Source organism: Mesorhizobium sp. M0778, from assembly GCF_040320105.1.
Lineage (GTDB): Bacteria > Pseudomonadota > Alphaproteobacteria > Rhizobiales > Rhizobiaceae > Mesorhizobium.
In genome coordinates, this window is sequence record NZ_JAMYPA010000007.1 from 225,749 (window position 1) to 282,446 (window position 56,698).

Consider the following 56,698-nt stretch of genomic DNA (forward strand, 5'->3'; position numbering starts at 1 on the left):
TCGTCGTCACCCACGGCAGCGAGGGCGCGGTTGGTTACAGCAGCCAGCACCGGGTCACGGTCGTGCCGGACAAGGTCGAGGTGGTCGATACGGTCGGCGCCGGCGACACGTTCAATGCCGGCATCCTTGCCTCCTTGCACGAGCAGGGCCTGCTGTCGAAGACGGCAATCGCCGGCCTGCCGAAAGAAGCCATCCATAAGGCGCTGACGCTCGGCGCCAAGGCCGCGGCGGTGACGGTCTCGCGGGCCGGCGCCAATCCGCCATGGCGGCATGAACTCGCCTGACCGGCTGGCAACCGCCTCACGGACTGCCTGCCGGCGATCACTTTATGTTTCGCCTAACCTGGCGGGCGGGATGCGCAGCCCATATCAAGCATGCCGAAGCCCGGATTTTCCCGCGTTTAAGAGGGCAGATCGGAAACAGAGGTAACAGGCTGCGACACTTGAGCAATTCAGGGCTTTGCCCTGCGGCTTTCTCGGCCGTGCCAAGTCTGCTACCAGCGGCCGGTTATCTGGCTAAAACCGTTTGAGGCCGACATGCAGTTCATCGATCTTGGCGCACAGCGCGAACGCATCCGCGACAGGCTGAAGGCGGCAATCGACCGCGTCGTCGACGAAGGTCGTTATATTCTTGGACCGCAGGTCACCGAATTCGAAAACAAGCTCGCCGCCTATATCGGCACCAAGCACGTGGTCGCTTGCGCCAACGGCACCGACGCGCTGCTGTTGCCGCTGTTTGCCGCCGGCATCGGCCCGGGCGACGCGGTATTCGTGCCGAGCTTCACCTTCGCCGCCACGGCCGAAGTGGTGGCGCTGACCAAGGCCGAGCCGGTGTTCGTCGATGTCGATGCTGACAGCTACAATATCGACATCGCCAGCCTCGAGGCGGCAATCGCCATGATCAAGGCGGAGGGGCGGCTGAGGCCGAAGGCAATCATTCCCGTCGACCTGTTCGGCCTCGCCGCCGATTACGAAGCAATCATGGCCATCGCCAATCGCGAAGGCCTGATGGTCATCGAGGATGCGGCGCAGGCGACCGGCGGCTCGGCTGACGGCAAGATGTGCGGCTCGTTCGGCACCGTCGGCTCGACCAGCTTCTATCCGGCAAAACCGCTCGGCTGCTACGGCGACGGCGGTGCGATGTTCACCAATGACGATGCGCTGGCCGAACAGCTGCGCTCGTTCGCCTTTCACGGCAAGGGCGAAACGCAATACGACAATGTCCGCGTCGGCATCAATTCACGGCTCGATACACTGCAGGCGGCGATCCTAATCGAGAAGCTGGCCATCCTCGAGGACGAGATGGTGGCGCGGCAAGCGGTCGCCAATCGCTATGCCGAAGGTCTCGGCGATATAGTCAAGACGGCGCGCAATCTGGGCGGCGGCCGCTCGGCCTGGGCGCAATACGCCATCGAAACGCCGAAGCGCGACGGGCTCAAGGCACATCTCGGTGAAAAGGGCATTCCGTCGGTCATCTACTATGTGAAACCGCTGCACAGCCAGATTGCCTATCACGATTATCCGCGCACGCCGACCGGCCTTGCCGTTTCGGAAGAGCTGCCGAAGCGCATCCTGTGCCTGCCGATGCATCCCTATCTGAGCGAGGCCGACCAGGACCGGATCATCGAAACGATCCGTAACTATATCGGCTCGAATTCGGCGCACGTGGCGGCGGCATAATTCGAAAGTTGCGGAACATGGTCGCGGATTACATCGACGAGTTCATCATGTTCTGCGCCGGGTTGTGGATGGCTGGCATCGGCTTCGGATTTCTCGCGGACCCGTTCCAAGCTCGCCCCGGCCAGCAAGCATGGTGGACCAACTTTGGAACCCATTTTAAATGGATGGGGCCGCTGTTGATCCTCATCGCGATAGTGCTCGCGTTCGCGGCACCTTCCTAGATGCGCTCGCGCCAGCAACAGGCTCGCCATTGACGGCATCGCTGATCAACAACGGACCGTTCACCTCAAACTGGGCCGTCGGTACCGATTTCGGGATGCTTTGCTCTGCGCCGAAGCATAGTCTGCACCTGTCTTCCCTCTAGGCTGGCTATTTCATGAAGAAGATTGGTTTCCTCTCGTTCGGGCACTGGACGCCCTCGCCGCAATCGCAGACGCGGACGGCATCCGATGCGCTTTTGCAGTCCGTCGAGCTGGCCGTCGCCGCCGAGGAGCTGGGTGCGGACGGCGCGTATTTCCGCGTGCATCACTTCGCCCGCCAGCTCGCCTCGCCCTTCCCGCTGCTCGCAGCGGTTGGGGCGAAGACCAGCCGAATCGAGATCGGCACGGCGGTGATCGACATGCGTTACGAGAACCCGCTCTACATGGCCGAGGACGCCGGCGCCGCCGATCTGATCGCCGGAGGGCGTCTGCAGCTAGGCATCAGCCGCGGCTCGCCGGAGCAGGTGATCGACGGATGGCGGTACTTCGGCTACGCCCCGCAAGAGGGCGAGAGCGATGCCGACATGGCTCGCAGACACACTGGAGTGCTGCTCGAAGTGTTGCTGGGCAAAGGCTTTGCCCAGCCCAACCCGCGGCCGATGTTTCCCAACCCGCCTGGCCTGCTTCGCGTTGAGCCACACTCGGAGGGCCTGCGCGAGCGCATCTGGTGGGGCGCCGCCACAAACGCCACCGCAGAATGGGCGGCGAAACTTGGAATGAACCTGCAGAGTTCCACGCTCAAATTCGATGAAGGCGGAAAGCCGTTTCACATCCAGCAAGCCGAACAGATCAGGGCTTTTCGCGAAGCCTGGAAGGCGGCCGGCCACACGCGCGAGCCACGGGTGTCGGTGAGCCGCAGCATTTTTGCGCTGGTCGACGATCGCGACCGCGCCTATTTCGGCGGCAACCAGGGTGGAGATCAGTTCGGCTATATCGAGGCAGACAGGCTTGCCGTGTTCGGCCGCTCCTATGCCGCCGAGCCGGACGTCCTGATCGAGCAGCTAAAGGGCGACGAAGCCATCGCTGAGGCCGATACGCTGCTGCTCACGGTCCCCAACCAGCTCGGTGTCGACTACAATGTCCATGCCATCGAGGCGATCCTGACCCATGTCGCTCCGGGCTTGGGCTGGCGCTGACGACTTTGTTGGGAAGCCACGGCGGTCAATACGATGCTCGCGTTCTAGCGATCTCACGGCTGCTTCCCGTCGGCTCGTTTCAGCATCGCAAATGCGCGACTGATCCGTTGCAGGGCCGTGGCGTTGGCCAGCACCGCGTACAGCGCGAACCCGCCCGCCAGAATCCAGGGCGAAGCCGCGCCCACGGCAGTCGCGACTCCGTCGGCGGCGAGCAGCACGCAAATGAACACCAGACGTTCCATCCGCTCGAAGAAATCCGGCCAACCATGGTTTTCCACAGGGATTTCCAGCGCCGTCCGCGCCTTGGCATAACTGGTGAGAATCCCGCCGGCGAACGCGAACATTGCGATCGCCCACAGATCGGCGACCCAGCCTATTGCCGCAAAGACGGCCAATTCCTGATAACGGTCGACGATAGCGTCGAAATAGCCACCGGCCTTGGTGCTCATATTTGTCCGGCGGGCGACCGCACCGTCCAGCGCGTCGAAGCTGAAGGCAAACGCCAGGCACAAGCCAAAGGCAAGACTTGAATGGTGATACGCGTAGGCGGCCGAAGACAAAGCCACGAGCACGAGCCCGCTGGCCGTAACCTGGTTCGGCGTCATGCCGATCCCGATCAGCGGAGAGGCGGCCTGCTCCCATAGCGGGTCGATGCGACTTTTCATGAGACCGGCGATCCATGGCGGCTCCTCTGATGATGTCGTTTGACGGAGCTTTACCAGCAATTTGCGGGTTTGTTCCACCATCGCCACCGTTTCAGTTGGCCAATGCGGGCCGAGACCGGGCTCAGGAACGTTCTCAACTCGCCGCAAAAGCGATCTCGTTTGGCGAATGTGGCCGGCGGATTAAGATGCTCGCCAAGCTGACGGCGAAACAGAACTTCCGGTCGCAGCGACAGCTGCCCGACAGCATTTCACGGTTTGGGCGATGCCTTTTGACGGGTGTGCAAATCGAGCGGCGGTCTGGCGGCAACACCCGAACGATGTGACTATGATTGCTTGCGACCCGTCGGAAGCCGGCCGAAACTCGATGCATAAATTTCTACCCAAGTTCGCCTACCTGCTCGCGACCTCTGTCGGCGTGGGATTATCTCCAACATGGCCGGGCACGGCCGGCGCAATGGTTGGAGTGGCTGTTGCCGCGGCTCTGATACCCGCATCACCTTGGCTGACGGTGCTTGCCTATGCGGCCCTGTTCGCCGTCGGCGTATGGGCGTCATCGCATGTTATCTCCCATACCGGGACGGAGGACCCGCAGATCGTCGTCATCGATGAGACCTTCGGCGCCGCCGTGACACTTTCCATGCTGCCACTCGACCCACTCTGGTGGGCAACAGGCTTCCTTGCTTTCCGGTTTTTCGACGTCGTCAAGCCTTGGCCCATCCGTATCATGCATGACAAGGTAAGGGGTGGGGCCGGCATCATGCTGGACGATGCTGCCGCGGCTGTCGTCGCTGGGGCGTTGCTGCTCCTGCTGAACGAGTTGATTGATCATTTGCCGTAACGGCGACATTCGGCCTCCAATGCCAAAGGCCAGCACGATGGTCCATGCGAGTTTAGCGACACAAGGGGAGGACCGAAGCGGTGGGCGCGGCCCTACTCGGTGACAACGAGTAGGAAGAGGCATGACGAGACGGGCAAACGGCTGAACATCGCCGGCATTCCCGGCGACGACATCGGCAAGGAAGTCGTGCCGGAAGACCGGAGGCATCCGCCGCTCACTGATGATGTTCGCACGCCTGCGTGCGGAAACCCAAGCCGTCAAGTATTTCGATCAGCATCTGTACAGGATCAGGCACACTGTGCGTTGACCGCCACGCGACAAACCCGTCCGGCCTGACCAAGGCGGCACCGCCGCTTTCAACCCCGAGCGCGGAAGGCCACCGATGGTCCAAATCAATCAGACCCCCATTGGCAAAGGCGTGGCAGGTCAGCGGCATGCGGAGGCGCTGGCTTACGGCGTCAGCGGCCTGACACCATGCGTCGTCGGCGCAGAGGAGAAGAAGGTCGCGATCGCACAAATCGAGACTCGAAATCCGCTGGCCGGCACGCCCGACCGCGAAATGCGGTAAACGCGTGCCAGGGCGGCCCGACAACTCCGTGGATTTTTGGAATGGGTGATCGTCCCGCGTGGCTTCCTGAGCCACGACACCTGCAGCGTAGCGTTGGCCAAATACCACGTCGTAATCCTCGACCATCGCGACTGGGGGAGGCAATCGCTTCGACGGATCGTCGAACCATTTCTGAAGGCGGGCGAGCGCTTGCGCCAACGTAGCCTCGATGACCGGCCGGCGCTCCATGTCATAGCTATCCAGCAACGAGGGACCGGCATGCCCGCCTGTTACCATCGCAAGCTTCCAGGCAAGGTTATGGGCGTCGTGGATACCTGAATTGCCACCGAAAGCGCCTGTTGGGGGCATCACATGTGCGGCATCCCCCACAAGAAACGCGCGGCCTCGGCGGAATTGGCGCGCTGTCATCGCGGCCACTTCCCAGGAGCGCGCATCGACAAGCCTAGTCGTGATATCCGACCGGCCCGCACCTCGTATGATCAGTTCCCTGCACCTGGCTTCATCAAAATCCTGGGGTTTCTCGCCCTTTTCGGGAAAGTACTGGAGCGCCAGAAGCCATCGTCCACCCTCCCTGGGCGTGAAGGTCCCGTTGAGGTCCGTCACGAAGCACGACGTGAAACGCTTGCCGCCGATCGTCGGAGGCATGTCCGTGTCAAAGACGACATTTATCCAGTGCTGAAGGCCGCCTGCCCCGCTGCGGCTGATCTCCAGCCTCTCTCGCATCGAGCCGTTCGCACCGTCCGCGACGATCAGATAGTCGGCCGAGATGGCGTCCTTTGCGCCGGTCGCGATATCGCGAATTTCCGCGCGGACGACATTCTCATCCTGTTCGAAAGCCACCAGTTCCGTGCTGAAACGTATGTCTGCACCGTTCCGCTCGGCGTAGCGGCGCAGAATCGGTTCCAGGACGTGCTGATCACACGTCGCCGGTTGCGTGGGGCTGAGGGCACTTGCATCCGGCCACGCCGGTCCGCCCCATTGAATCTCGGGATCGGTGAGATTCCTGGCGCGCGCAATAGCGCCTGCCTGCTGGTCCCCCGTACGATTTGCACGAATCTCCTCCTCGAGGCCGAGGCTTCGAAAGATCTCCATGCTGCGCGGGGAAATGCCGGCAAATTTGTACTGGATTGACGTGTCGGGATGGCGCTCGACGAGGACGCACGGAATGTCGTTGTGAGCCAAAAGGGCGGCCGCCGTCAGACCGTTCAGGCCGCCCCCGACGACGAGAACCGTGGTGTTGGTCATCTCGGATCTCCTCTCATTGCTTTGATCACCAAACATTTTGATTGATCAAATCATATGATTGGTCCAAATATGTGTCAAGACACGAAGGAGCGTGGAATGGGACCGGGCCAAGATCGCTTGCAGCACGCCACCGAGGCCTGGCGCCTGATGTTTGATTTCCTGATGCGGTCCGCGCCGGACCGGTTGGCGATCCAGCAGAAATTGGGTCTGACGCCCAACGACTCGCGCGCCCTCTTCACCCTCGACAAAGATGCGGGCAAGCCGATCGGCGCATTGGCCGCTCAATGGCACTGCGACCCTTCGACGGCGACCTGGCTGGTCGACCGGTTGGAGCAGGCGGGGCTCGCCGAACGGGTTCCGTCGCCAAGCGATCGCCGTGTCAAACGTGTCAAGCTTACGGCCAAGGGTGTTGCAACCATTGAGGAATTGACAAGGGAATATCACAAACCCCCTGCGGAGATGCTTGCGCTTACACGCGCGGACCTGGATCAGCTGATCGGCCTGGTCAGAAAGTTACAGGCTGGCAAGTCCGTGGGTTGATTACATCCCGCGCGGCGTTGCTGCTGCTAAAAGAAGATCATTTGGACGTCCCAATGGCTATCAGTCTGGTTGTGCCTCGATCTTAAGCATCACACCTCTTCCAGTCTGCGCACGCGAGCTTTGACCCCATTGCCAATGGCATCTGCGACTTGCGAAGGGAAACCCTTTGGGAGCGATGCACAAACCAGTTCGATTGCCGCTAGCGCCCGTTGGCGCAGCTCGTCAAAGATTGCTGTGACGGGTTTTGGACCAATTCCTGCCTTGGCGGCGGTCTGGATGAAATGGCGCGGCATGACGCTATCGATAAGGTAGTGGCGTGCGTCGCCTATAGCCATCGCCAACTTCATTTTGTTGCGCCTGATCTGTCCCGCATCAAGGCTGGTCTGCGCTGAGATCACATCATATAACGGCGTCATGCGGAACCGGCCGCCGGGAGAAAGAAAGACGCTAAAATTCTTGGCATGTCCATCTGTGGCGCCGAGCAGCCAAAAGGCGACCACGGCCTTCAGAACCGCAGCTTGATCTAGCTCCGGTTGGTCGCTTCCCTTCATCAGACCAAGGATAGCCGGAACCCCAGGCCCGCCATCGGATTCGTATTTCAGCGACGGAGGCACAGACAGAGCCTGGCAGCAGTCTTCCTGGGGCAAGCGCAGGAGACGGTTGTCACTCGTCCATCGGCGATCGAAACGTTCGACTACGAGCACGCGATTGCCTTCGAATTCCTCGATTGCGGCGACGGCGCACGGGAGTCCCAGGGCGGCTGTCATCTTGAGGCAGAAAAATTCGTTTTCAACACTGAAGGAAAGGTCGATGCCATTTGGCAAGCGTCCAATCTGTGGCTTGAGGATGTGCGTTGTAGCAGTCGTCGCCAGCGGCTTGTACCAACGTCCTTTCCAGAACAAGAGCGCAGTCTTTTCCTGAGCGCCAGCGATCGAGATCCGGAAATCTTCATCCTCGCCCAGCCCGAGGGGGGCCGATGCCAGATCGCGGACGAGACGAGCAATTTCGATATCGTCAACGGGTTTGCCGTCGACAATACCGGCGGGGCCCGGCTCGACATCATCCGGCAGGAATTGCAGTGCGCCGACACAATCCCGTCCGACAGCGGCAAGCAAGTCGTAGGCGTCTATCCCTCGGGCATGAACACGCTCAGCCATACGGCGGCGAATCGGGATGCTGTCGGGCAGGAGATTGTCGAACACGGCAATGACGGGTGCACCGATATAGCGATCTTCACGTAGGGGCAGAGATAGCGAGACTGGTAGCGCATGCTCCCAGGCAAGCCAGGACGGATCATACTGAAAATCGATCGCGCCGCTGGATTGTCTATTCAGCCGCCCGACGAGACGGCTGTTCAAGAAGACGTTGAGCGGGAGGTGCCGCCGCGGACGAGCCATCAAAAGACGTCCTCGATCTCGGTCGACTTTGCTCTGGTCCGAGAGCGGACAACCAATTCAAGGTCGAGCGCTGCGAGAATGTCGCAAAGCGTTCCGAGCTGTGTCCCGGGCGCTCCATTCTCGACGGCCGAGATGGTCGCTTGGCGTAGCATCGTGTGCTCCCCGACAGTGGCCTGGTTCAGGCCGAGCTTGCGGCGCCGCCGGCGGATGGCATCTCCGAGTTGCTTAGGCGTTCGGGCGATTTGGTCCACAGCGTACCTCTCCAGCTATGAGATATACGCTCAGAAGATAGATTTCAATATGCGCTAGAGCGAATAAATTGGAAGATGCGCTCCACCGTATAACCCGCCTCCCTCCCGCGTGGCCCTCACAGCCATGCCTCGATTTTCAGCTAGGCTGCTGGCCGCCGGCCAAAGCAATGCGAGAATCCATGCGGGAAGTCCTCCGAACGCCTCTCCATTACGCGCAATGCTCGAGGCAAAATTAGGCCTATTGGGTCGGCAGTGGATCGATTGTTCACACAGATCGTGCGGCACTCACCCAATCGAGGCGTGCGGCAGGTACAAGGCCGTAATTGTAGAAATTGATGCCATCGACGCCCGCCGCCAGCGCCGGTTTCACTTTGGCGGCGAGAATGTCCGGGCCTGCCATTTCCGGATGGAACAGCCGGTAACCGGTCCCAAGGAATTTCTCTGCTCCGAGCGTGGCACGGCCAGTGGCCATCAGATCTGCGACATCGCTGGCCTGCATATCGTAGGCGCACAGGATCGCGCCGTCGCAAGCCTGGCCGAGAGCCGCCAGATCGCAGCCGCCCAACCAGCCGTCCTTCAGGTCAATGATGAGGACACGTGTGCCCGGATCGGCAACGTCGCGCAGCTCGGCAACCAAGCTGGTCACCGGCTCGAACCGCCACAGCAGAAAGTCGTATAATTCTGGCCAGGGCTGGAAGGTATCGAAGCTACCGTTCGGAAAGTCCGGAAAACGCGGTGCCGGAACGGCACGATCACAGGTCTCGACGATCCACCCTCTGACCAGTTTGCGCGCCGCCTCGCCGTCAATGCCGGCACAAGCGGCGCGGGCGAGGCAGGACGGGCAAAAGCACAGCGACAGAAGGAAGTCATCTTCCGCGGTCAGCCCGACACCGTCTTTCTCGTGATGATATTCGTGGGCGAAGCTCATGAATGACGGGCTTTCGAGCTCGATTCTGTCCGGCTTGTAGGTGTGCGTAACGTCGGCGACCAGCGCGCGAACATAGGCGCGCGCATCCGGATGCGAGGGACAAAGGTTGTAATAATTGGGATCGCCGAAGGCATTTCGGGTAACCACCTGCGGATAAAGCATGCCGGCGCGGGTGTTGTGCAGGCACACCGTCCAGCACGAAACACCGAGCCCATTGGCGTCTCGTCTGCGGACGAGCTCGCCAAGCACGTCGCCTCCCTGCGAGATCACGTCCGCCACCTTGGGCTGAATTGCGAGGTCGGCCCATCGCGCGGCGGTTGGCTTGAAGTAGATCGTGCCGTCCTCCGGGAAATAGGCTTTGCGGCGCGGGCTGCGCGGCTGAAGGAAGCGTCCCGCATGATACGAGGCAGCAAGGCTGATCATGTTGAGTCCCGCGCGTTCGACCAGATCGCGTTCGACCATCTCGAAACCGAGATCCTGGACATCCCAGGGGTAGGTCCACATGGAAAGCTGCATAAGATATCCTCAGTTCTCCAGAGTGGCGCAGCAGCTAGACGCCGTGCGTTTTCCCTTTAGGTTTCTACGGGTTCGGCGACTTGCATGAGGCAGTCTCCTGCCTCGCACATTGTATGCAGCCGCCGCGAAAGCACGATGCCGTTTTCGGCAAAATGCAAGGCTTCCTCGGCAAGATCGAGCCTTTCGAGATCGTGATACCAGCCAGCCAATTGTCCGGCGTTCACGCTGTCGCCAACCCTCACGGCGGGTTCAAACCAGCCGCGGCGGGCGGCGTAGAGGCCTTGGCTATGCCGCGAAAGCGAAAGCAGTCGCGTCGGCATCGAATGCATTGACTCCGCGCCAACAACTGGCCCGTCGACCAGGCCTAGTGCAATCAGCAGATTGTCGATCGCGCGAGCGGTGATCGCCATCGTGTCGACCGTGGCGGTGCCGCCGCCCCCGAACTCACCGCTGACGCCGATGGCGCCGGCACGGCGCGCTGCACCCATGGAGGTCGGCGAGGCCTGGCCATTGTCGGCCACGAACCCATAGGGCATGCAGAGCGCCCGCATCAGCTCCACCCCGCGCCTGTGGCGCTCGGGATCGGCATTGCGCTCGACGAGTGCAGTCGGCAGATGTTCCATCGAAGTGCCCCCCGAATGGATGTCGAAGACGATGTCGTGTCGGGGGAACAGGTCTGTCTCGAGAAAGTTGGCGAGCCGGCTTGTCGGCGTGCCCGACGGATCTCCGGGAAAGGCGCGATTGAGATTGCCGCCATCGAGCGGCGAGCAGCGTTTGGCGGCCATCACCGCCGGCACATTGGCCATCGGCAGGATGGTGACGCGGCCCCTGACTCGCGCTGGATCGAGCCGGCGGACCAGCTTTGCCAAGCACAGCTCGCCTTCATATTCATCGCCGTGATTACCGGCCATAAGAAGCAGCGACGGACCCTCACCATTGCGCATGAGGCAGATCGGGACCTTGATTTGGAAATATGGCGAACGGTCTATCGAGAACGGGATGCTCAGATGGCTGAGCGTCTTGCCGTCCCGATCGAAATCGAGCGAATGGCTGATGCCGGTGTGCATGGCGGCGGTTCACACAGCCGCGACGGCGGTGACCTCAATGCGGAGGTCAGGATCAGCGAGACGCGCCTCGACGCAGGCACGCGCCGGCAGACGGGCGGAATCCACCCAGGCATCGTAGATACTGTTCATTGCGTCGAAATCGCCAATCTGCGGCAGGAAGATGTTGACCGCCACGAGCTTCGACTTGCTGCTGCCGGCCTCGACCAGGAGCGCCTCGATCTTGGAGAGTACCTCGCTCGTCTGACCCTCGATGCCGGCCTTGCGATCGTCTGCGACCTGGCCCGCTATGTGCACGAGGCCGCCATAGACGACCGCCTGCGACATGCGGGAGCCGGATTGGAAGTACTTGATCATATCGGATCCTTTCGTTCTTTTTTTGGAAAGCGCGACGATGGTCAGCCGAAATAGGTGGGAAAGGCGTGGCTGACATACCCGGCCGCGTCGACGCCAAAGATCACGCGATAGCGATCAAGGCAGGTGCAGGGATGGGAGATGCCGAATTCAACGGTGTCGCCGACGGCAATGTCGTCGCCCGACGCAATTGTCAGGAAGGCGTGCTGGTCGTTGAGCTTGAAGACCTCGGCACGCGCTATCGGCAGCTGCTTGCCGGCACGAAAGATGGTCAGGACCATTGGAAAGCCCTGGTCGAACGACACGTCGCGCATGCCCATGCCGCAGATCGCAAGGCCGGGCTCCGGCCGCGACAGTACCTCGGCCCATAGGCGCAAAGCCGGACGGAACGAATTTCGTGCGGACGCATTGAAGCCGCCGACTGCAAAACCCTCGCGGGCGTCGAGTGTGCCGAGCGAGCGGTCGTAGACGCCATGGTCGTGGAAGAAGATGGCGCCGCTGCGCAGCACCAGCGTCGCGCTGCTGTCCCTAGAAACGAGAGGCGAAAGCGCTGCGACCACTTTGTCGAAGTAGACCGAGCCGCCTGCCGTGACAATCAGCGGGGTGTCGCCGCCGACGCGGGCGCGGAGCCGCAGGAACATGTCGGCTGTCATTGTCAGCAGGGCGGATATCGCCTCATCGGTGCGGTCAGGATCGGGCTGCGCCGCGGCACCTTCATAGGTTGCGACGCCGGCGATCAGCAGCCGGCCGCCGGCTGCTACAATCGCGTCGGCAATCGCCTCGGCTTCGCCGGTGGTCCGGGCGCCTGCCCTGCCCGCACCAAGTTCGACGAGCACGCGCAATGGCGGCAGCCTCGCATTGGCCCGCCAGGCTTCGGCAAGCGCATTCACGGCGGCGATCGAGTCGGCGAAAACGTAGAACTCAGCGCTTGGCCAGGCGCTGACAAGAACCGCAAGCCGGTTCGCACCACCTGGTCCGCCGACCTCATTGGCGATGATCAGCCGACAGAGTCCGGCTCTGAGCATCACCGTGGCCTGCCTTATGTCGGCGACGGTCGTGCCCCATGCTCCGGCCTCGATCAGGGACCGGGCAAGATCAGGCGCCATCGGGGTCTTGGCATGCGGGGCGATCACGGCGCCCTGCTCTCGCGCATAGCGCAGGAACAGGTCACGATTGGCGATGAAGGCCCCCTCGTCGACGGTCAACACCGGCAACGACATACGCCCATCCGCTGGATGCCAGCGCTCAGATGCGACAAGGCTGCTGTCCAAGCCGAGGGTGCCAGGCGGCACGCCGCGGATACGGTCATCGAGCAGGAAATTTTCTCGGGTCGCCAGCAACAGTACGGGTGAGCTTTCGGTCATCCGATGCTAGTCCTTCCTTTACAGGATGAAGTCCGGATCGATTTCCGATTCCGGCCACACCATGAGAGAGATGCGTGCCAACACCTTACCGCGGACCGATCATCGATGCCCACCATCACCTTTGGGATCTCGGCCTCAGCCGGCACCCCTGGCTCGCCACAACGGCTGGCGAACGCGGCGGTCTGGGGGAGCTTGGCCGCTTGCGGCGAAACTACCTTCCTGAAGATTATTTGCGCGACGCCGGCCGGCACAATGTCGTCGCAACCGTCCATGTCGAAGCCGGCTGGACCGGGGATGAATGCGTCGGCGAAACGCGGTGGCTTGAAACGCTCGACAAGTCGCGCGGCGTGGCCGCCCGTTATGTTGTTCACATACCGCTGGCGAGCCGCCAAGCGCCGGCGCTGGTCGAGGCGCAGGCGGCATTCGACCGTGTCGTCGGTGTGCGCGACATACTGAGCTGGGATCCGGATCCTGCCCGCCGTTTTGCTGCCCGTGACGGCATCATGGACGATCAGGCCTGGCGTGCCGGCCTGTCCCTGCTTGGGCGCCACCGGCTGGTTTTCGACCTGATGGTGTTTCCGCGCCAGCTCCCCGGTGCGGCGCGCCTCGCAGCGGCCTTTCCGGACCAACTCTTTGTTCTCAACCACTGCGGCAGCCCGATCGATCGCGATGCAGACGGCATGCGGGTGTGGCGCGAAGGGCTGCGGCTTTTGTCGGAGTGCGACAACGCTGCCATCAAGATATCGGATCTGGTCGCCTACGATCATGATTGGACACTCGACAGCCTGAAGCCGGTTGTCATGCATTGCATCGACTGTTTCGGTACGCAGCGAGCGATGTTCGGCAGTGACTTCCCAGTCGCCGGCCTGCATGCGTCATTCGATGCAGTATATGACAGCTTCAAAGCCATTGCAGGAGAGCTTTCCGCGGACGAGCAAACGGCGCTGTTCTTCGGCAACGCAAGGCGTATCTACCGGCTGCACGATATTTCATCGGCGGGCCTGCTCCCTGCCTGAGAGAAGCAGCAGCCCCAGAATCAGCGACCCGAACAGGATACTGCGCCAGCCGGGCGATGCGTTGACGACGGTGATCAGCGCCGTGATCGTGACCAGCAGGATCGCGCCGGGGATAGTACCGGCATAGGTGCCGAGCCCGCCCAGTATCGAGGTGCCGCCGAGCACCACGGCGGCAATCGACGCGAGGAGATAGGGATCTCCTATCCCGACATAGCCTTGGCCGTTCATGCCGAGGACCAACACACCGGCAAGTCCCGAACAGAAGCCGCTGATGCCGTAGACGGCGAGCGTGGTCGAGGCGACGGAAACTCCGGACAGCGCCGCGGGAAGCGGATTGGCGCCCATCGCGAAAATCCGGGCGCCGAGGGATGTCGCATGCATCGTGGTCAGAACGATCACGGAAATGACCACCCACAAAAGCACGCCTGCCGGAATACCGGCTGGCCGCGCATTGCCGAGCCAGCTGACCAGCGGGTTCTCGGCGGTCACGGCGCTGCCGCCGGCGATGATGATCAGGAGGCCCTGCAGGAATGTCGCCATCGCCAGTGTCATGATCATTGGATGAACGCGCAACAGCGCCACGCCCAGCCCGTTTACGAGACCTATCGCGGTCGTCAACGCAAGTACTGCAAGAACGGCTGTGAGCCCGGTCGGATCCGCCTGCAATGAGAGCAGCGGGAGGCTGACGGCACTGACCGTGACGATCGCCGCGACGGAAAGGTCAATGCCGCCGGCAATCACCACGAAGGTCTGGCCCGCCGCGACCAGGCCGATCACCGCGCCCAACTCGACCAAATAGCGCAAATGACCATAAGCGCCGAAGCCACGTGAAGCGAAGCTCGCCGCGATCCACACCGCGGCAACGATAGCGACCGTGAGGAAGGGCCGGCTGCGCAGGATCGTCAACGCCCGCCCGCCGCGCGCGCTCTCTTTCCGTGCTGTCATTGCTGCACCTTGCGGAATTGCGGGATGGCGACCGCCCCGATGATGATGAGGCCTTGGGCGACATACTGAGCAACTGGCGTGAAGCCGAGGAAGAACATGACACTGATCATCAGGCTGAGCAGCAGGCTGCCGGCAAGCGCGCCGCGCATCGTGCCCTGGCCGCCGAGGAAGCCGATTCCGCCGAGCACCGCGGCGGCAATGGAATTCAGCGTGAAGGCTGTGCCTATGACCGGGTCGCCCGAACCCGTTTGCGCGGCGACGAACAGGCCGGCGCCTGTGCAAAGCAGACCGCTGATCGCATAGGCCGCGATCCGCGCGCCGTCGACCGGCACGCCGGAGCGATAGGCGCCGACCGGATTCTCACCGGCGGCATAGAGGCTCAACCCAAGCGGGGTGGCGAGATAGAGTTTCCACAAAAGCACGACGAGCACCAGCAACACGAATGCCGCCGGCGTGTTGCCGGCAAGCAGGTCCGACAGCCACTCCGGAATGGCGCCGCCCGGCCTCGGCAGGATGAGCAACGCAGCACCGCCGATGATGAAGGAGCCGGCGAGCGTCACCACGATGGCCGGCAACCGAAGTTTCACGACGATGAACCCCGTCGCGGCACCGATGCCGATACCGGTCAGCGCCACCACGGCGGTGCCGCCGGCTACGCCCAGCGGCCCGATCATCGTCGTCGCGGCGATTACCGCGCCGAGACTGACCATTGCGCCGATTGCCAAGCTGATGCCGCCGGTGAGCATGAGGATCGCCTGGGCCATCGCGACCAGCGCCAGCGGAAACCAGCTCTGGGTGAATTTGGCGAAGCCGGACGCCGTCAAGAGGCCGGGGAACAACACGCCGTAGGCAACGAGGAACGCCAGAACCACGGCAAACAGGCTGCGCACGCCAACATTTCGGCGCAGCTGAACTCGCCAGTAGAGGGCGCCGGCTTGGCTTGAGGATACAACCGTGCTCATGCCGCAACTTTCTGCTGTTCGGCGCCCATTGCGGCGGAGACGATGACTTCCTCGCTCAGTGCCTCGCGCTCGAGCATGGCCTTGATGCGACCTTCTCGGACCACGGCGACGCGGTCGCAAAGGTGCACCAGTTCGGGTGTGTCGGAACTGAGCAGGACGATCGCCTTGCCGGCGGCAGCGAGATTGCGAAGCATCATGTAGATCTCACGCTTGGTCTCGACATCGACGCCGCGCGTCGGATCGTTGAGGAGAAGCACAAGCGGATCGTGTGGCATCCATTTCGCCAGCGCGACTTTCTGCTGGTTGCCACCTGAGAGTGCCTGCGCCGGGCGATCGAGGTCGCCCTTGATGGCAAGCTGGGCGGCGAGTCCCCTCGCCAAATCGCGCTCGGCACGCCGGCTGCGCAGCTTCAACGCCGGCAGCCTTGCGAAGGCTGGTAGCATCATGTTGGTGATGATGGGATGGATCAAGTGCAGGCCTTCGCGCTTGCGGTCGGCCGGGACATAGGCGAGGCCGAGCGCATTGGCTTTCGGCACGCCGCCCGGCAGACCCGAAGCAGCGTTTACGGTCGCGGATGCCGACCTAGCCGGGATCGCGCCGTAGAGGCCAAGCAGCAGATCTTCCTGCCCCTGCCCGACCAGGCCGCCGATCCCAAGCACCTCGCCTGTCCTGATGTCGAGATCGACGTCGCGCATCAGGCCGGCCGAAAAATTACGAACCGAGATGGCGTTGGCTGGCGATGGCGAAGGCTGCCATCGTGGAAAGAGATCGCCGGGGTCGCGGCCGACCATCAGCCGCACCAGCCCGGCGGCATCAGTTTCTTCCAGCGAGCGGTCCGCCGTGCAGGCGCCGTCCTTCAGTACGGTGACATGCTGGCACAGTGTCATCACTTCGTTCAGCCGGTGTGAGATGTAGAGAATGGCGATGCCCTCGGCCCGAAGCCTTTCCAGCAAGTCCGTGAGGGTTTTTGTCTCGGTTGCCGATAGCGATGAGGTGGGTTCGTCGAGAATGAGCACGCGCGGCCGCCGGTAGAGCGCCTTGGCGATCTCCACCATCTGACGCCGGCCGAGTGACAGATGCCCCACCGGCGTAGACAGCGGTTCGCGAAGGCCGACAAGATCACATGCGGCCCTGGCCCGTGCGGCAAGTTCCGTGTAATCGACCAAGCCGAATCTCTTGGGATAGGCGCCGAGCCCGATATTTTCGGCGATCGAGAGGCTGGCCGTCAGGCTGAGTTCCTGTTGGACAACGGCGATCCCGGCATGCCGCGCATGAGCGGGGCTCATGCGCGATACCGGGCGTCCATCAACCTCGATCGCCCCGCCGTCCGGGCGCAGGGCGCCGGACAAAAGGTTGATCAGCGTCGACTTCCCCGCGCCGTTCTCGCCGAGCAGCGCATGCACGCGGCCCGGCTGCAGAGCGATGGAAACGTTGCGCAGGACGGGGTTGCCGAAGAAGGACTTCGACACCCCCCGCGCGGCGAGAAGCGTAGCCGTGGTTGTCAATGTTGCAACCCTTCAGGCTTATTTCTGGGCCAGCAGCTTCTTGAACAGATCCTCATCGAACGGCGAATAGATGTAACCGTCAGCCGGGAAATCCTTAGCCCGGGCGAGATATTCGTCGACGTTGGAATTGTCGATCACCGGCAGCGGGATCTTGACGAAAGCCGGCACATCCTTGCCGTCCAGCGCCTGTACGGCGGTGTAGGTGGCGAAAGCGCCGAGCCAGTTCGGCTGCATCGTCGCCCAGCTCTTCAAGCCCTTTTCCTTCCACAGTTCGAGGAACTGGCGCGCATTCTCGCCGGTGATCGGCACCTGGTCGCGACCCTGCTTGTCGAGCGCGAGCACGGCACCCGCCGACAGAGCGCCGCCGAGCGACAGGATGCCGTCGATTTCGGGATTGGCGAAAAGCAGACTGGTGACCGCTTCCTGGGCGGGCGCGACATTGTAGGGCGTGTTCGTTTCGGCAAGCACTTTCACATCGGGATGAGCCTTAAGCTCGGCATCGGCGCCTTTGCGCCGGTCGTCACTGACCGAAACGCCGGCTGGGCCATTGAGGATCAGAATTTTGCCCTTGCCTCCGATGGCGTCGATCAGGAACTTGGCCGCCTGATCGCCCCACTGTGAGGAATCGGTGTTGACCTTGGCGGTCACCTGGTCGGTGTCGACGAGGCTGTCGAAATTGATGATCGCGATGCCTTTGGCGCAGGCGTCCGCCAGCACGCGCGCCGGCGCGGTCGACGAGCCAGCGATCAGGATGATGGCATCGACATCGGAATCGATCATCGACTGGATCTGCTGAATCTGGACGTTGGCGTCGCCTTGGGCGTCGGTCACGACGAGCTTGTCGACCAAACCTTGCTTCTTCAAAGTTTCGACTTCGGCTTCGATCGTGCCCTGTGTCTGCTTCATCCAGGTCGGAACTGAATAGATGTTGGCCCAGCCGATCGTATACGGCGCCTTGCGGTCGCCCTTGATGCATTTAGCGGCGGCGTTGGCCTGCGAACCGGCGCCAACGCTGAGGAGAAGACCGAGGCAAAGGGCGCTGGCGGATGCGAAAAACGATGATTTGGTCATGATTGTTCCCTTCTGAGGTTATGCCTGGACGTGCGGGGTCGAGACGAGAAAACCCGCCGGTTGCCGCATCTCGGAAACCGCCCTTTTTCTCGTCAGGACTCTCTGCGCTTGGCTCTTTATTGTCCGATATTCCAGACAAGAGGCCTGTATATCGGACAGATGGGATGCTAGACTGAGCCTTGACATCTTTCAAGCGTCTTGAGACGAGGGCCGAAATGATTTTGCGCGGGGTGCGGCCCACATGAGCGATGGCGTCACTGGTTTGATCGAAAGGGAAGTCCGCGCCGAGCCGCGCAATGGCGAACGGCGCCGCGGGATTGACCGCGTCATCACGCTGCTTGAAGCGCTTCTGCGGCAGCGCGCGCCGATGCGCGTCGGCGATATCGCCAAGATGATCGGCGCGCCGCGTTCGACCACTTATGAGATCGTCAACAGCCTGCTGGAAGCCGAAATGCTCGAGAACGTCGGGACGGAAGGCTATGTCTATTTCGGAAAGGCGATGCATCTGTTCGGCTGGGCCTACTCACATCATAATGCCCATTATCGACGCATCATCGAAACCCTGGACAGACTAGGCGCGGAGACGGGCGAGACCGTCCAACTGTGTGGCCTGCGCGGGAACAAATACGTCGTCCTTGATTGCCGGGACTCGCCCGGCCCGTTCCGGATTTCAAGCGATGTCGGAGTCGAGGTGCCGATCCCGTGGACGGCGTCCGGAAGGCTGCTGCTCGGCCATATGAGCGCGCAGGAAATACAGGACTTCATTCCGCCTGGCGACTACAAGCTTCCCGACGGCCGCGTCATTGCGCCAGCCGAGTTCTTCGGCGATGTGGCTCTGGCGCGCCAGCAAGGTTTCAGCGAGACCGCCGCTCTGGCTGACCGCTTCACCTGGTGCATGGCCGCGCCCATCCGCGATGGCGACGGGGCCATCAACAAGACGCTTTGTTTCGTGTTGCCCGTCGACACGCCGGAAGCCAGGCGCAGCGAATTGCTTGCCCTGCTATGCGAGCGCGCCCGTGGATTGTCGCTGGCGGGAAGCTAGTAAAAATCGGCGCGCGAAGGTTCGGGATAGGCTCCGCTCGTTCAGCCGCAGCAGCGAGGCCGGAACCGGTATTCCGGTGGGTATGGCAAAGGCGGCAGCGCGCTCCCGCGACCACCTTTGCCCACAGTCCGCAGCGTGCCAGCACCGCAGAGTGCACGCGATGATACCGGTGCCTGGGACACCTCGTCCGGCCCGGCCACAACGCACTTACCCTCTTCATTGAGCGTCGTTGATTGCTTAGACAACGGGACGTTCCGATTCCGCCGGATCATCCATCGGCGGGAGCGGCGGCAATGGAAAGCAAAGCTCGCCTATTACCTGAACGCCCACGCCAAGCACACTTATCTGTTCGAGGTCGGACGTGCTGGATGTAGAGCCGGTTGGCGCCTGCATCAGGAAGGGACCCAGAAACGAGACGGCGTTTTGCATCGTCGTGCGGGCTTCGGCGGTCCACGAGCCGCTGAATTCCACGTTACGAACCAGAAGCAGGCCCTGAGGCAGGCAATGCGCATAGGTCTCGTCGGTCGAAGCCTTGATCATGTCGCCGCGCTTCATTCCCGGTACGTACCAATCCTCCTCGTCGACGAGGTCGGGATGCCACCATCTCGTGCCGGCGATCCGCCGGGTGATGGTGAGCATGCAATACTCGAAATGCACATGCAGTTCACTGTCCGAGGTAGTTACCTCCGTTACGACCGGGTTTTTAATGAGATCGTGAAGCTGGATTGTGGCCAATCGGTTCACGAGCGAGGTGTCCAACTGCATTTGCGTGCTGGAAGCATTTGGCTGCTCTCTGGGCGGCGAGACGTGATCTGCCTCGGCTGTGAAGTGTCGCCGGGCAGCGCGAATTCGACTGAATGTTGGCAGGGTAGCGGCCAGCGCCCGGGCGTGGAGCGGCGAAGCGGTGAGGCCACCCAGATGGTTCGCGCTGAACTGGCTCAGATTGACCGCGGTGCTTGCTGCATCCTGGATACCGAGAAACTCGACTGGCTGGGTAGCGTAGTCCGTGAGATGTGGCTGCATGCGCAGCTTTCTGACCGCTTCAACCCTTGGCACAACAGCTAATTCGGCGGCAAATGCCTTGCGCCGTTCGACCGCCTCGGAAACTGCGGTGAGGTTCGACACCACCTCTTTTGTCAACACTCGCATCTTCCATAAGTGGGGATTTGCCTTAATGGCGCCGGGTGTCTCGGTCGTGGTTGCGGTAGTGCGGGATATCCTTTGATCGAAGACATGCCAGGCCGTGCAGCTGGGCTCGGCGAAATCTGTCGGCTCGCAGCTGAATGGCAGCGCATCGGGATTGTCCCCGATATCTTTTCGTGCCTCGGCAACCATCGCGGCGATGCGCGCATAGGAAGGAGCATCAACCGGAACCCCCGGTTGCGCCCATGGGATCATCGCCAAATAGGCAGACTTGGCGGTAAGACTGCCGACAGACGAGGCGGAAACGGAGGAGGCATCGGACCGTTTCAGCCATAGCGGGTAGTCGTACTGGTCTTCCAGCCACTCCGACAGCCGCAGCGGATTGGTCACGCCATTTTGCACGATGCCATCGGCTAGCGCCTGCCCCGGATGAATGGCAAGCGCCAACGACGGGTCATTGTTGGGGTTGTAGGTCGCGATTAACGTGTCCACCACTTGCTGGCCAAGGATCGCGAGCTGATCGCTGTTCGTGCTCACAGGGACACCTCAGCCTTGCGGAGCAGCGGGCGCGTCAGCCGGTATCGCAGGCGCTCCGGCATTGGCGGCTGTCGCAGGGTTGGCCACGACTTCGGCGCTGAGTGCAGGGTCGTCCTTGCGCGGTGCGGCCGGCTGTATCTGGCCTACCCAGCCGACGATCTGCGAACCGAAAAGTTCAAGCGTTCCACCGTGTTCATTGCTGCTGAAGGAAAAACCCTGAGATGCATCGTGCTGGTTGCTGAATGCGCCGCTGCTGTCCGAATTGGAATGTTGGACCGATCCGCCGATACCGCACCAACCAACCTTGCCGCCATAGGAGGTGGAGCTGCTTTCCGTGTGTCCGCTAGCGCTGTCGACGGCGCTCTGGAATGCGCTGCCCATGCTGCCCCAGGAATTAGCGGTAATCTTCACGTTTCGAACAATCAGAAAACCCTTCGGGATCATCGGGAGCAGCTTGGGCACGTCGCCGATCTGACCTTCGATGGTCCCGTCGCTGATCGCATTCTTCTTCTGACCGGCGAGATACCAGCCGTCCATGTGGAAAAGGTCGCCAAGCAGCCATGGCCGTTCGATGCTGGCCATGAACCACTCGAATGTGACAGTTGCCGAAGAACTGCTGTCCTGATGCGACTGCCAGGAGGACTGGTCGGCATTCCAACCGTCGTTGTGGCTGGTCTCGCTGTGCGATGCATTGGCTGAGGCGCCGAAACCCAGAACGCTGTAGCCGACGCTGCCCGATGTTGATGACGACTCGTTGTTGTAGAAACTGTGTCCGAAGCTGTGTTGGCCGCCGCCACCGCTCGCCTGGTACTGTTTCGATGTGGCGGTGATTTTCATCACCCCGAAGTCATGGTTGGTGTGATCCCACCAGGAGACCGGATCGATATACGACCACGGCACCTTGATTGCCACGGCGCCACCGAGACCAACGCTATACTCGTCGTACATCTTGCGGGCCTTGGCAATCAGGGCGGCCGCGGCGCTGCCGCCGACGGACTGAAGGGTTGCAATCGCGTCGTCGATCTGTTGCCCGCCCATATCCTTGAAGTCGTTATAGGCTTGGTCGACGGCGTTCTGGTATCTGGCGCTGGTGACCGGCCATGCCTGTCCCTGGATAGGATCGGACATGGCTTGGGAGTAAGCGAGCGCGAACTCGCTGCGTGCATCTGCCAGCACCTTCTGGTTGTGTCTGTAGGCGGTGTGGCGCGGCGTATAGCCGGTAAAATTGCCGTCGGCATCCATCAGATACAATGTCTTCTGGGCATCGGCGATGCGTTTCTTGATATCGGTCGAGGGCTCAGGGATCGGTTCCGCCTGCATGCCGGCCAGGGCTGTGAAATACTCGATACTGACGGTTCGCTGGGGCCACGACACCGCAACCCCCTTGTTGGTGACCATCAACATGTCGTCAACCCGTTGAGCCGTGTTGAAGGCGCTGCTGATCGCCAATTGCAGCCTGGGATCTGGTGCCGGCATTGCGGCCAGCTGACCGGCCGGCGTCGCGGGCGTTCCGGCAGAAGGGGGAGCGGGTGGTGCTGAGAAAGCGCCCGTGGTGGAAACCGCGCCGTAGGCGCTGCCGCCGGCGGGCGTCCAGGGATTGGCATACATCTTCGGGTCGATCGGCTGGCCGACTGGAAGGTGCATGTAGACTGCCGAGCCAGACGGCGTGCCGTCGGGATTCACAAGCTGGGCCGCAACGGCGGTGTGTATCTGGTTCAGCGCGTCAAGCAGTGCTTGCGTGATGCCGCCGGTGACCTGAAGATCGTTACCAGGCATGAGAACTCTCCTTGTTTGTTGCGGCGTTGGACCATGGATCGTCACGCGGACGGGGAAAGACCAACGTCAGGTTGCGGATGTGCAAGGCCCGCGCTCCGTCGATCCGGGAGCCCTGGCCCAAGAGCAAGTTACGTCTCGTTCAGACATCGGCCGAGCAGACAATCACCAGGTCAGGAATGCCCTTGCCGGGCCCAGCCGCCTCCTTGGCTGCCGAGCATCTCCCAGCCGAAGTCTGCGGCTGTGCCTTCCGGGCACGCGTCACTAGGGCGATGGCTTCCCGCGGACCTGTGCCTGTGACAAAACCCGTGAGTGTCTGAGCCGGCTAGGCATCGACAAGGTAATCGTGATACAGCGAGTGGATACTCCGGCCATTGTCGCGGGCCTGCAGAATTCTCTCCCACAGTCCGAGATGAACCTCGCCGGGAGCGCCTTGGTGGACCACTCCGTTGAGGAACCGGATATGCCGGCGAATGTTGTCGTCGAAAGAGAGGCCTGCCGTGCGAATGTCATCATCGCCAAGCCCCTCGTCGAAGCTTCCGCCTTGCAGCTCGTCCCTGACATGACCGGACACCGCTGACAGGAAGACTTCGAAGCTGACGCCTTCCGGCAGCCCGCCTGCGGTCTGCTGGACGTTGTAGAAGTCTCTGCTGATGTAGTCGTCCTGATTGTTCTCGTCGAGAACGTGGTTCATAATCTGCCAGGTCCGGTCGCCAGCTTCGTCGGCCGAACCCTCGAAAAGATTTAATATCCGGTATGCTCTATCCTGCCATGTAGACATGTTTTGATCCTCATCGGGCTGCTTGCATGCGCGGTTTCGCGAGCGGGGTAGCCCCTCGAGGGGCCGGACGAAGCGGTTGTTTGTTTTCGACGGATTGAGTTTCTCTGACCGCAGCTTACGGATGGCTTACAGATCGAAATTTTTTGGATTCATTCGCTCTGGAAGAAACCACACGCAAGTGGATTGCATCGAAAGCCCGGTTCCGCCGGTCTATCACCCGCTCGCAGCGCGAGTAGTCTTGAACGCCGCTGGGGACACGCAGGTACGCTGCCCAAGCGCAGAGTCTATCGCTCCGGTCTCTCAGTGTTTCCGATCCCGGATTGCTGGTTAGACAAAACCCCCCCGCACACGATCGACCTGGGATTGCCCGTGAAGTTATCGGGCCGTGCAAAGAAGAGGTTCGGAGCACGCTGGCAAGACGCAGCTCACGGATGGCTTACGGGTTTTGGGCGTTCAAGATCTCAGATACGGACGCACCAGCGTGCGGATCACGTGTGAGGATTTGTATTCCCCGTTCGCTCCAACCGCCCTTTCGTAGCGCGAGAAGTCGTCTACAGCTGCGGCAGGATCACTGCTGGACAGACGTTCCCTGATGAGGGCTTGGTACACTCTTTCCGAATCTGGGTAGTACTCGAGTGCTCTCAGATAGGCTTCTCGCGCCCGGAAACCTTCTCCGGCATTCTCCCAATGTCTTCCGACGTTGATCGCCAGGTCGATATAGCCGTCCCGAACCTTGTCGGCCACCGGTATCGCCCAAGACGGAAGAGAACCCGGTGACAGTGGCGGGCCGGGGAATCTCGCCAGAAGCTGTTCCTTTTCGGGGGCTGTCGTATCCCCTTTCCTGGAAAGACCGCGGTTGAGACGGGCTTCCCAATCAGCAAGGTCGACCCACACCTTATCCGGGGGCAGACTGATCCGCCCCTCCCTCTGGACGATGAAGTCGCCCTTGCCGAGCGTCTTGCGCAGGCGGTGAAGGGCTTGCTCGCACGCCGGTTTGGCTTGATCCCCGTCGAGATCGGGCCAAAGCCAGTCATGAATGCTTTCGAGGGGACAGGTCTGGTCGCGCGCCAGGGCGAGAACCCGCAGGATATCGAGGGCACGCGTCGGCGATTTCGATCCGAGATCGAATTGAGTTCCGTCGAGCTCGATCCTGAAGCCGCCCAGTACAAAGATCTTCAGTGGCCATGGCCATTTAGCAGGCCGTCTCATTGGCGGGACGAGACGCCGCGTCTGAATGACCGAATGGCAGAGATCCGCTTCAATTCCGCGGTCAAGTGCATCCGCCAGCAGTTCGGCGAGGAGATCGGGCAGGTTGAGTAGGATTGCAGACGGGTTGACGGCCCTCAGGGCTGCCATGAACTCCGTCAGTTTCTCTTCATAAGCGGCTCCGCCCCTCCATTTCTCTTCAAAAGCGGCAGCGGCAAGAATGCAAATCTTCACCCGTTCCCGCGGGCCGCCGTCCAGCCGATCGACGACATCTGCCAACAGCGAGGCGGCCTCAGCCGGTCTTCTGTCGGCGAGAAGAACCTGGAATTTGGTGACATAATGCGGCCAGCGCTCGACCATCGGCTCGTTCGCCTCTTCGATCGCGGTCATGAACGTGTCGCAATCCCTGTAGGCTTCGACGAAGCTGCCTTGCCGCGCATGCATGGCGGCTCGGCAATCTGCGACTACGGCCACCTGAGTTGTGAAGCGGCTGTCCGCGATTTCGCCGAGCCTTGTCACGAGATCTGCGAAGCCGGCGAAATCATTGCGCAGCTTGAGCAGCAGCTGGAGATGGTAGAGACCGCTGAACTCGACGCTTTTCAGGGCTTCCCTCTCGCCCATCTCGATTGCCTTGCGAAGGGCGTCTTCGGCCGAGGCATATGGAAACCCGCGCCTCGAGAATGAAAAATACCTGCCGCTGGCGGCGCCGAAAGAGACCAACCACATGCCAAGCACCCAAGGCGTCACCTTCGGGTCGTTCAATTCGGAAGCGACGCTGTCGACCGCCTGTTCGAAGATGTCCTGCCGCCCTGACCAGACCGCATGATCAACAAGGGCTTCACTGGCAAGCAATCTCAGGTCAACCGGAACTTCACCAGTCGGATTCGACAGCTGTTGCAGGAGCTCGTCGGCGATCTTCACTCCTGCCTGTGCGGTCTCTTCGTCGGCCTCGCCGTAGTCAACCGCGCGCAACATGCCGACACCAACCAGCATCCGCTCTCTCGGGACAAGATCGGGTTGCCTCCCGCGAAGGATGGCGGCTGCCCTTCGCGTCCACCCGTCCAGGCCCCCGTGCGTCCGCCAGCTGCTTGTCTTTACGAGCACGGCGCGGATTACGGTCAGCCACTGCCCCCGCAAATCGCCGTCCTTCTCGAACGCCTCCCAAGCCCGTGAGAACCATCGCTCGGCTGCGGCGTCGTCAGGAACGTGAGCGGCCCCGATCCAGTGGAGAAGCCAGCCTTCCAGTTCTTCAGCAGGAAATCTGGTGCCCCATTCGATCAAGGTAGCCCTGCGGCCTTGGGACAGCATCGCCTCGGCGTGCTCGATGACCAACTCGCGGGCAAGCGGCCAGGCTTCTGCTTGGAGAGCCATCGATACGGCAGCGTCGACCAATCCTGCGTCGCGCAGGACCCGAGCTGCCCTTTCGCGCAAACTTGCCTGCTCTTCCGGCGGCAGCCGCGCTTCGAAGAGCCTGGACAGGTAGTCGCGCAGGAGGTCGTGGAACTGGAATCCTCCGCCTCTGAGGCCTGTTCGGGTGACCAACAGCTGCATTTGAAAGAGCCGCTCCAGCACCGGGCCGCCGACTCTGGGTCCGAGCAAGGCGTCGGCAAGACCGGAATTGATTTCGGGAAGCAGATTAAGCTTCAACAGGGTGTTCTGGTCGTCGCCTGGAACGTTCTGCAGGAACAGTCTGCCGACCACCTCCTGGAAATTTCCCTGCCCCAGAGGCATGGCGCTCATCAACTGTGGGGTACTTGATTTCTGGTTGGCGATCATGACCAGGCCGACCGCCCACCCCTTGGCGGCGGCGACCTCGATCCCCTTCTCATGGCCTGGTTCCCTGAGACCGACGAGGCAGCGTGCTTCGTCCTCCGAGAATTCCAGTGCCGTCTGGCCGATGACCGGCAGCTTGCCTGCGAGCGCGAGTTCGGCCACGCCCCCACCAGGCAGTGTACGCGATATGCAGATGCACCGGACCGTGTTGGGCAATTCCCGCAGCAGGACAGCCAGAATTTCGCGGAATTCTGGTGTATCGGCACGGTGAATATCGTCGAGGACGATGACCGTGTCCGGCACCATCTGCGCCAAGTAAGCGCGGAAGAACAGACGCGCGAATGCAGCAGCATCCTCCGCATATTCGGTTCCGAAAACAGGAAGGCTGAGTTCCCGCGCCCCAGGCGACATCGCCAGATAGTAGAACAGCCGGGCGATATCCTGGTCCTCGTCATCGACGCGATACCAGACATGCGGAGCCCGCTTTTCCTGGAGGTAATCGATGACTGCGGTGGTCTTCCCGTATCCGCCAGGGGCAGCAATCCAGCACATGCCGGATTCCAGGCACCTGTCGACCAGTGCAGCAATGCGCGGCCGCCGCGAGATTCCCGCGGGTCTTGGCATTGAAAGTTTTGCTATCGTGCCGCCGTGCACCGCCGCATCCAGATCCACCAGGCTGCACTCTTATAGCAGATGATGGGCCGGGTGCGCGTCATTTCAGCATGTAAGCCAAACGTAAGCGCGGCTCGGTCACTGTCGGCATCGTTCCAACTCATGGAGGAAACCATGCCGACCGCAACCGTTCAAACCATCTATTGTGTCCAGCCCGCCACCGGAACCGACTTCGCGGCCAACCAGGCGCTAGTCGACGCCATCATGGGCCTGACGCCGCAATTCATCCAGAACGACTTCGCCGGCAGCCTGCTGCAAGGGATCAAGTCACTGCCAAGCGTTCTTGGAGCGATCGACGCCATACGGGCCGATCCGGACAACCTGTTCATCACCACCGGGACTGAAGGCAATGTCGATGACGCTGTCTGGCCCTCTCCCGGAGCCACCAGGGAAGTCAATGCGGACCAGTCGTTCGAACCTGGCCTCGTGCTGCCGTTCGAGTATAGCCAGAATCTCTCTCTTTGGGATGAAGACGGCCCTCTTAATGGCAACGATCCACTCGGCTCCGTCACCATGGACAAGGAAGAACAAGGCATGGGTCCAATCGCCAAGATCGCCCGCTCAGCGATTGAGGGTTCGGCCTACTACGTCATTTACCGGATTGACTGGCCGCGCGACAGGCATCGGGTGATGTCCACGGTCGCCGACAACACCTCAGCGAGCAGAAAGCAGCGGGCCGTGACCACCCCGTAAGCCATTCGTAAGCTCGGGCAGGTGAGCATTCCGTCTCGCAACAAGTTGATGGAGCAATGACCATGCGTCCCTACTCACTGAACATAAGCCGCATCAAATGTCATTCGACGAACGATTATACAGGTTCTGACGACCTTGTTGGAGTGATGGGTCCTGTTCGCTTCCCGATTGGATCCTTCACTCCGGGAAACGACTACAATCTCGACATCGAACAGATCGTTCCAGCCGGTGAATTCTACCTTAATATTATCGAGACCGACCTTTCAGGCGATGACGAGATAGGGATGATCGACCTGTCCGCGATCATGGATTTCCAAACCGTGAAAAACGTGCAGGGCGCGGATGCCAGTTACGACATCACCATCCTCGTCCAATCCGTATCAGACTAGCTCTAGCATGCGCGATCCGCACTCGAAGCAGGATCGCGCCTGCTCCGCCTTGGATGTCTGGTGCCTCCGGCGAGGGTGGCCTCTCCGCGCCAGGAACTGCTCCGAACTCAAGCTCGGCGAGCGATCCGGTTCCGATCGAGCTTCTTGACATGCATGGATCGGTTCCGGTCGGACCGTTCTTTGAAGACCTTGCAGAGAAGGTCATGGACATCAAAGACGTCTGGGAGCTGTTCCCGGGGCGGAGCGCCCGGCCCTGTAATTTTGGTTCCGAAACGGGAACTCGACAGATGGCTTGGGGTAGCGCCTCCCGACGACGCTTGAGCCTTCCTGCTAGGAATGTGGGGAGGACGCCGCCAACTAGCCCCTTAGACTGCACTCTGGCGGCCAGATAGAATCATGCAGATTATACTCTGCTGAACTGGTTTATTTAAGAGTAATGCCAATAGGCCCATCAGGAGATTGAAATGCTTACTCAAGTAACCGTACCTTACTCTCCCGGCTACGACTATGGAAAAGGTGTCGATCTTGCGACGGGTAGTCCGATGGGTCATGTCGTCGATGGCGCATTTTCCGGCGTCGACGATGCAATGGGGTCCATATCTTCATTCGACATACGCCGTATTCACACCACCGCCGAACTCGAAAAGTCGCTGAGCATCAATGTCGAAGCGAGCGGCGGGTGCGGGTGCTTCTCCGCGTCCGGAAGGTTTGACTTCGCCCAAAGTTCCAAGATCCAGAGCAGTTCCCTGTTCCTGCTCATCTCCGCCAAAGTAACGCTGCCCTTTCACGGCATCGACGAACCAAAGCTGAGCGGCTCGGCGGCGGCGATATCGAGCAATCCCGAGCTCTTCCAATCACGCTACGGGAACATGTTCGTGAACGGGGTAGGACGCGGCGGGATGTTCCTGGCCGTCCTGCAGATGGATACAGCCAGTTCCGAGGAGGCCCAAGCCGTTTCGATGGAGTTGTCGGGGTCCTACGGGCTGTTTTCTGCCGACGCCAAGATGAAAATGGCAGAGGCATTTCCATGAAGACGTGCGCACGACCGTCTACCACGAAGGCGGCCCGATCAATCTGATCATGGGGGACGTAACGGATCCCAGCCAGATGTATGGGCTTCTCCAGCAATGGCTGAACGCATTCCAGACCGATCCGAACGCCAATGCCGTTCCTTATTTCGTCACCCTAGCTCCAATCTCCATCGCAGATGGACCGATCCCGCCGAACGCAGCGCAGGTCCGGCAAGCCCAGGATGTTCTGGTTGAGTGCGCGAAGGAGCGCAGCAGCCGGCTAGACCAGATGAACCTGATGGACTTCATTACGCTCAATCCAGGCAAGTTCACCTTCACGGCACCGACAACCCTGCAGATGGTTCAGGAGGCATTCCGTGGTTTCCAAGTCGATATAGACATCATCGCGCAAGCCGCCGCCGCGGCGATCAACGATCCTAAAACAGCGTGCCTGCCGGTTGATTTCGCCGCGAAGCAGACGCCGGCCCGGCGTTTCCCGCAAGGGCTGACGCCCGATCCATTTCCGGAAGGCGCGAAGGGGCTGAAAAGCGTTTATGCAGACAAGGGAAAAATGATGGTCAGCCGCGACGCGTTGTTGAGCGGGATGCGAGAACTAGAGCCAGACGGCCCCGCCAAGACCGGGTTTGATATTGGCGTCGCGATGCCCGGAGCAGACACGCTATGGGGCCCGGGAAAGCAGCTTTTCATGGATGGCCTTGATGCTGACGAGCGCGTTGGCTGCGAGGATTCAGCGTTCTTCATTGTCGCCCGGAATGCGCAACTCGGCCTCGCGACCGTCGGCGCGAAGATCGCGGAGAAGACCTCGACGGATGCCTTTAAGGCTGCCCGCACTGCAGAGCCGCCCGGCATGTACACTCTGGGCTTCGACATCGCCTCGGGCCTCTTCGGCGACGCGAGGCTCGGCGCGCGCGGCCACACCGCACGGGGCCCCGGATCCCTGGGGATCAGGGCAGCCCTCGACCCGAGAGGTCAGCGCGGCTTTGATGCAGCGATGACGCTGTACTCGGTTGCCTGACGACGGGAGCGTCTGATCAACAGGCCAGAGAGCACATTCTCGTTTCACTGCTCAAGCCTGTCAGGCACCGAAAACCACCAGATCGGCCAGCTTGAAGATGCGAGCGCAGGCTTGATTGGAACGGCTGGAGACTCGGCGCCCGTCGGTTCAATGCGTCAAATTTTCGTCTGGACGGGCTGCTGAGCCCAATGGGATCATTTCTGGTTCGGTGAGCGGGATGTGCAGAAACGCACCATCCCGTGATTTTGCCAACTCGCGCCGGGCGTTCGTTATGGCCGGTCGGTTCGCCAACCGAGCCGCGACTCGATGCGGCGCGCACTGATCTTGACCATCGTAATCAAATCCGGGTTCTTTTGCTTCAGCTTCACATCCGGGACGACGATCGAGATCGTGGCACGGCAGGCTCCTTGGTTGTCACGGATGGGAGCCGCAATGCAGGCAACTGAAAAGTCAGATTCACCAGCCTGGATCGACAGGCCCTGCTCCAGTGCTGTGGCGGCCGCCCGAGCGAGCACATCCTCGTCCGTCTCGGCGCGTCCGGTCGGAGATGCGATCGCGGATCGAGCGAAAATGGCGCGGCGTTCGGCTTCCGGCAAATGGCCGACGAGCAGCCGACCCGACGCGGTCCAGTTCAGCGGCGTCCGGGTCCCGACGCGAGATGTAACCTGGAAATGATCTTTGCCCTCTTCCATCGCAAGCACGACCATATGGTCACCGTCACGGCCGCATAGCTGGATCGTCTCTTTCGAACTCTGAGCCAGTTCGTGCATCTCCTGCGTTGCCACGTTGAGCAGGTCCAATGTGCGAGCGTAGGTCAGGCCGTACTGATAGAGCCGCGGACCCAGCCAGAGCAGGCCGCCGTCCTTGCGGTCCAGCAGTTCCTTTTCGACCAGATCGTCGACGATGACGTAGATCGTCGACAGGGGGGCGCCGATGTCGTGCGCAATCTCATATGCAGTTGCTGGCCGCCCCTGCTTTTGCAGATAGTCGAGTATCTGCAGCGCACGGTCGATACCGCTGGTGCGCGAGCGGCGGGGTTCCCGCGGGTCTTCGGCGGGGTTCAGGTGCAGGTCGGGCGCTATCGTGGGCATGGCATTCTCGGTTTTGCGGGCACTGTAAGGCAGCCGGGGCATTTACCACAGCCAGCCTCAATCCGGCCAGTTGAGGATCGCAGCCTCGCGGGCCATGAGACGCTCGTTCCATGGTGTGGCGATGATCGCATTCGACTTGCGCGCGCCATCAAGCTCCTCGGCAAGCCGTGCCGCCACAATGAATTCTTCGTCGGGATGCAAATTGCATGGATCGAGGAAGAAATAGCCGTGCTCGACTTCATGATCGCGGACGACCACCGGCGGATTGCCAGCTGCCAGCCGGTCGGCCAGATCCCAGGCTGTAATGCGCGATTCGGCGGCATTCACCCACACCTTCAAGCGATCGAGCGGATTGCTGGTCGGGTCGGGTACGATAGCGGCGGTGACGCCAGGCCGCCCCTCGAGTGCTTGCGCCCAGCAGTCGAGCGCTCGGCGTTCGCGAGCGCGAATACCCTCATGGTCACGCGTTTTCCAGGCCTGGAGAGCAGCGAGCGCACCGACGATGCCTTCCTTGCCGACCTTCATGCCGCGCCCGATGCCCCGGTTCTGCAAGTAGACGTCGCGCACCCGCGCCTTCGTGCCTGCGACGATACCGGATGTCGGGCCGCCCAGGAATTTGTGACCCGAATACAGCACCAGATCGGCTCCGCTGGCGAGAAAGCCCGCCAGATCGTATTCGGACGCTGCGTCGACGATGACCGGGACCCCGCGTGCACGGGCGGTTTCGACGAACATCTTCAGCGGGATTTGCCCATACTCGACGACATGGTGCGACACGACGTAGATTGCTGCAGCAGTGCGCTCGGTGATAGCGCCTGAGAGCTGATACGCCGAGGCGCTGGTCGCCTGACCGACCGGCACGACCTTGGCGCCGGCGAGACGGATCGCCTGTTCGATCGGTGCGCCGTAGCTGACCATGTGGCCGGACTGGATGACGATCTCGTCTTTCAGTCCAGCGGTATCCGGCAGCCGTTCGATCGCGGCAAGGTCCGGGCCCGTCATGCTGGCCGCCACGGCCAGGCTGATTGCCGCGGAACAGGAGGCGGTGATGAAACCGGCCTCCGCGCCCGTCAATTCGGCGATCACGGCGCTGGCCTTGCGATGCAGATCGGCCATTTCGACAAACTCGGTGAGAATGCCGGACACAGCCTCGACAGCCGTGGGAACGACAATGGAGGCGCCGAGCGAGGTCATCGTGCCTGAGACGTTGATGACGGGCCTGAGGCCCAACTGGCTGCGGATATCTTCGACAGGCATGGTCTTGTGCTCCGACTATTCGATGCGACTAATCAACGGCGATGACGGCTTCAATTTCGACGCTGATCCCTCCCGGCAGTGATCCGTGACCGACCGCAGAGCGGGCATGGGTGCCGCGCTCGCCGAAAACGTCAATGAGCAGGTCCGAGCAGCCGTTGATCACTGCGGGGTGATCGGCGAAATCCGGCGTGGCGTTTACCATGCCGAACAGCTTTACCACACGTCGCACGCGGCACAGATCGCCGAGCGCTGCGTGCATGACGGCAATGAGGTTGACACCGGTCAGCCGCGCATGGGCATAGGCCTGATCCACGGTCACGTCGGCACCGACCTTGCCCGTATAGACCCGGCCGTCGGCCTCACTCGGCCCCTGGCCGGACAGGAACAGCAGCTTGCCCTCCTGCACGTGTGTGACAAAATTGGCGATCGGCGGCGGCGCCTCGGGCAGCGTTATTCCAAGCGCCAAAAGCCGGTCGTAGGGCGTGCTTTCCGGTCGCTTCATGAGCTCGGAAAAAGTCATACACAAACTCCAATCAGATCGTTTTTTGGTTGTGCCGGATGCAGGCCACGTGATGCCCGCCGCCGATATCGTCGACGGGCGGAATGATCCCGGCGCAGGCAGCAATTGCGTCCGGACAGCGGGTGCGGAAGACGCAGCCGGAAGGCGGGTCAATCGGGCTTGGAATGTCACCACGCAAGGCGACGTGAGTGCGTCGGCGGGTCGGGTCGGGCACGGGTGCTGTCGCCAGCAATGCCTTGGTGTATGGGTGCCGCGGCGCGGCGTAGAGAAGACGGCTCGGACCACGCTCCATGACGCGGCCGAGATACATCACCACCACTTCGTCGCAAAGGTATTCGACCACCGAGAGGTCATGCGCGATGAACAGCAGCGTCAGGCCGAGCCGCTTTTGCAACTCACCGAGCAAGTTGAGCACCTGCGCCTGCACCGACACGTCAAGCGCCGAGACCGGCTCGTCGGCGACGACGAATTCCGGCTCGACGGCGAGCGCGCGTGCAATGCCGATGCGCTGGCGCTGGCCGCCGGAGAATTCGTGCGGGTAGCGCGTGGCGTGATCAGGCGACAGGCCGACCAGGGTCAGCAGTTCGGCGACCCTGTCGGCACGTCGCTTGCCTCGCGGAAAGCCGCGCGCGTCGAGTGCCTCGCCGATGATGGCGGCGATGCGCATGCGCGGGTTGAGGCTGGAGAATGGATCCTGGAACACGATCTGCAGCTTTTGCCGATAGCCGCGCATTTCACGTGCGGACAGCGAAAACAGATCGACGCCGTCGAACAGCGCTTTGCCTCTGGTCGGCTCCACCAGCCTGAGGATGGCGCGCCCGGCGGTGGTCTTGCCGGAGCCGGACTCGCCGACCAGCCCGACCGTCGAGCCGCGTCCGACATCGAAGCTGACATCCTCGACAGCATGAACGATGCGGCCATTGCGGGCGGGAAAGTGCTTTGTCAGACCCTGCACGCTGAGCAATGGCGCAGTCGCCGCACGACTTGGTATCACCCCGGCGCTCACAGCTCTGCACTCCTGATGCAACGGGAAGCGCCGTGCAGTCCTGCCGGCATCAATGGCGGCGGTGCCGCGCGACAGGGCGCAATGGCGAAGTCACAGCGCGGCTCGAAGGCGCAACCCGGCGGCAATGCGGTGATCGGCGGCACGCTGCCGGGAATGGAATAGAGCGCCCGGCGCTTGCCGTCGTCACCGATGTCGCGCGCGGCATTGGGCGTGCAGGCCAGCAGCCCTCTCGTGTAGGGATGGCGCTGGTGCGCAAACAGGTGGTTGACCGGTGCCTGCTCGACGACACGGCCGCCGTACATGACGACGACATCATGGGCGATCTCGGCGACGACACCGAGATTGTGGGTGATGAAAAGGATCGACATGCCCATCTCGACCTGCAGGCGACGCAAGAGATCGAGGATCTGCGCCTGGATGGTGACGTCGAGGGCCGTAGTCGGCTCGTCGGCGATCAGCAGCGACGGACTGCAGGCGAGTGCCATGGCGATCATGACGCGCTGGCGCATGCCGCCGGACATCTGGTGCGGATAGTCGTCGAGCCGCGAGACGGCGTCCGGAATCTCGACATGCTTCAGCATGGCGAGCGCACGGCTGCGCGCTTGCTCCCGGGTCACCGGCTCGTGCAGCGCGATCATTTCGCCGATCTGATCGCCGACCGTTAAGAGCGGGTTGAGGCTGGTCATCGGCTCTTGGAAAATCATCGCGATTTCCCGACCGCGGACCTTGCGGAATTCCTTCTGGGTAAATCCGGCGAGGTCGTGGACACGCTCCTGCCGATCGCGGAACAATATCTGGCCGCCGGCGATCCTTCCGGGCCGTGACAGCAGGCCCATGATCGACAGGCTGGTCACCGACTTGCCGGAACCGGATTCTCCGACCACGGCCAGAGTCTTGCCGTGCTTCAGGTCGAAGGTGACGCCATCGACCGCCTTGGCGGTAAGACGGCGGGTCTGAAACCAGGTCCGCAAGTCCCGAACCGACAGGATGACGTCGCTGGCGATCGCGCCGCTCATGATTTCCACCCGCAATGCGGACAGACGTGCACACTGCCCGCAGAACCTTCCGGCGGCAGGTGGCGGTGGGCAATGATCGCCTCGGCACCGAGGATAGCGTGGCGAGGCTCGAACAGCCGGTGCAGCGTACTTGTCGCCCCTTGCGAATCCTTCACGGTGAGCTCGGCGTCGGCGAGGTCGAACAAAGTGAATTCTGCCGGCCTGCCCTTTTCCAGCAGTCCGTCGGCGGGCAACCGGATGGCGCGGCGCGGCGCCGTCGTCGAGGCCGTCACCACATCGTCGAATGCCATGCCGAGCGACAACAGCTTCGACATGGTGGTTGCCATATCCCACACCGCGCCGTCGAGCGAGCGGTTGTGCAGATCGGTCGAGATCGTCTTCGGCGGCAGACCGCGCTCGAGCGCCGCCTTGGCGACATCGAAGGAGAACGAGGCGCCGCCGTGGCCGACATCAAGCACAATGCCGCGCTGCGCCGCATCCTCGGCGAGCCGATAAAGATCGTCGTCCTCGATGATCGAGCCGCCGGCCTTGCCATTGAAGCAATGAGTGACGATGTCGCCTTCGCTCAGCAGGCCGAGAACATCGTCATAGAGTGGCGGCGGCTCACCAACGTGCACCATCAGCGGCAGCTTGAGGATGCGGCTGAGCTTCTTCGCCAGCCGGACCGGCGTCAGGTCCCAGCCGCCGGTAATGACGTGGCTGGCACGCACCTTCAGTCCGACGATGACGTCGCGGTTGGCCTCGACGGTTGCAATGGTGCGGTCGATGTCGATCGAGCGCATGTCGGTCAGCTCGCTGACACGGTTGCAGGCGACGAGACCGATCGAACCTATGTTCAGGAACGCGTATATATTCTCTCGCGCCGGCTCTATAATGAACTCGCGAAAGCCGTGGAAATTGGCTTCGCCGGCTGAGCCGGCATCGACCATCGTGGTGACGCCTCGGGCGGCGCCACATTGCTGCGGCCGCAGCGAAATGTCGGTGCCGCCGTACCAGACATGCACGTGAAGATCGGTCCAGCCGGGCGACAGGAACGCGCCATTGGCGTCAAGCATCGTCACATCCTCGCCGGCGGCAATGGTCGAACCGGTTTCGGCGATACGGCCATCCTTGCCGATCAGCACGTCGATCGTCTGGCCAAACTCGCCGCCGAAGCCGACTGGTTTTGCGCCCCGGATCAACAGCGGCCTTTCGGTTTGGGAAGAGCGATTGCTGAACATCAGATGTCCTTTGCGAGACGAGGGTCGAGAAGATCGCGCAAGCCGTCGCCGACGAGCTGCAGCGACAGCACGGTGATGACGATGGCGCCGCCCGGAAACATCATGATCCAGCCGGCCTGATCCATGTATTGACGGCCGGTGGCGATCATTGTGCCCCAGGTCGGGATGTCGGGCGATATGCCAACGCCGAGGAAGGACAGACCGGCCTCGGCCAGGATGGCGTTGGCGAAGATGAAGGTTGCCTGCACCAGCAATGGAGAGGTGACGTTGCGCAGTACGTGCCGCACCAGGATAATCGGCGTCGGCACGCCGAGTGCGCGGGCCGCCTCGACATAGGGCAGTTCGCGAATGACCAGCGTCGAGGCGCGCACGACGCGTGCGAGCCGCGGCGCATAAACCACACCGAGGGCGACCACGACATTGACGGCGGTGGCGCCAAGTGCCGCCACGAGTGCAATTGCGAGCAATATGTCGGGAAAAGCCATCATGGCGTCGATCAACCGCGACACCGGCGCGTCGAGCCTTCTGAAGAAGCCGGAAGTCAGTCCCAAAACGACACCGATGATCGAGGCGAAGATCACGACAGCAAAGCCGACCGCCAGCGAAGTGCGCGCGGCGTAGAGCGTGCGGGTAAAGATATCGCGCCCGAGATCGTCGGTGCCGAACAGGTGGTCGAGGCTCGGCGGATGCAGCCGACTGGCAATGGAGAGCTTAGTCGGTGCGTAGGGGGCGATGACCGGCGCGAGGATCGCGGCGAGCACGATGGCGATCAGTACGGCGATGCCCACCGCCGCCGTCGGCCGCGTCATCAGCCGCGAAAGCATATTTGGCTCCGCCTGGAGCGGCACCGAGATAGCGGCCATCAGTAGCGAACCCTCGGATCGACAGCCAGATAGAGCATGTCGATGGCGAAATTGACCAGGACGTACAGCCCGGCAATGACCAGCAGCGCGCCTTGGATAACCGGATAGTCGCGCCGTAACACCGCCGAGACGACCAAGCTGCCGACGCCGGGCAGGCCGAACACCGTCTCGGTCACCACCGCACCGGAAATGAGCAGTGCCGCGGTCAGGCCGATGACGGTGAGGATGGGGATCAAGGCATTTCTGAAGGCATGCTTCAGCACCACACGCCATTCGCTCATGCCTTTGGATCGGGCGGTCCGCACATAGTCGTCATTGAGCACGTCGAGCATCGAGGCACGCGTGAAGCGGGTGATCAGTGCCGAGCTTATGAGACCGAGCGCCAGCGCCGGCAGCACCAGATGGTCAAGCCGGTCGGCAAACGAAGCTCCCGGCCCGCCATAGCCAGATGTGTCGAACCAGCCGAGCTTCACGGCGAAGAACTGAATGAACACAAGGCCGAGCCAGAAGCTCGGCACGCTGGCTGCGAACATGGCAATGGTGGTTGCTGCCTGGTCGAAGATAGAGCCGCGCTTATAGGCCGACAGGATTCCGACCGGCAGCGCGATGAGCGTTGCGATTACCAGGGAGAAGACGGTGAGAAAAAACGTCGGTTCGGCGCGTTGGGCGAGCGCGGTCGTGACCGGCTCGCCGAGGAAGATCGACTGGCCGAAGTCGCCTTGGACGACATCGAGAACGTAGCGCCCGAACTGTTCGAGGATGGAACCGTCGAGCCCGAGCTTGGACCGCAGCGCGGTTATATCGGCGGCGGTGGCGTCTGGACCCAGCATAACTGCCGCCGGATCGCCGGGCGTCACCCGTACGATGACGAACACGATGGTGACGACCAGCGCCATGACGACGATCATGCCGAGAAGTCTGTTGAGGATTGAGTGCAGCATCGGCGTTATAGCATCCCTGAGCAACCATCGAACGGTTTGCTGGGCGCCGGCTTTGTCGGCCGGCACCCGGTCGCCTGTCGTTGAGTGGAGGCGGAAAGCAGGACCGTCTCAGTTGCCTTCCAGATAAGCGTTCCAGAAATAGGGCCATGGCGCCGGCGTCACGGCTTTCAGCTTGGGGGCCTGGGCGGCCAAGGCGTTGAAGTCGCCGACCTTGAACGCTGGAACCTCGTCGTAGATCGCCTTCTGGACATCTGCGAACAGCGCGACGCGCTTGGCCGGATCGGCTTCGGCGTTGAACGCCTCAAGCACCTGGTGCTTGCGATCCGAAACCCACCAACCCGGAGAGGAGTCCGACATTATGCCGGTCAGCGACGGCTCGGGCAGGAACGGACTGTGGCTAATGTAGATGTCCCACAGCGCCGGGTCGGTGCGGTTCTTGGTCAGCGTCGCCCATTCGACCACGTCGAGCTGGACCTGGAAGCCGGCGGCTTTCAGATACTCGGCCGCGACCTGCGCCAGCTTGTAGTGGAACTCGTATTGGCGGCTGGTGAGGATGCGCAAAGGCTTGCCGTCATAGCCGGCTTCCTTCAGCAGCGCCGCAGCCGCCTCAGTGTCGCCATCGGGCTTGTAGGGCTCGGTGCCGGCGTCCGTGTGCCAGGCAAAGCCTTCGGGATACATGTCGCCGTCGGCTGCGAAGAACTCCTTCGATCCGAATGCGGCGAGCAGCATGTCGTTCGGCGCCAGCGCTGCTTGTATCGCCTTGCGGATGCGAATGTCGGAATTCAGCCCCTGCTTGGTATTGAGGACGAATACCGGCCAACCGAACGGCTTCAAGATGACCGGCTGGGTCTTGCCACCCGAGATCTTGTCAAAGGACTCGACCGGCAGCGAGTCAACATAGGCGAACTGGCCGGAGACAGCGCCTTCGACGCGCGTGTTCGCATCGGGAACCGGCACGAAACGGATTTCGTCGAGATACTGTTTTCTGGCGCCACCATAGCCGTTGGGTTCGCCGTCGCGCGACTTGTAGCCGTCGAACCGGGCAAGCTGGATGTACTGGTCCGGCTTGCGTTCCTTCAACATATAGGGGCCGGTACCGACGAAGCTGGTCAGCGGCTCCTGTCCCACGTTTTCGGACGGGATGATGATTGCGGCCGCATTGTTGAGTGAGAGCAGCGACAGAAGTGGCGCGAACGGCTTTTTCAGGGTGAGCTTGACGGTGTGGTCGTCAACGGCGTCGACCGTGGCGATGACTTCGGCTGCCTGCTTGCCGCGCGTGGCAATCTTCATCCAACGCTGCAGCGAAGCGACCACGTCGGCCGAATTCATATCGCTGCCGTCGTGGAACTTAACGCCGGTTCTGAGCGCGATGGTGTAGGTACGGCCATCCGGTGAAATCTGTGGCATTTCGGCGGCCAACAGCGGCGTGATGCCCCAGTCCTTGTCGAAGGTATAGAGCGTCTCGTAGATGTGCTGCGTGACAATGCCAACCAGATCGGCGGTCGAGGCCATCGGATCCAGTGTCGGCGGCTCCCCAATGGTCGCCACATCAATCACTCCACCTCTAGCGGGCTCGGCCCAGGCAGCGCCTGTCGCCGGCAGCATAAGCGCGGCGAGTGAAGCGACGATTTGCAAAAAACGCTTCATCTTGGTTCCCTTCGCTCTGTTCCATAGTAATGGAATTTATATCCTAGTTACGGACGAAGTAAACGCATCCGAATATGATGTCGTCAAGCTTTTTTCGCCCAGAGGACGTCGCGCGGCTGGAGTCGCTGATGATCCTCGTGCGCCAAGGCGTGGCCTCGCCGTAAGGCCTGCATCACCCGATCGCCCAGGCGCCTAGGCCGCGTGGTGGGATATCGGTGGCGGCGCGCTGAACCTGCTGTCTGCCGCCAGCGCACTGCTAAGCAGTCCTGAGCTCGCGCGATCGAACTCAGGTCCATGGAACACCGCCTCACCCGACGACGACTTTACGACCGCGCTGATCCTCGCCGGTTGGTCGCCTGGCAAGTAGCAGGCGACATGGCCACGTCAGTCCATACGATCAAGCTGGCATTAGCGGCTTGACGCGATCGACAATGGCGGCGACCGCTTCCTTCGGGCTCTTGCGACCGAGGACGGCGAGCTGAACCTCCTCGAGAAACGTCGACTGAGCGCGAGCGGCTTCGGGAAAAGCCGGAAAGGCCGGTCGCGCCTTGGCAAGGGCGGCTGCCTCGACCGTCGCCTGTGGCAGCGCCCCGGCGAACGACGGCTCGGCATAGGTCGAAGCGCGGACGGGGCCATTGCCGTTGCGCGCCATGTCGAGTGTGGCGGCCTTGCTCGCTACGAAGCGGATGTAGCTCCAGGAGAGCCTCTTGTCCGCCGAATTGGCGGGAATGGCCATTGCCCAGGATTCGACGACTGGGTGCATTTCCTGACCGGTGCCGAGGGTCTTGGAGCCGGGAAACTCGATCGGCTTGATCTTTCCCGGCGCAGTCGACTGTTCCTTGCTGTTGAGCTGCGCGTAGCGGGCGAAAGGCAGCACCGCGAAGGCAGCGCGTCCCTGCTGCATCCACGTCGCCATGTCGTCGTTGCGCGTTGTGGCGTAGCTGCGGGGAAGCGCCCCGGCCTTGAAGAGGTCGGCGAGCACGGACAGGCCCTTTTCCATCGCCTCCGGATCGGGAACCACCTTGAACTGCTTGTCGATGAAATCACCGCCGAACGCGCGGGCGAACATGACCGGGAAGACGGCGAGGTCGCTCGCAAGGATCATGCCGACGGCCGGCGTACCAGACTTGGAGGTGAAGGTCAGCTTCTTCGCCTGCTCGACCAGCTCCTCCAATGTGTTCGGTGGCGCCGAAATGCCGGCCTCCTGAAGCAGCTCCTCGTTGTAGAAAAGCCCCTGCGTGGCATGGCGCACGGGGATGCCGACGAGCTTGCCGCCGACGGTCATCGATTGGCGCAGGCCCTCGGCGATATCGTCGAAATCGTCGATCGGCTCGGCTTTCTTGAGGTCGTCGAGCGGCTCGAACAGCGAGGCGATCTGCGACGTCATGCGGTTGTCGATGACATAGCCGACGTTGAAATCGGTCTCGCTCAGGCTCGCCTCCCGGAATAACCGGTCCTGGAGCGGATTGCTGTCAAGCGTAGTCCAGGAGATCTGGGCGTTGTTCTTGTCCTCCCAGGGCTTGATGACATTGCCGGCGGCGCCGGTCGTCAGGTTGGCTTGGTGGACGCGATGGCAAAGCACGTTCAGCGTCTTTACCTGGGCATGGGCCAACCGACCCAATGCGCCCGTCGCGCCGGCGGCCATCGCGGTCGTCAGCAGGGCTCTGCGTGTCATGTGCAAAGGCATTGTCTTCCTCCCTTTCTCGGTGACGTCGTCACCCCTTGGTCGCGCCGGCGGTCAATCCGGCGACCAGAAACCGGTTCATCAGGACCACGAAGACGAGAACCGGCAGCAATTGGACGGTAGAGGCCGCAAAGAGCACGCCCCAGTCGACGCCGTCGATCGAACTGATCATCTCCGAAAGGACCAGAGGCGCGGTCTTGGCGTGGTTGGCGGTGAAGATATAGGCGAACAGAAACTCGTTCCACGCGAAGACGACTACGAAGACGGCGACGGCGAGCATGCCGGGCGCTACGAGCGGCAAGATGATCTTGACAAGGATCGTCAGCGGCCGCGCGCCATCGAGGACAGCCGCCTCGTCGAGTTCGCGCGGTACCTGATCGATGAACGTGCGCATCAAGAGCGTGCCGAGCGAGACAAAGAACGTCGCGTAGAGCAGGATCAGCACCAGATGGGTGTCGTTGAGCCCGAGCCGATTGACGACCGGGAACAGTGGCAGCGTCACGACGATCGGCGGGATCAGCCGCGATCCGATCAGAAACATCACCGATCCTTCCAGGAAACGGACGCCCCGATAGCGTGAGTAGGCAAAACCGGCGAGCATACTTGCCATGACGGCAAGCGCCGTCGCCCCGGTGGTGATGATCAGGCTGTTGACGAGCCCGTCGAAAAAGGCCGGCCAGCGCTGCCACAGCGAGGCGTAGTGCTCCAAGGTCGGTTCGAAGAAGAGCTCCGGTGGAACCGCGAAAATCTCGCGACCGGGTTTGAACGACGAGAGCACGATGAAGCCGATCGGAAACAGTGACCAGACGACGATTGCCGCAACAGCGAGCATCTTTCCGGCACCGATGGCGAGACGCCTAGAACGCATTGGCCAGGGATTCCTTGCGCAGCCGCCATACATAGCCAGTCGCAAGCAGCAGCGAGATGACGACCATCATCCACGCCGTCGCGGCCGCCGTGCCGAACGAGTTGTAGCGGAAGCCTTCCTGATAAAGATAAACGGAAACGACCTCGGTCGTGCGTGCCGGGCCGCCCTGGGTCAGGAGCCAGACCTCGGAAAAGAGGCGGAAGGCGAAGATGTAGCGGAAGAGCAGCGCGATGAGCATCGCTGGCGCCAGGAGCGGCAGCGTGATGTTGCGGAAGAGCTGGAACGCATTGGCCCCGTCGGTGCGCCCAGCCTCGTAGAGCTCCTTCGGAACCGCGAGTCGTGCCGCATAGAGGATGATGAATGTGAATGGCAGGTGCAGCCAGATCGTGAGCAGGCCGACGAGGACGAGGCCGTGGGAAGGGATGAACGTCCAGTCGAGCGTCGGCAGACCGGTGTATCGCAGCATTAGCGTGATTGGGCCGACGTCCGGATCGAACAGGAAGCGCCACATTGCGACCGCCGTCACCTCGCTGATGGCGTAGGGAGCGAGCACCACGACGAGCATGACGCGCTGGAGGGGAAGCCCGGAAGCGAAAAGCAGGGCCAGGCCAAGGCCGAGCAGCAGTTCGATGTGAACCGCCACGGCGACGACGAGGACGGTGTTCCAGACCGAACACCAAAAATAGGGATCGGTGAGGACGCGGATGTAGTTATCGAACCCAACGAAGGTTGCCGATTGGCCGAATGACGAGGCTTCGAAACTCAGCCACAGGACGAAGATGGCGGGGAGCACGATGATCCCAAGCACCAGGAGGTGTACGGGCGTCGCATAGAGGTAGGCAGGCGAAAACGCGAAGCGCCGCCTCTTGGTCTCGCCAGCCGCTTCCGCCGTCCCCTCCCCCCTGTGGCCGACGGATGCCTCGGAACCAAATGCCATTGCTCCTCCCTGAGCGGTTGCGCGTCAGCCGTCCCTGGCGGCAAGTGGAACGGTGCCCTCCACCGTTGTCCTGTACATCACCCGGCGATATCCGGGATAATCGTTGATGGCGGTGTGCAGGACATGGGGATTGTTCCACATACCGAGCGTCTTCGGTTCCCAACGCAGCCTGCAGTTGAACTCGGGCCGGACAGCCCGCGCCATCAGGAAGTCGATCATCGGCTTGCTTTCTTCCTCCGTCATCCCCTTGAAATTGGTCATCACGCTGCTGACGAAGACATAGCGCCGGCCAGTCTCGGGGTGGCGACAGATCACAGGATGCTCGACGACGGCATTCTCGATCGCCTCGACATCGGCCTTGACGCCGAGCCGGCTGTGGGCCGCGTTGATGGCGAAGACCCCGCGGCCGCTATGGACGCCCGTCAGGCCTTGCAGGATCTCGACCAGCCGCGGCGAAAGCGAGTCATATGCCTTCTCGAGGCTGGAGAAGCAGGTGTCGCCGCCAACCGGCGGCACCTCCTCACCGTAGAGGATCGTAATGCCCGGCGGCTTCGGTAGCCAGGCGAGGTCCATGTGCCAGTCCTCGCCGATCACCTTGCCCGTGTCGTCCGGCTCGCGCACGAAGCGCACGATATCGTTAAAGCCGTCGATCGGCGTGTGCACCGGATTGCCGCTAAATGGTCCGAACCGGCGGGCGACCTTGTGGACGCCGGCGGCGTCAAGCTCCTGATCGCGCACGGCGAGCGCATGATACTTGTAGAGCGCGCGGCGAACGTCCTGGAAGGCATCCTCGCTCGCGCTCGCCAGATCGATCCCACGAATTTCTGCACCGAGCGCTCCAGTGAAGGGGCTGACCTCGAAACGAGTGAATGCGTCATCGCGCAGCACGTGATCCTCCCTAATACGCGCCTCGTCGCCATCATGGGCTGACTTACCTGCAAGTAAGTAACTTGAAAGCCAAAGGCTGTCAACTCACCCTCGCTTTGATCCACTGGATGTCTAGCCTCGACCCGAGCCCTTCCCCGCATCATGCCAAGCGGCGCGGATGATCGCGGCGAGCGCTGCGAAGGTCCTGGCGACCTCGTCGAAGCTTCCGGTGTCCTGCGTCATTGGTGGACAGGACAGAAGGGTAATGCGCAGCATGTGCACGAGCTCGTCGCTGAGTGTGTGGGAGGAAAGCTCTCCGTCCTTCACCGCCTGGTCTACCGCATGACGCAGGCTCTGATCATAGACCCGGTTGACGCGCTCCAGGGCACGTTCCGCTGGTTCGCCGAGAACCGGGAGGTCGTGGCGAAGGCGCGAAAGCGGGCTCCACATATTGCGGGCTCCCTTCTCAGCATTGAAACGTTCGTAGAAACGGCGCAGATCCTCGAGCTGCATATCGAGACGGTCGAAGAACCGGATATCGGGGGTCGTCCAGAAGCGCTTGATGCGGGCCTCGGCGTTGGCGGCGAAGTCTGCGATCAATTCCTCCATCAGCTGACGCTTGTTGCCGAAGTGATGATGGATGTTGGCGCGCGTCGTGCCGATTGCCGTCGCTATATCGCCGAAGCTGAAACCATCGTGGCCGCGTAGGACATAGAACTCGGCCGCGACCTCTTTGATTCTGGTCCGCGTAGAGTGCGCCTCGTCACCGGGAGATCCTGAAATGTTGGCTCTCATATCCCTTCCGAAATTCATGCCGCTCGCTGCCGCGACGATCACTATGCCGGAACGAGCCGCAACCGCCCACCGACCGGCACCAGACGCGATCAGCGTTGCTATCACAAATTGCCATGCGATGTACCCGTCGTACTAGAGTCTCTTTCTACGCACTGGCGGAACTAATATGGGCCAGGTGCAGACATTCGCGGTGGGGCGGGTGAGTAGATACGGGAACGCGTATATCGACCTTCAACCTGGTTCGCGCCCTTGACTGATATTACGGGTCAAAAGGGCAATGACCTTGCTGGGGCCACGCCACAAACTCAGGCAGTGGATAGCGGCTGCGCATCGGCTGCGCCGATCACTTCTCTCATCGTCACGATGGTGCGAAACGCCTTCACGTTCGAATCGGCGTGGAAGACTTCCCGCGTGAAGACATCGTACGCCTCCATCCCTGGCAATTGCAGGAGGAGCACGAAATCGGTTTCACCGGTGACATACCAAGCCTGACGAACCTCCGAGCGCCCGCGAAGCTTGCCGATGAAGGCGTCCAACTCGACAGCGCTCTCCCGTTCCAGGGAAACGAGCACATGGATGGTTAGCGGCAGGCCCACGGCCCCCGGGCGAACGACGGCAATGTCTGCTGCGATCACGCCATCCTTCCGCAGCCGGCGCAGGCGGCGCAGAACCGCGCTCTGGGAAAGCCCGACCTGCTCGGCGAGACGCCGCGCCGGGATCTGGTTGTCGCGCTGAACCAGCGACAGCAGCACATAGTCGAAGCGATCGAGGACGGCAGTTTTCGTCATGAGGACAGGCATGTATGACGAAATCAGGCAGGCGAGCAACGATAATAGGCGCCAACCGGCGTGGTTTCCGGGATAGAACTTCGCCTCATGGCCATAGACACACAGCCGGGCCTTGACCCTGATCAGATCGCGGCGCTGTTACAGCGCCTGTCGCCATTTTATGCACCGACACCGTTGCTCGACCTGCCAAACCTCGCTGCGAGCCTGGATGTGGCCCAGGTGCTTGCCAAGAACGAGGGACACCGTGCCCTGGGCAGCTTCAAGTCCCTCGGCGGCACTTATGCTGGTCTGTGTGCTCTGGCCCGGGCTACCGGGATGGATATCGACGAATTGCTCGATCCAGAGCGGGCCAGGACGCCGTTGCCGGCGTTAATCACGGCCAGCGCCGGCAATCACGGACTTGCCGTTGCCGCGGCGGCGAAGTTTGCCGGTGGGACGGCAAAAATATACCTCCACACGGGCGTTCCTGCGGCGCGGGTCAGGCGTATCGAATCACAAGGCGCCGAAATCGTGTGGGTCGACGGCACCTACGACGATGCCGTCGATCGGGCCTCCGCGGCGGCCCGGGCCGGAGAAGGCATTCTGGTGGCCGACACCTCTAGCGACCCGGACGACCTAGCTGTAGCAGATGTCGTCGCTGGCTATGGCGTGCTTGCTGCGGAAATTCGTCGCCAGGTCAACGAGATCGGCCATCTGAGGCCAACCCACCTCTTCGTGCAGGCCGGTGTCGGCGGACTTGCCGCCGCCCTGACGACTGGGCTGAAGGACTGGTTGATGCCTCCAGCCATGATCGTCGTAGTAGAACCAGAGGCCGCAGCCTGCGTCGCGGCCGGGCTGTCGCAAGCACGGTCCGTGCGGATATCCGGCGATCTCAAGACGTCGGCAGACATGCTCGCCTGTGGCGAAGCAGCCGCATCGGCGCTCGACGTACTCCGCCAAGGCAACGCTCGGGTCATAACCGTGTCCGAAGCGGCGCTTGCCGACGCGAAGAGCCGACTTCGCGAGGCAAACGGTCCAGGCACAACCCCGTCGGGTGCGGCCGGCCTCGCCGGCCTCGCCACCGCCGTCGCGACTTCCGGCCCATCGCGGGAGCTTGCGCTCGACGAATCGAGCCGGGTGCTGATCATCGTGACCGAGGCCGAACTGGAGAAGGACGCATGACGATGGCGCCAAACCCCGGACCATTGAACAAAAGAGCGGCTGGGCCGCGGACTGCTCGAGATGCCCACGCTTCAGACTCAACGCAGAACGGGTCCATGAAGCTCATCTACCAGACCCACTCCCCCTACGCGCGCAAGGTTCTGGTCTTTGCCCACGAGGCCGGGCTTGCCGGACGTCTGCGCGTCATTCATCACGAGACGAGCCCCATCAATCGCAACGATGATGTGTTTGCGATCAATCCGCTTGGCAAGGTGCCCGCTCTCGTTCTCGACGACGGCTATGCGATCTTCGATTCGAGCGTAATCTGCAGCTATCTCGACAGTCTCGAAAGCAGTCCTCGGCTCATCCCCGAAACAGGGCGAGCAAAATGGTCCGCCTTGCGCCTCCAGGCGCTCGCCGGCGGCATGTGCGACGCAGGCATTTCCATCCGCTGGGAAAACGAGCGCCGCCCTGAACATCTGCGTTATCCTGCCTTGGGCGCAGGCATGACGATGAAGCTCATCGAATCCTATAACTTCGTGGAACGCGAGGTCGAATTCGACGCACCGCTCCATGTCGGCCACATCGCGCTCGCCACTTGTCTAAGCTGGCTGGAATTCCGGGGACTGCCCGACTTCTTGCAGGGAAGGCCACGACTGACACGATGGTATAGATCCTTCGTGGAACGCCCTTCAATGCGTGCCACACCCTACGACGGCGACACGCGTGATTGATATCGATCGCTAGGCTTTCGAAATCCAGTATGTGTCGGTCACCAGCCAAGCGTTCTCGAGGCCATTTGCTGGTCGGCCTGGATGATATTGCGCGAGACGGGTGACCTTGCCTCGGGCAGCCTTGAGGGCGGCCATCAAGGCCTTTTCTTCGTCACTGCGCCTAGCTCCGCTGCAGGGGTAAAACCCGCATGGCACAAGTGACCGTACGGGAAACGTATCGCCGACCCTTTCCAGAAGCATCATGAAACCTCGTCGGTCCTCACCTGTGAACGGCAGTGCCATCCGGCCAGCGTCGGACAAATTTGAAAGCCACCGTTCCGGCACGTGCGTCACGCCGGCAAAAGCGACCACGACATCGAGGTTTGGCAGATCAACTGCCTGCGTTGCATCACCTGATATCACTTCTACATGGGCATAATGAGCAAGATTGCTTTGCGCACGCCGAGCCAGTTCTTCGTCGATCTCATATGCAATCACGCGTCCTTCAGAACCCGTTAGTTCAGCGAGGATGGCGGTGAAATAGCCGACACCGGCGCCCACCTGAAGGACAGTCTGGCCGGGAGTGATGTTCAGATGGTCGAAAACCAATGCCCAAAGCGACGGCAAGCCGCTGTTCAGTCCGCGTTTTTCGTCAAGCAAGACCAGAACGTCGTGGTAAATCTCATGAAGTGCGGCTGAAGGGCTGGTATGGACCGCCCCGATTTGCAATCTCGAATGGATACGCCAAGGCCCGTTGCCAAGGTAGTGTTCGCGCGGAACCTTTGCGAAGGCCTCGATGACCGCAGGGTTGTGCAAGACAGGTGATGAGACACGCAGATCTTCGGCAAACCACCGGCGCGCTTCACTAGCATCGATTCTTGTCGGCATGGAATATCGGCTCCGGATCGCACGTACTCAATCATGCTCTCAGAAAACCGAACGACGGCAAAGGGGCGCTATCCCCGCATTGAAGGGCAATGCCCGCTATCCGTTTGCCATAGAGCGCAGCTTTGCCGAGTGCCCTGCCCTCTTTGCCTGTGGACCCGCCCGTTTCGGCGCCTGGCGTCTGACCGAATTTGGCGCACGGGTGCCCGGAACGACGCCAGGACATCAACTCGCGCGGCGGATTGATACTCATTCTCGTGACATAGGGGGATTTTATAGCAAAGCGCGGACACCGGCGGCAACCTCGGCCAAGTCGTCATTGAGCTGGTGGTTGCGGCCGTCGAGCCGATGCAGGAGCGCGCTGGGTATCGCTGCTGATAGAGATCAATATGCGCAAAAGCGCAAGTTCGTCCCTGCTGCCGTGATGGCTTTTTCGTGGGCGAGAACCATCAAAATTTCTGGCATTGTTCCGAAGGCCGACCGCGAGGCTGTAAGGCGTGGCGATATGGAAGACACGCAACGCTCCGCCCGACGATCACATCCTCCGGCTGGCCAGCAGCCTTGTGAGCCAGTTCGGATCCATTTCCGGCACGGAGGATAAAAGCCGCTCGGTATAGGGGCCGTGCGGCGGCGTGAGAATTTCGCTCTTTAATGCCCGCTCAACGACTTTACCTTGGTGCACCCCAATTTCGTCGGCGATCGCCCGCACGGTGGCAATGTCATGGGTGATGAAAATGCAGCTCATGCCGAGTTCGCGCTGAAGCCGCATTAAGAGCTTGAGGATTTCCTCTTGCACAATCTGGTCGAGCGCGGACGTGATTTCGTCGCAGATGATGAGTTCCGGATCGGCGGCCAACGCCCGGGCGCAAACGCGCTGCTTCTGACCCCCCCGACAGTTCGGCCGGCAGACGATCCAGGTAAGTTTCGCTCATCTCGACCATGTGCATGCGTTCGCCGATCCCCCGATCCCACAACCAAGCCGTACTACTGCGCGGCAAGGTGATTGGCGGTTCGGAGCCTGTTGCCGGACCTTAACCCGGAGACTTAACCGCCCTTGTACACCCTAAGTTAAACGCAGTTTACCAAACAGACGAGGACAGTAGGCAAACCCGCCCCTAGGGTAAGAGGTCGTTCTGTCGATTTATCCGGGAGATACTATTGTCAGTCGTGTGGAAACAGAAGCAAATTTGCGATTCTCCATGCAGACACTATTGCAGTTCATGTGCTCTCATCCCATAGGGGGACGTTGTCGAAGAATGAGTGGGGGAACAACAATTTTCTCGGTGTTACCGCAAAAATCTATAAACCCCATTCGGTGATATGCCGGCAGGAGGACGACAACAGTGAGATATTCATTGTAAAATCGGGCTGGGGCATACTTTATCAGGCACTGCCGGACGGAGAGCGGCAGATCATAGACACTCCCCTCAAAGGGGATGTCGTCGGTTTCCGTGGCTTGGACGGACCCCGTCTTGCGTCGCTGGCGTCCATAACCGAACTAGCTGTTTATGAAATTTCCAGTAAGGAACTGGTCGAGGCCATCCTGTCGGACGGCCGAATCGGGAAGAAGATCGCCTGTTCGCTGGCGCGCCTGAACGCCATCCTTGCCGAACATCTGACAAATACCGGGCGACGGAACGCGATGAGGCGTACCGCCCATTTCCTGCTGGAGTTGGAAGAGAGGCTCTCCATGGTTGAGCTGTCGGTTGATGGAAGATATGAGTGTCCTCTTGCCCAGCATGAACTGGCCGACATCCTCGGAATGACCACGGTTCACGTCAACCGAACGTTAAGGGAGCTGCGCAAGGCCGATCTCGTCTCTTTCAAGTCAGGCCATGTAGAGGTGATCAACCGCAAGAAGCTGGTCGAAACAGCCGGATTCGACAGCGAGTATCTCAGGTAGCGGCTATATCTCTTTGAACGCCAGCGCATGGACACCAAAATGAAGACGGTCGTTCCGTCGCCGGAACAGTTCGAGACGACATTTACGGAGGGCTGGTCGTGCGCGGGACGCCTGACGTCTCGACGACAGCGGTATGCGGCTCGAGGCGGTCGACGGTTGGGCTGAGCGGAACGCAACCCAGCTCGTGCCGAGCAAAGCAAAGTGTGCGAAGGGAGATCATCATGACCCGACGGCAACACTTGTGAATCGGCGTGCAAAATTCGACGCCGATTTTGCACGCCGATTCACAGGCCGAAGCCTCCCAGACCGAGGACCGGGCGGTATGGGCTGCGAGAGGCTTGGCGGCGAAACACGCTGGCGTCATTGCCGTGGTCGCGCGATGCTAACCCTGCATTAGGCGAATACGGCGAGCCGACGACATTGTTCGTCAGCCGCGACGTGCCTGATATGGAATGAGCTTCCTTCGGAGACAAGAGCTACGGCGGCAGTAGCTTTCCCTCCTCTTTGGCGGCCTCAAGGAACGCTCTGCGAACCACATCGGGCTTCACCTGATCGATCATTGCATCCATGCAGAGTTGCACCGCGCTATGCCACTTAGGGCCGCGCTTGCTCCACTTCAGGAGCTGCTCAGCGGCCCTTCGACGTTGCTGCATTGGTAGATGACGCCGGGACGGCCGGTCTTTACGGGAATCGACGGTGAAAACCAATGGAGCGACATTTGTACATAAGCCCTATCTAAACTAAGAGTTCCGTCAGCCACGCCCCGGTTCGAGCCAAGGATCGGAAAACCGGCTATGGCCCAGCCCCGCGCAGCCCCTTCTGGCTGGCCATATCGGGGTAGGGACGCAGCGTAGACATCTATTTTAGGATGCATTGCCAACTCAGAGATGATCATTGCGGTGATGCGAGCCGCTTGGCTAAAGCCGTCGTGGCAACGCTGATGCAGCGGGGCCGGTGATGACGGTTGTAGTCTCGCGTCTCGGCCGCGGTGCGTTTCTCAGAGCCCCTTAGAGACTGCCCCAGCCATAGACCGTTGCGGCCGGGTCAGACGGCCTCGCGGTTGAGATGAACTGCAATTGAATTGCGCTCCACCAAGCGGGCCGCAAGGACACGGTGCTCGAAAGGTAACGTGGCCTCCGCCAACCTCTTCAAGAGAAGCTCCGCTGCCGCCGCTCCAATCAAATGTGCCGGCTGCGCGATGGCTGTGATACCCTGGGTCACGAACTGCATCCAGTCGAGATCGTCGAAGCAGAGCAGCGAAACGTCTCCTGGAATCGCAAGCTTCAATGCGGAAATGGCCTCCAGAACCCCTGTCGACATCACACCATCGGCCGTAAACAGAGCGGACGGTGCATTGCGCATTGTCAGCAGATCGAGCGCCTCCTTGCGGGCTGCCTCGCTAGAATAGACCGCCACGCGACGGATCAACTGCGGATCCGGCGTAATGCCCGCGGCGCGATGGGCTTCGAGATAACCCAATAGTCTCTGCCAGCTTGGATGATGGTAGCGAAGATCAGCGCTGGAGAGATCAACGTTTGCCACAAACGAGCCAACATCGTCGCGTTGGCCCGGCCCGAGTTCCGCCAATATTCCGATGCGGCTGTGTCCGGCCGCTATCATCGCCGCGATGCTGCTATGCGTTACAGAAACGTTGTCGACCACGACTGAATCGGTTTCCAGGCCCGCCACCATGCGGTCGAACTGCACGACGGGACAGCGAGCCGCGACTGCTTCACGAAGATGATCCGGCTCGTCCACGAAGGTCGATGAGACAATTAAACCGTCGACCTGCTTTTCCAGCAGCAGTTGCACCGCCTCTTGCTCGAGTTCGGCATTTTCATCACTGTTCGTAACGATAACCCCGAAGCCGCCACGGCGCGCGACATCCCCTATTCCGCGCAGCACGCTGGCGTAGAATGGGCTTTCGATGTCGCCAACCACAACGCCGATAGTCTGCGTTTTACCGGTGATCAGACCTTTGGCAAGGCGATTGGGGCGGTAGCCCAGCTCAGCTGCTGCGGCCCGCACCTTCTCCTGAACCTCGGGGCTGCTGTAGCCGTAGTCACCAAGAACACGCCCGGCCGTGGCGGAACTCACCCCGGCCCGGCGAGCGACCTCTATGATAGTTGCGTTTTTGGGTAATCTTTGAGTCACTCGGCAAACCTACCGCCCATGCGCGCGTTGTGCCGGCGACCTAGCGGCAGTTAAGCCCGCCCCGCAAGGCCGAACACCGGAACAGCCGCCGTTGCGCACACCATTGCAATCACAGCACCTCGGACAAAAAGCGCCCAAGACGCGGGCTTTGCGGGTTATCAAATAGGTCCTCTGGTCGGCCTGCCTCGACAATTCGCCCCTCGTCCATGAATACGACCTGGTTCGCGACCTTGCGGGCGAAATTCATCTCGTGTGTTACGACCACCATCGTCATCCCGCCCCGACCGAGATCGGCCATCAAGTTCAGGACGCCTTTGACCAATTCCGGATCGAGCGCGCTGGTGACTTCGTCGAACAGCATAATCTCGGGTTCGAGGGCCAGGGCGCGCGCGATGGCCACCCGCTGCTGTTGCCCGCCCGAGAGATTGGCCGGCCGATGGTCCTTACGCTCCAGCAGTCCGACTTCATTCAGCCTCGCCAAGGCCGCGCCCTCAGCCTCCTCGCGCGACATGCGTTTAACTTTGCGAAGCGCCAAGGTGATGTTGGCGAGCGCGCTGCGGTCGGGGAACAGATTGAACTGCTGGAAAACCATGCCGACGCGCCGCCGGAGTTGGTCAGGGGTCTGTTTGTAGATGCTTTCGCCATCGAGCAGAATGTCACCGGCTCGACACTCTACGAGGCGGTTGAGGCAACGCAGCAAGGTCGACTTGCCCGAGCCGGATGGACCGATGAGGCAGGTGACGGTCCCCGGCTCCACTTTCAGACTGACGTCATGGAGGACCTGGACGGCGCCATAGGCCATGTCGATATTCTTGACCTCAATACCGCCACCCTTGAAGCGTGTGGGCTCTGCTGCAGGCAACGTCGCTGTGCCCGGCACGCCCGCTTCGGCAAGCTCGGCGACTTCCTTGAGGCCACTTTGCACAGCGGTGATACGTTTGCCGACGCGCATGCGCGCGTCGATGTAATTGACGAGGTGGGTTAGCGGCACCGTGATCACGAGATAGAACACGCCGGCCAGCAACAGCGGCGACAAGTTGCCGGTCAGCACGGCTTGGTCCTGGCCGACGCGGAACAGTTCGCGTTCGGAGGCGAGCAGACCAAGGAAATAGACCAGGCTGGAGTCCTTTACGTTGCCGATGAACTGGTTGACCAGTGCGGGCAGGACGCGGCGGATGCCTTGCGGGATCACCACCAAGCGCATGCCTTGGCCATAGGTCATGCCGAGAGTGCGGGTGGCGTCGATCTGACCACGCTCGACGCTCTGAATGCCGGCGCGGAAAATCTCCCCGATATAGGCGCCGGCGATCAGGCTGAGCGCCAGAATGCCCAGCGGATAAGGCGATGGACCGAACAGATCTCGGCCCAATCGCGCGAAGCCTTGGCCAATGATTAGGATTGTGACGATGGCAGGAAGCCCGCGGAAGATATCGGTGTAGACTCGGGCAAGGAGTTTCAGCGGCCGGTTCTCGGAAATCCCCATCACGGCGAGTACGATACCGATCAGCGTCCCGAAAAACGTCGAGGCAAGGGCCAGGATCAGGGTGTTCTTGAGGCCGACCATCACCATGTTCGGCAGAACTTCTGCCATCGCCTGGAAATCAAGAAAGCTGCGGGCGAAGTTGTCGAACCAGCTCATATCAAGTCCATCTATAACTCGGCCGGGCACCGTTGCTCACGGGCCCGGCCGGAAACGCTAACGAATACGCGCGAATTTACTTCTTTGGCAGATATTGATCCGGCATCGGGGTACCCGGGAACCATTTCTCGTGAAGCCGTTTCCAGGTGCCATCGTCCATGGCCTCTCGCAATGCCTTGTTGAGCGCTTCTCGGAAGGCGTCGTTGCCCTTCTTGACCACGAAACCGGCTGGCGCATCGAAGGACGGCACGTTCATTGTTATCTTCAGGTTCTTATAGCGCTCCACATACTGCTTGGCCGACTCATAGTCAGTGAAATGCCCATCGATCGTCCCGTTGTTCAGCGCCGCCACGGCAGTGTTGTTGTCCGGGAATTTGACGATGTCGCCCTTCAGATTCTTCTCGGCATAGATTTCCTGCAACGTCCCCTGGATCACGCCAATGCGCTTTCCGGCGGTGCTCTCATTGCTCGTCAGAGCCGGATCAGGCGAAATGATCGACAGGTAGCCAGCGAGATAGCCGTCGCCAAAATCCACGGTCTTCTTGCGCTCCGCGGTCGTGCCAATGGCGGCGACAGCGACGTCGAAGCGACCGTTGGCGACAGAGGGCAGCAGGGCCGAGAATTCCTGACCGGTGAAAACGACCTGCTCCTCCTTGAACCCGAGCCGGCGCGCTACGTCGCGGAAGAGTTCAGCGTCGAAACCGGTGAAGTTGCCGTTGGCGTCGGTGAAGACATAGGGTTTCGCATCGCCCATGGTTCCGACGCTGATCACCGTCGGGTCGATGAGGTTGTAGGGGTTGTCGGCCGCTTTTGCCTGCGTTGATGCGGCCAACGTGCCAAGTCCTGTCACCAGCGCGATCGTCAGCGCCAGACCGGATTTCACAAATTGGCGCCTGCTCGAATTCGTTTGCATGTCTTCTCCTCTTACGATTGGCCGAAGTCGGCCTGCGGTCCCACTCGACGACCCATCCATCAAAACGCTCTTTCATGGCGTTGGTTAGATGAATGAGAACGTTATCACTTTGACTAGCATTGTCCATTTCTCGCGTCAATTGCTCAGTTGAATTCCCCAACTAGACGGTTCTCTCGTCTTGAATGCGCCGAGCTCCGCGGAGGACCTCCGGCGTGATCTTTCCTAGATCAATTGCTGCCGCATAGCCGATCGCCCCGTAGTACCGGCAGGTAGCAGCCGCCGCCTCCGCGGCTTGGCTAAGAATGTCCTGAGGCGCCTCTTTCTTAAGCAGGCCGAATAGCGTTCTTGCGATGAAGGTGTCGCCCGCGCCCAGGGTGTCGACGGGTTCGACCAACCGCGCCGGGGTTCGGTAAGAGACGGTGTCGCCGTGAAGCACCGCGCCGGCCCGACCGCGAGTCACAAGAACCCACCTTGAACCAAATGCGAGCAATTCGGCTGCGATTGCGGCCAATTCCTTGTCGTCGAGACCGTCACCCGAGACACAAGCCAGATAGCAATAGGGCCCAATCTCGCGTCGGTGTCCCGGTTCCCGGCGGGTGGAAAAATCATAAGACAACAGTGACTTACTTGATACAGCGGCAACCCACGGGTCCAAACCGCTGGACTGGCCGATGTGGACGGCCTGAAAACCCGAGAGAAAATCCAGATCTTCTTGCGTCGGCGTGAACACCGAAACTCCGAGATCGAAGTCCAGGAAAATCCGATCGGCGTTGCGGTGACCTATGAGGCAGTAGGCGGTCGGCCCTTCAAGGCGCCGCAATCGGGTGATGTCCACGCGGTCGGACTTGAGTGCGGCGTGGATCAAGTCCCCTGCCCGGTCTTTGCCGATCGCCCCAACATAGGCCGACTGCCCGCCGAAGCGGCTGACATACACCGAGACATTGAGGCAATTTCCGCCAGGATACATCTCGCCGCGAGCGAGATAACAATCGACCACGTTGTCGCCCATCGCGGCAATCTTGACCATCGCAGGACTTTCAGTTTAAAGGGTGTGATAACGTTCGCACAATGGCCCGCCATTGTCAATTGTGCGCCGGCCCAAGCTCTGTCAACGAGAAGAGGAACCTAATGATTTTCGCCCTCCCCGCCGACGTTGAACGCGCCCTGGCCGCTACGGCGGGCAGGCAGTTTTCGCATCTATTCCTCGTGGCGTGCGGCGGCTCGCTCTCGATCATGATGGCAGGCAAATACTTTGTCGACCGTCACAGCGGCACATTCGCCTGCGATATCTACAACGCGGATGAGTTCGTCTGCCGAGATCCGCGACGGTTGGGACCTGACGCGCTCGTCGTCCTTTGCTCGCAGACAGGCACCACCCAGGAGACCGTGCGAGCGGCCAATCATGCAAAGGATCAAGGCGCGACGACAATCGGCATGACGCTCGACCAGATATCGCCCCTCGCGCAGGCGGTCGACCACGCAGTCGCCTACC

At 61.4% G+C, this 56,698-nt stretch carries 54 protein-coding genes (2 of these 54 cut by a window edge); 16 read left to right on the forward strand and 38 right to left on the reverse strand.

Going from position 1 to position 56,698, the window contains the following annotated elements; translation table 11 throughout:
• The 4 genes from NKI22_RS12945 to NKI22_RS12960 all read left to right on the forward strand — a co-directional run.
• A protein-coding gene (locus NKI22_RS12945) for a carbohydrate kinase family protein (protein ID WP_352483656.1) crosses the window boundary here: on the forward strand, positions 1-284 show its final stretch. Its footprint begins 640 nt before the window's first position; only the last 284 of its 924 coding nucleotides appear in the window; its start codon lies beyond the left edge, outside the window; the stop codon is at positions 282-284.
• 252 nt (positions 285-536) lie between these two features.
• Positions 537-1,679 carry a DegT/DnrJ/EryC1/StrS family aminotransferase gene (locus tag NKI22_RS12950; RefSeq protein WP_352549176.1) on the forward strand — a complete coding sequence of 381 codons (1,143 nt, stop codon included), beginning with the start codon at positions 537-539 and terminating at the stop codon, positions 1,677-1,679.
• 17 nt (positions 1,680-1,696) lie between these two features.
• Positions 1,697-1,900 carry a hypothetical protein gene (locus NKI22_RS12955; protein WP_023718458.1) on the forward strand — a complete coding sequence of 68 codons (204 nt, stop codon included), beginning with the start codon at positions 1,697-1,699 and terminating at the stop codon, positions 1,898-1,900.
• 155 nt (positions 1,901-2,055) lie between these two features.
• Positions 2,056-3,075 carry an LLM class flavin-dependent oxidoreductase gene (locus NKI22_RS12960; protein WP_352549178.1) on the forward strand — a complete coding sequence of 340 codons (1,020 nt, stop codon included), beginning with the start codon at positions 2,056-2,058 and terminating at the stop codon, positions 3,073-3,075.
• A gap of 53 nt (positions 3,076-3,128) precedes the next feature.
• Here the strand turns inward: NKI22_RS12960 and NKI22_RS12965 are convergent, their stop codons facing one another.
• Positions 3,129-3,821: a CDP-alcohol phosphatidyltransferase family protein gene (locus NKI22_RS12965; protein WP_352958484.1), complete on the reverse strand. Its 693-nt coding sequence runs from the start codon at positions 3,819-3,821 to the stop codon at positions 3,129-3,131.
• A gap of 283 nt (positions 3,822-4,104) precedes the next feature.
• Between NKI22_RS12965 and NKI22_RS12970 the strand changes: the two genes are divergently transcribed.
• Positions 4,105-4,578 carry a phosphatidylglycerophosphatase A family protein gene (locus NKI22_RS12970; protein ID WP_031193801.1) on the forward strand — a complete coding sequence of 158 codons (474 nt, stop codon included), beginning with the start codon at positions 4,105-4,107 and terminating at the stop codon, positions 4,576-4,578.
• Between the two features lie 214 nt (positions 4,579-4,792).
• Here NKI22_RS12970 and NKI22_RS12975 read toward each other — a convergent pair whose 3' ends face one another.
• Positions 4,793-6,391 carry an FAD-dependent monooxygenase gene (locus NKI22_RS12975; protein ID WP_352958486.1) on the reverse strand — a complete coding sequence of 533 codons (1,599 nt, stop codon included), beginning with the start codon at positions 6,389-6,391 and terminating at the stop codon, positions 4,793-4,795.
• Positions 6,392-6,487: 96 nt separating this feature from the next.
• Between NKI22_RS12975 and NKI22_RS12980 the strand changes: the two genes are divergently transcribed.
• A complete protein-coding gene (locus NKI22_RS12980; RefSeq protein ID WP_031193803.1) occupies positions 6,488-6,931 on the forward strand; it encodes a MarR family winged helix-turn-helix transcriptional regulator in 444 nt (147 codons plus the stop codon).
• Positions 6,932-7,020: 89 nt separating this feature from the next.
• On the opposite strand, the gene NKI22_RS12985 is transcribed toward NKI22_RS12980, so the two are convergent.
• The 6 genes from NKI22_RS12985 to NKI22_RS13010 form a co-directional block, all read right to left on the reverse strand.
• Entirely contained in the window at positions 7,021-8,328 is a 1,308-nt protein-coding gene (locus NKI22_RS12985; protein ID WP_023718463.1) for a type II toxin-antitoxin system HipA family toxin, read from the reverse strand.
• A complete protein-coding gene (locus NKI22_RS12990; RefSeq protein ID WP_023718464.1) occupies positions 8,328-8,579 on the reverse strand; it encodes a helix-turn-helix domain-containing protein in 252 nt (83 codons plus the stop codon). Before NKI22_RS12990 ends, NKI22_RS12985 begins: the two co-directional genes overlap by 1 nt.
• A 265-nt stretch (positions 8,580-8,844) precedes the next feature.
• Positions 8,845-10,023, reverse strand: coding sequence for a hypothetical protein (locus NKI22_RS12995; protein ID WP_023718465.1), 1,179 nt, complete (start codon positions 10,021-10,023; stop codon positions 8,845-8,847).
• A 56-nt stretch (positions 10,024-10,079) separates the two neighbouring features.
• Positions 10,080-11,090 (reverse strand): succinylglutamate desuccinylase/aspartoacylase family protein, encoded by a 1,011-nt coding sequence (locus NKI22_RS13000; protein ID WP_023718466.1) that lies wholly within the window; start codon positions 11,088-11,090, stop codon positions 10,080-10,082.
• Between the two features lie 9 nt (positions 11,091-11,099).
• Entirely contained in the window at positions 11,100-11,444 is a 345-nt protein-coding gene (locus tag NKI22_RS13005; RefSeq protein ID WP_023718467.1) for a RidA family protein, read from the reverse strand.
• A gap of 41 nt (positions 11,445-11,485) precedes the next feature.
• Positions 11,486-12,805 (reverse strand): alanine racemase, encoded by a 1,320-nt coding sequence (locus tag NKI22_RS13010; protein WP_352494804.1) that lies wholly within the window; start codon positions 12,803-12,805, stop codon positions 11,486-11,488.
• Positions 12,806-12,879: 74 nt separating this feature from the next.
• Between NKI22_RS13010 and NKI22_RS13015 the strand changes: the two genes are divergently transcribed.
• Positions 12,880-13,821, forward strand: coding sequence for an amidohydrolase family protein (locus NKI22_RS13015; protein WP_023718469.1), 942 nt, complete (start codon positions 12,880-12,882; stop codon positions 13,819-13,821).
• Here the strand turns inward: NKI22_RS13015 and NKI22_RS13020 are convergent.
• The 4 genes from NKI22_RS13020 to NKI22_RS13035 are packed head-to-tail and all read right to left on the reverse strand — an operon-like array spanning position 13,795 to position 18,304.
• Positions 13,795-14,766 (reverse strand): ABC transporter permease, encoded by a 972-nt coding sequence (locus NKI22_RS13020; protein ID WP_352958488.1) that lies wholly within the window; start codon positions 14,764-14,766, stop codon positions 13,795-13,797. The two genes, NKI22_RS13015 and NKI22_RS13020, sit on opposite strands and share 27 nt — an antisense overlap.
• Positions 14,763-15,728, reverse strand: coding sequence for an ABC transporter permease (locus NKI22_RS13025; protein WP_023718471.1), 966 nt, complete (start codon positions 15,726-15,728; stop codon positions 14,763-14,765). The genes NKI22_RS13020 and NKI22_RS13025 overlap by 4 nt, the downstream gene beginning before the upstream one ends.
• Entirely contained in the window at positions 15,725-17,233 is a 1,509-nt protein-coding gene (locus NKI22_RS13030) for a sugar ABC transporter ATP-binding protein (protein ID WP_023718472.1), read from the reverse strand. The genes NKI22_RS13025 and NKI22_RS13030 overlap by 4 nt, the downstream gene beginning before the upstream one ends.
• Positions 17,234-17,251: 18 nt before the next feature.
• Entirely contained in the window at positions 17,252-18,304 is a 1,053-nt protein-coding gene (locus NKI22_RS13035) for a substrate-binding domain-containing protein (RefSeq protein WP_031193806.1), read from the reverse strand.
• A gap of 241 nt (positions 18,305-18,545) precedes the next feature.
• On the opposite strand from NKI22_RS13035, the gene NKI22_RS13040 reads away from it, so the two are divergent.
• Positions 18,546-19,346, forward strand: a complete 801-nt coding sequence (locus NKI22_RS13040) for an IclR family transcriptional regulator (protein WP_352483665.1) — start codon at positions 18,546-18,548, stop codon at positions 19,344-19,346.
• A 237-nt stretch (positions 19,347-19,583) separates the two neighbouring features.
• Here the strand turns inward: NKI22_RS13040 and NKI22_RS13045 are convergent, their stop codons facing one another.
• From NKI22_RS13045 to NKI22_RS13060, 4 genes are all read right to left on the reverse strand, one after another.
• Positions 19,584-21,026: a hypothetical protein gene (locus NKI22_RS13045; protein WP_352639592.1), complete on the reverse strand. Its 1,443-nt coding sequence runs from the start codon at positions 21,024-21,026 to the stop codon at positions 19,584-19,586.
• A 9-nt stretch (positions 21,027-21,035) separates the two neighbouring features.
• On the reverse strand, positions 21,036-22,802 hold the full coding sequence (locus NKI22_RS13050) for a hypothetical protein (protein ID WP_023718477.1): 1,767 nt from the start codon (positions 22,800-22,802) through the stop codon (positions 21,036-21,038).
• Between the two features lie 322 nt (positions 22,803-23,124).
• On the reverse strand, positions 23,125-23,493 hold the full coding sequence (locus NKI22_RS13055; RefSeq protein ID WP_156948050.1) for a hypothetical protein: 369 nt from the start codon (positions 23,491-23,493) through the stop codon (positions 23,125-23,127).
• 540 nt (positions 23,494-24,033) lie between these two features.
• Entirely contained in the window at positions 24,034-27,231 is a 3,198-nt protein-coding gene (locus tag NKI22_RS13060; protein WP_023718479.1) for an AfsR/SARP family transcriptional regulator, read from the reverse strand.
• A gap of 102 nt (positions 27,232-27,333) precedes the next feature.
• On the opposite strand from NKI22_RS13060, the gene NKI22_RS13065 reads away from it, so the two are divergent.
• From NKI22_RS13065 to NKI22_RS13080, 4 genes are all read left to right on the forward strand, one after another.
• Positions 27,334-27,924, forward strand: coding sequence for a hypothetical protein (locus NKI22_RS13065; RefSeq protein ID WP_352958491.1), 591 nt, complete (start codon positions 27,334-27,336; stop codon positions 27,922-27,924).
• Between the two features lie 56 nt (positions 27,925-27,980).
• Entirely contained in the window at positions 27,981-28,313 is a 333-nt protein-coding gene (locus tag NKI22_RS13070) for a hypothetical protein (protein WP_352958493.1), read from the forward strand.
• A 464-nt stretch (positions 28,314-28,777) separates the two neighbouring features.
• Positions 28,778-29,344, forward strand: a complete 567-nt coding sequence (locus tag NKI22_RS13075) for a hypothetical protein (RefSeq protein WP_156948052.1) — start codon at positions 28,778-28,780, stop codon at positions 29,342-29,344.
• 4 nt (positions 29,345-29,348) lie between these two features.
• Positions 29,349-30,359 carry a hypothetical protein gene (locus NKI22_RS13080; protein ID WP_023718483.1) on the forward strand — a complete coding sequence of 337 codons (1,011 nt, stop codon included), beginning with the start codon at positions 29,349-29,351 and terminating at the stop codon, positions 30,357-30,359.
• Positions 30,360-30,628: 269 nt separating this feature from the next.
• On the opposite strand, the gene NKI22_RS13085 is transcribed toward NKI22_RS13080, so the two are convergent.
• The 15 genes from NKI22_RS13085 to NKI22_RS13155 form a co-directional block, all read right to left on the reverse strand.
• Positions 30,629-31,450 carry an IclR family transcriptional regulator gene (locus NKI22_RS13085; protein WP_023718484.1) on the reverse strand — a complete coding sequence of 274 codons (822 nt, stop codon included), beginning with the start codon at positions 31,448-31,450 and terminating at the stop codon, positions 30,629-30,631.
• Positions 31,451-31,507: 57 nt separating this feature from the next.
• Entirely contained in the window at positions 31,508-32,707 is a 1,200-nt protein-coding gene (locus NKI22_RS13090; protein ID WP_023718485.1) for an aminotransferase class V-fold PLP-dependent enzyme, read from the reverse strand.
• Between the two features lie 28 nt (positions 32,708-32,735).
• Positions 32,736-33,227, reverse strand: coding sequence for a RidA family protein (locus tag NKI22_RS13095; RefSeq protein ID WP_023718486.1), 492 nt, complete (start codon positions 33,225-33,227; stop codon positions 32,736-32,738).
• A gap of 13 nt (positions 33,228-33,240) precedes the next feature.
• Positions 33,241-34,233: an ABC transporter ATP-binding protein gene (locus NKI22_RS13100; protein ID WP_352483667.1), complete on the reverse strand. Its 993-nt coding sequence runs from the start codon at positions 34,231-34,233 to the stop codon at positions 33,241-33,243.
• Positions 34,230-35,249, reverse strand: a complete 1,020-nt coding sequence (locus NKI22_RS13105) for an ABC transporter ATP-binding protein (RefSeq protein WP_023718488.1) — start codon at positions 35,247-35,249, stop codon at positions 34,230-34,232. The genes NKI22_RS13100 and NKI22_RS13105 overlap by 4 nt, the downstream gene beginning before the upstream one ends.
• Positions 35,246-36,469 (reverse strand): amidohydrolase/deacetylase family metallohydrolase, encoded by a 1,224-nt coding sequence (locus NKI22_RS13110; RefSeq protein ID WP_023718489.1) that lies wholly within the window; start codon positions 36,467-36,469, stop codon positions 35,246-35,248. The genes NKI22_RS13105 and NKI22_RS13110 overlap by 4 nt, the downstream gene beginning before the upstream one ends.
• The gene (locus tag NKI22_RS13115) at positions 36,469-37,332 is read right to left on the reverse strand and encodes an ABC transporter permease (RefSeq protein WP_023718490.1); all 864 of its coding nucleotides are present in this window, start codon (positions 37,330-37,332) and stop codon (positions 36,469-36,471) included. Before NKI22_RS13115 ends, NKI22_RS13110 begins: the two co-directional genes overlap by 1 nt.
• A complete protein-coding gene (locus tag NKI22_RS13120) occupies positions 37,332-38,273 on the reverse strand; it encodes an ABC transporter permease (protein WP_023718491.1) in 942 nt (313 codons plus the stop codon). The genes NKI22_RS13115 and NKI22_RS13120 overlap by 1 nt, the downstream gene beginning before the upstream one ends.
• A 108-nt stretch (positions 38,274-38,381) precedes the next feature.
• The gene (locus NKI22_RS13125; protein WP_023718492.1) at positions 38,382-39,920 is read right to left on the reverse strand and encodes an ABC transporter substrate-binding protein; all 1,539 of its coding nucleotides are present in this window, start codon (positions 39,918-39,920) and stop codon (positions 38,382-38,384) included.
• A gap of 397 nt (positions 39,921-40,317) precedes the next feature.
• A complete protein-coding gene (locus NKI22_RS13130) occupies positions 40,318-41,607 on the reverse strand; it encodes an ABC transporter substrate-binding protein (protein ID WP_023718494.1) in 1,290 nt (429 codons plus the stop codon).
• Between the two features lie 28 nt (positions 41,608-41,635).
• On the reverse strand, positions 41,636-42,472 hold the full coding sequence (locus NKI22_RS13135; RefSeq protein WP_023718495.1) for a carbohydrate ABC transporter permease: 837 nt from the start codon (positions 42,470-42,472) through the stop codon (positions 41,636-41,638).
• Positions 42,462-43,409, reverse strand: a complete 948-nt coding sequence (locus NKI22_RS13140; RefSeq protein WP_023718496.1) for a carbohydrate ABC transporter permease — start codon at positions 43,407-43,409, stop codon at positions 42,462-42,464. The genes NKI22_RS13135 and NKI22_RS13140 overlap by 11 nt, the downstream gene beginning before the upstream one ends.
• Before the next feature lie 24 nt (positions 43,410-43,433).
• Positions 43,434-44,297, reverse strand: a complete 864-nt coding sequence (locus NKI22_RS13145; RefSeq protein WP_023718497.1) for a TauD/TfdA dioxygenase family protein — start codon at positions 44,295-44,297, stop codon at positions 43,434-43,436.
• Positions 44,298-44,408: 111 nt separating this feature from the next.
• Positions 44,409-45,071, reverse strand: a complete 663-nt coding sequence (locus NKI22_RS13150; protein WP_198030474.1) for a TetR/AcrR family transcriptional regulator — start codon at positions 45,069-45,071, stop codon at positions 44,409-44,411.
• 305 nt (positions 45,072-45,376) lie between these two features.
• Entirely contained in the window at positions 45,377-45,859 is a 483-nt protein-coding gene (locus NKI22_RS13155) for an Lrp/AsnC family transcriptional regulator (protein ID WP_023718499.1), read from the reverse strand.
• An 87-nt stretch (positions 45,860-45,946) separates the two neighbouring features.
• On the opposite strand from NKI22_RS13155, the gene NKI22_RS13160 reads away from it, so the two are divergent.
• Both NKI22_RS13160 and NKI22_RS13165 read left to right on the forward strand, forming a co-directional pair.
• Complete coding sequence (locus tag NKI22_RS13160) at positions 45,947-47,020, forward strand: pyridoxal-phosphate dependent enzyme (RefSeq protein ID WP_031193821.1); 1,074 nt, start codon at positions 45,947-45,949, stop codon at positions 47,018-47,020.
• Between the two features lie 95 nt (positions 47,021-47,115).
• Positions 47,116-47,733 (forward strand): glutathione S-transferase family protein, encoded by a 618-nt coding sequence (locus NKI22_RS13165; protein ID WP_352483668.1) that lies wholly within the window; start codon positions 47,116-47,118, stop codon positions 47,731-47,733.
• 9 nt (positions 47,734-47,742) lie between these two features.
• Here the strand turns inward: NKI22_RS13165 and NKI22_RS13170 are convergent, their stop codons facing one another.
• Together NKI22_RS13170 and NKI22_RS13175 are read right to left on the reverse strand one after the other, a co-directional pair.
• Positions 47,743-48,600 carry a protein-L-isoaspartate O-methyltransferase family protein gene (locus NKI22_RS13170; RefSeq protein WP_352496637.1) on the reverse strand — a complete coding sequence of 286 codons (858 nt, stop codon included), beginning with the start codon at positions 48,598-48,600 and terminating at the stop codon, positions 47,743-47,745.
• 532 nt (positions 48,601-49,132) lie between these two features.
• Complete coding sequence (locus NKI22_RS13175) at positions 49,133-49,453, reverse strand: ABC transporter ATP-binding protein (RefSeq protein WP_023718503.1); 321 nt, start codon at positions 49,451-49,453, stop codon at positions 49,133-49,135.
• A 390-nt stretch (positions 49,454-49,843) separates the two neighbouring features.
• Between NKI22_RS13175 and NKI22_RS13180 the strand changes: the two genes are divergently transcribed.
• Positions 49,844-50,500 carry a Crp/Fnr family transcriptional regulator gene (locus tag NKI22_RS13180; RefSeq protein WP_352483670.1) on the forward strand — a complete coding sequence of 219 codons (657 nt, stop codon included), beginning with the start codon at positions 49,844-49,846 and terminating at the stop codon, positions 50,498-50,500.
• Positions 50,501-50,976: 476 nt separating this feature from the next.
• Here the strand turns inward: NKI22_RS13180 and NKI22_RS13185 are convergent, their stop codons facing one another.
• The 5 genes from NKI22_RS13185 to NKI22_RS13205 all read right to left on the reverse strand — a co-directional run bounded on the left by NKI22_RS13185 (position 50,977) and on the right by NKI22_RS13205 (position 56,233).
• Positions 50,977-51,153, reverse strand: a complete 177-nt coding sequence (locus NKI22_RS13185) for a DUF982 domain-containing protein (RefSeq protein WP_023718504.1) — start codon at positions 51,151-51,153, stop codon at positions 50,977-50,979.
• 391 nt (positions 51,154-51,544) lie between these two features.
• A complete protein-coding gene (locus tag NKI22_RS13190; RefSeq protein WP_023718505.1) occupies positions 51,545-52,654 on the reverse strand; it encodes a LacI family DNA-binding transcriptional regulator in 1,110 nt (369 codons plus the stop codon).
• 109 nt (positions 52,655-52,763) lie between these two features.
• Positions 52,764-54,293, reverse strand: a complete 1,530-nt coding sequence (locus tag NKI22_RS13195) for an amino acid ABC transporter permease/ATP-binding protein (protein WP_023718506.1) — start codon at positions 54,291-54,293, stop codon at positions 52,764-52,766.
• A gap of 76 nt (positions 54,294-54,369) precedes the next feature.
• Positions 54,370-55,206 carry an ABC transporter substrate-binding protein gene (locus NKI22_RS13200; protein ID WP_352483671.1) on the reverse strand — a complete coding sequence of 279 codons (837 nt, stop codon included), beginning with the start codon at positions 55,204-55,206 and terminating at the stop codon, positions 54,370-54,372.
• A gap of 160 nt (positions 55,207-55,366) precedes the next feature.
• On the reverse strand, positions 55,367-56,233 hold the full coding sequence (locus tag NKI22_RS13205; protein ID WP_023718508.1) for a PfkB family carbohydrate kinase: 867 nt from the start codon (positions 56,231-56,233) through the stop codon (positions 55,367-55,369).
• Between the two features lie 101 nt (positions 56,234-56,334).
• Between NKI22_RS13205 and NKI22_RS13210 the strand changes: the two genes are divergently transcribed.
• Positions 56,335-56,698, forward strand: partial view of an SIS domain-containing protein gene (locus tag NKI22_RS13210; protein ID WP_023718509.1) — the start only. The gene runs 638 nt beyond the window's last position; only the first 364 of its 1,002 coding nucleotides appear in the window; the start codon lies at positions 56,335-56,337; its stop codon lies off the right edge, out of view.

Excerpts from the sequence above, each read along its gene's own strand:
- NKI22_RS13005 (WP_023718467.1), bottom strand. The coding sequence starts at position 11,444 with ATGATCAAGTACTTCCAATCCGGCTCCCGCATGTCGCAGGCGGTCGTC.
- NKI22_RS13120 (WP_023718491.1), bottom strand. The coding sequence starts at position 38,273 with ATGCTGCACTCAATCCTCAACAGACTTCTCGGCATGATCGTCGTCATG.
- NKI22_RS13130 (WP_023718494.1), bottom strand. The coding sequence starts at position 41,607 with ATGCCTTTGCACATGACACGCAGAGCCCTGCTGACGACCGCGATGGCC.
- NKI22_RS13035 (WP_031193806.1), bottom strand. The coding sequence starts at position 18,304 with ATGACCAAATCATCGTTTTTCGCATCCGCCAGCGCCCTTTGCCTCGGT.
- NKI22_RS12960 (WP_352549178.1), top strand. The coding sequence starts at position 2,056 with ATGAAGAAGATTGGTTTCCTCTCGTTCGGGCACTGGACGCCCTCGCCG.
- NKI22_RS13065 (WP_352958491.1), top strand. The coding sequence starts at position 27,334 with ATGGAGGAAACCATGCCGACCGCAACCGTTCAAACCATCTATTGTGTC.
- NKI22_RS13150 (WP_198030474.1), bottom strand. The coding sequence starts at position 45,071 with ATGAGAGCCAACATTTCAGGATCTCCCGGTGACGAGGCGCACTCTACG.
- NKI22_RS13070 (WP_352958493.1), top strand. The coding sequence starts at position 27,981 with ATGACCATGCGTCCCTACTCACTGAACATAAGCCGCATCAAATGTCAT.
- NKI22_RS13135 (WP_023718495.1), bottom strand. The coding sequence starts at position 42,472 with ATGCGTTCTAGGCGTCTCGCCATCGGTGCCGGAAAGATGCTCGCTGTT.
- NKI22_RS13125 (WP_023718492.1), bottom strand. The coding sequence starts at position 39,920 with ATGAAGCGTTTTTTGCAAATCGTCGCTTCACTCGCCGCGCTTATGCTG.
- NKI22_RS12950 (WP_352549176.1), top strand. The coding sequence starts at position 537 with ATGCAGTTCATCGATCTTGGCGCACAGCGCGAACGCATCCGCGACAGG.
- NKI22_RS13095 (WP_023718486.1), bottom strand. The coding sequence starts at position 33,227 with ATGACTTTTTCCGAGCTCATGAAGCGACCGGAAAGCACGCCCTACGAC.
- NKI22_RS13020 (WP_352958488.1), bottom strand. The coding sequence starts at position 14,766 with ATGACAGCACGGAAAGAGAGCGCGCGCGGCGGGCGGGCGTTGACGATC.
- NKI22_RS13160 (WP_031193821.1), top strand. The coding sequence starts at position 45,947 with ATGGCCATAGACACACAGCCGGGCCTTGACCCTGATCAGATCGCGGCG.
- NKI22_RS13195 (WP_023718506.1), bottom strand. The coding sequence starts at position 54,293 with ATGAGCTGGTTCGACAACTTCGCCCGCAGCTTTCTTGATTTCCAGGCG.
- NKI22_RS13105 (WP_023718488.1), bottom strand. The coding sequence starts at position 35,249 with ATGAGCGGCGCGATCGCCAGCGACGTCATCCTGTCGGTTCGGGACTTG.
- NKI22_RS13170 (WP_352496637.1), bottom strand. The coding sequence starts at position 48,600 with ATGCCGACAAGAATCGATGCTAGTGAAGCGCGCCGGTGGTTTGCCGAA.
- NKI22_RS13110 (WP_023718489.1), bottom strand. The coding sequence starts at position 36,469 with ATGTTCAGCAATCGCTCTTCCCAAACCGAAAGGCCGCTGTTGATCCGG.
- NKI22_RS13155 (WP_023718499.1), bottom strand. The coding sequence starts at position 45,859 with ATGACGAAAACTGCCGTCCTCGATCGCTTCGACTATGTGCTGCTGTCG.
- NKI22_RS13055 (WP_156948050.1), bottom strand. The coding sequence starts at position 23,493 with ATGAACCACGTTCTCGACGAGAACAATCAGGACGACTACATCAGCAGA.
- NKI22_RS13205 (WP_023718508.1), bottom strand. The coding sequence starts at position 56,233 with ATGGTCAAGATTGCCGCGATGGGCGACAACGTGGTCGATTGTTATCTC.
- NKI22_RS13115 (WP_023718490.1), bottom strand. The coding sequence starts at position 37,332 with ATGGCCGCTATCTCGGTGCCGCTCCAGGCGGAGCCAAATATGCTTTCG.
- NKI22_RS12965 (WP_352958484.1), bottom strand. The coding sequence starts at position 3,821 with ATGGTGGAACAAACCCGCAAATTGCTGGTAAAGCTCCGTCAAACGACA.
- NKI22_RS13085 (WP_023718484.1), bottom strand. The coding sequence starts at position 31,450 with ATGCCCACGATAGCGCCCGACCTGCACCTGAACCCCGCCGAAGACCCG.
- NKI22_RS12980 (WP_031193803.1), top strand. The coding sequence starts at position 6,488 with ATGGGACCGGGCCAAGATCGCTTGCAGCACGCCACCGAGGCCTGGCGC.
- NKI22_RS12995 (WP_023718465.1), bottom strand. The coding sequence starts at position 10,023 with ATGCAGCTTTCCATGTGGACCTACCCCTGGGATGTCCAGGATCTCGGT.
- NKI22_RS13185 (WP_023718504.1), bottom strand. The coding sequence starts at position 51,153 with ATGCAGCAACGTCGAAGGGCCGCTGAGCAGCTCCTGAAGTGGAGCAAG.
- NKI22_RS13200 (WP_352483671.1), bottom strand. The coding sequence starts at position 55,206 with ATGCAAACGAATTCGAGCAGGCGCCAATTTGTGAAATCCGGTCTGGCG.
- NKI22_RS13050 (WP_023718477.1), bottom strand. The coding sequence starts at position 22,802 with ATGCCTGGTAACGATCTTCAGGTCACCGGCGGCATCACGCAAGCACTG.
- NKI22_RS12970 (WP_031193801.1), top strand. The coding sequence starts at position 4,105 with ATGCATAAATTTCTACCCAAGTTCGCCTACCTGCTCGCGACCTCTGTC.
- NKI22_RS13040 (WP_352483665.1), top strand. The coding sequence starts at position 18,546 with ATGAGCGATGGCGTCACTGGTTTGATCGAAAGGGAAGTCCGCGCCGAG.
- NKI22_RS13165 (WP_352483668.1), top strand. The coding sequence starts at position 47,116 with ATGAAGCTCATCTACCAGACCCACTCCCCCTACGCGCGCAAGGTTCTG.
- NKI22_RS13010 (WP_352494804.1), bottom strand. The coding sequence starts at position 12,805 with ATGACCGAAAGCTCACCCGTACTGTTGCTGGCGACCCGAGAAAATTTC.
- NKI22_RS13140 (WP_023718496.1), bottom strand. The coding sequence starts at position 43,409 with ATGGCATTTGGTTCCGAGGCATCCGTCGGCCACAGGGGGGAGGGGACG.
- NKI22_RS13090 (WP_023718485.1), bottom strand. The coding sequence starts at position 32,707 with ATGCCTGTCGAAGATATCCGCAGCCAGTTGGGCCTCAGGCCCGTCATC.
- NKI22_RS13025 (WP_023718471.1), bottom strand. The coding sequence starts at position 15,728 with ATGAGCACGGTTGTATCCTCAAGCCAAGCCGGCGCCCTCTACTGGCGA.
- NKI22_RS13075 (WP_156948052.1), top strand. The coding sequence starts at position 28,778 with ATGCTTACTCAAGTAACCGTACCTTACTCTCCCGGCTACGACTATGGA.
- NKI22_RS12985 (WP_023718463.1), bottom strand. The coding sequence starts at position 8,328 with ATGGCTCGTCCGCGGCGGCACCTCCCGCTCAACGTCTTCTTGAACAGC.
- NKI22_RS13000 (WP_023718466.1), bottom strand. The coding sequence starts at position 11,090 with ATGCACACCGGCATCAGCCATTCGCTCGATTTCGATCGGGACGGCAAG.
- NKI22_RS12975 (WP_352958486.1), bottom strand. The coding sequence starts at position 6,391 with ATGACCAACACCACGGTTCTCGTCGTCGGGGGCGGCCTGAACGGTCTG.
- NKI22_RS12955 (WP_023718458.1), top strand. The coding sequence starts at position 1,697 with ATGGTCGCGGATTACATCGACGAGTTCATCATGTTCTGCGCCGGGTTG.